The organism is Pseudomonas sp. MWU12-3103b, assembly GCF_023100615.1.
In the GTDB taxonomy this organism is placed as follows: Bacteria; Pseudomonadota; Gammaproteobacteria; order Pseudomonadales; family Pseudomonadaceae; genus Aquipseudomonas; species Aquipseudomonas putida_A.
This window is the reverse complement of the sequence record NZ_JALMEY010000006.1, coordinates 57,672-115,342: the sequence shown is the minus strand read 5'-3', so window position 1 is coordinate 115,342 and position 57,671 is coordinate 57,672. Positions and strand designations below refer to the sequence as shown.

The window sequence follows — 57,671 nt, the reverse complement described above, 5'->3', positions numbered from 1 at the left end:
GCAGGGCGTGCCGCTCGGTTAGAAACTCATATCGACCTTGGTCCAGAGCGTGCGCCCCGGCTCGTTGATCGCTTGCGGGTCGTTGGCCGGGTAGCCGAAACCGGCGTTACCCGCCAGGTTCAGGTGCTCGGCGTAAGCCTTGCCGAACAGGTTGTCGACGCCGGTGCTGACCTTCCAGTTTTTGTTGATCCGGTAAGCACCGTTGAGCGAGAACACGCCAAAGCCGCCGCTCTTGTCGTAGTCCTTGCCGACCACGTTGCCCTTGTTCTGGTCGATGCGGTGTTGCGCCGCGACCACGCGCCACAGTGCCCCGGCGCTCCAGTTGTCTTCGCTGTAGGTCAGGCCGAAGCGCGCATCCAGCGGCGGCATTTGCGGCAGGGCTTTGCCGTCGCTGCTGTTCTTGCCCCAGGCGTAAGCCAGAGTGGCATCGGCTTTCCAGTTATCGGTGAGTTTGTAGGCGGCGCCGAGCTCGCCACCCATGATCCGTGCGTCGATGTTTTCCGCGCGCGAAGTGCTCATGCCCATCATCGTTGGCGTGTAGTCGAACAGGATGTAGTCGCGCACTACGCCGATGTAGCCCGAGGCCCAGGCCTCGAGTTCGGCGGTCTTGTAGTTCACGCCGAAGTCGAACTGGGTGGTCTTTTCCGGTTTGATCGAGTCGAACGCATTCAGCGAACCGGCCGGGCCGGACTTCGGTGAAAACAGCTCCCAATAATCCGGGAAGCGCTGCGCGTGACCGAGGCCGGCGTACAGCGTGGCCGGGCTGTCAGCGAGGTCATGCTCGTAACGCACGAAGCCGCTTGGCAAGGTGTCGGCGCGGGTCTCGTCGGCGGTCGGATTTGGCCGGCTCATCATTCCCGAACCAATGCGCTGCCGGTAATCCTTGGCCGAAGCACGGTCGACCCGGGCGCCGGTAATCAGCCGATCACGGTCGGCGGCGTACCAGGTCATTTCGCTGAACACGCCGTAGTTATGGAAATCGGCGTCCTTGGTGTACGGCTGATCCTTGTAGGTGTCGATGCCCATGCCGCTGCGCTGGCGGTGCTCGTTGGTCTGCGCATCGAGGCCGGTGATCAGCTGGATGTCGGCCCAGCGCCAGGTTGCCTTGATCCGCGCGCCGAGTGTGCGCCGGTCGACGTTGGACGCCATGGGCCCGGCCATCATCCCGGTGCCGGACGGTGTGCGCAGGGTGTAGTTGTCCATCACGTGGTCGGCGTAGTTGTAGTAAACCTGTGCTTCAACTTTCTCCAGCACGTCGGTGATGTTGGATTTTTCGAAGCGCAGGCCGAGGCTTTCGCGCAGGAACTGCGAACCGTCCATGCCGCGTCCGGCGTAGCGTGCTTCGCCGTCGCCCTTGCCGGCCGTCAGTTCGATCAGGGTGTCGGCGTCCGGGGTCCAGCCGACGGCGATGTCACCGTTCCACTTGTCGTAGCGCGACGGCACGCTGTCGTTGTTGCCGTCGCGATAGTCGTCGGAGTGCGCGGTGTTGCCGATCACTCGCACATAGCCCAAAGGCCCGCCGGCAGCAGCGTCGACAACCTTGTCGAAGCGTCCGTTGGAGCCGGCCAGCACGCTGGCATTCACCCGTGTGCCGAGCTCGCCGAAGCTTTCCGGCTCACGATCGAACAGCACCGTACCGGCCGATGCACCCGGTCCCCAGAGCACGGTTTGCGGGCCCTTGATCACCGTGAGTTTGTCGTAGGTTTCCGGCGAGATGTACGAGGTCGGCGCGTCCATCCGCCCCGGGCAGGCGCCGAGCAGCATGCTGCCGTTGGTGAGAATGTTCAGCCGCGAACCGAACATCCCGCGCAGCACCGGATCACCGTTGGTGCCGCCATTGCGCACCAGGGCGAAGCCGGGAATGGTCTTCAGGTAATCGCCGCCGTCACTGGCCGGCACCGGCTGACGCGGATCCTTGGGGTTGGTGACGATGGTCAACGGCGAGCTGGGGGCGATCGCGGTAATCACCGTCGGACTGAGCTCTTCGTTGTGCCCGGCGTGGTCATCGGCCAGCACCAGCGGCGACAGCAGGACGCCGCAAAGGACGGCGGTGGCGTGCGAGAAACCAATGCGCGATGCGTTCAGCGCGAAAGACGCCTGGGCAGAACCCGAGCGTGGAACAGCAGAAAACCTGGACATGACAATTTCCATCAAACAGTCGTAAACGACACGGCCGGCAGCCTGAAGCTGTCTTCTCAACCGTGTGCAATCAAAGGTGCGGTGTTTACGCCGTGATGGGCGGGGCGCGGGTGCGGGCGCCGGGGAAGAAGGTCTGCCGGGCATGGCCCAGACGCGGGGAGGGCGGGGTGAAGGTGTTGACGTGGGCAATGCTGAACGTGGCGAACGTGCCGCCACCGGTCAGCGCCGGGCAATTGAACAGCAGGCTGCAATAACCGCACTTTTCCCACAGGGCGTGGTGCGAGGATTGTGGCGGGCAGTGTTCGGCAGTCGGTTGTGCGCCGTGCGCGGCGTGATCCATGCCCGGCATGTCCATCGCCATGTCCATGCTCATCGGCATGGAAGTCGAGGCGTGCTGATCCATCGGCATCGACTGAGAAATCAGCGGGCCGATGAAGATCATCAACATGGCGAACAGGGCGATCCAGCTACCGCGGGTCAGAGTCTGGCTCTGGCGATGCAGGCGGAACGCCCCGGCGCGTTGCGGGCGCACGGGCGTGGTCAGCCGGATCGGTTACTGGGCGTGATCGTGTGCCTGGGTATCTTGCGGAGGTTTCTTCTGCACCGCGACTTCGACGGTGACGTTACCGGCCTTCTCGAAATGCAGGGTCAGCGGGAAGCGTTTGCCGTCGCTGAGCAGGCTGCGGTCTTTCGGGTTGAGCAGCATCACGTGATAGGCCATCGGCGCGAACGTCACCTTGCCGCCGGCCGGAATCACCACGTCGGGCACCTGCTGCATTTTCATCAGGTCGCCCTGCATCACATGCTCATGCAGTTGCGCTTCGGCGGTGATCGGCGAATCGACGCTGAGCAGGCGGTCGTCTGTCTTGCCGGGATTGCTGATCACGAAATAAGCGGCGACGGTCGGCGCGTTGGGCGGCAGCTCCTGCGACCACGGGTGAGCGATTTCCAGCTCGCCGGCCTTGTATTCGTGGGCATGGGCGAAGCACGCCGGCAGCAACAGCGCAGCGATGACGAAGAGTTTGTTCAACATGGCAGTTCTCCAGAACGATTTGATACGCAGGTCAATTGCGAGAACAAATCAAACCAGAGGCGAGGCGCGGGGATTAAGGCTCGGCCATTGCTGGCGCGGTGTCGGTGTTTGCAACGAGGGCGGCGCCACGCTGCGATTGCTTTCGTAGCGGGCGAAATACAGCTGCGGCGTATGGCCCGGCAACGCCACCAGCGGCGCTGAACCCGAGCAGCACCAGCAATGCTGCATGTTGGAATGGCTGTCGTTGGACGGGGCTTTCTGCTCCGAGGTACCGATGTTGATCGCCACCATCTTCGTCCCGCTGCCGGTGCAGAAACTGCTCCACAGCAACTGTTCGGCCGGTGAATTGGCCGCCTGCGCCATCGCCCCGGTCATCGGCATGGCGAGCATGTTGAACAGCACTGCGAAGCAGGCGATCCAGGCAAATGCAAGCCGGTGTCGGTTCATGGGACAGATCCGTTGGGTGGGCGATCAGGCGCGGGCTATTTAGCCTGATCAGGGCCGATAAGTAAAAAGGCGTCGTGCGGTATGGTGTCGCAGATCAATTGAAACAGAGTGTAGCGGTGGAAATTCGCAACGCCAGACTCATCCGCCGATCCTGTAGGAGCTGACGAGTGGAACGAGGCTGCGATCTTTTGATCTGCTTTTTAACGTTCAGGATACGAGCTGTCAGGTCGCACGCCTTCGCGAGCAAGCCCGCTCCCACAGGATCCCTGGCATACATAAACTATGCGGTCGCCGCCGACCACTGTGGGAGCGGGCTTGCCCGCGAAGGCGTACTCGAGGTCTGCACTTGGTTAAAGTCGAGTGAAGGAGGCAAGGGCAGCGAGGACTTCAGACGTCGTCACAAACTTCCGATCAACTCCCGGCAACACCGGTCGCTTGAGCACCATCACCGGCACTCGCAACTCCCGCGCCACTTCCAGTTTCGGCTCGGTCGCGGTGCTGCCGCTGTTCTTGCTGATCAGCACATCGATCTGCCGGCGTTCGAACAGTGCGCGTTCATCCTCCAGCAGAAACGGCCCACGGGCGCCGATGACTTCGCAGCGTTCGTTACCGGGATAAGCGTCGAGGGCGCGCAGGGTCCAATACTGGTTGGCAGGGATTTCGTCGAGGTGTTGCAGCGGTTCGCGGCCGAGGGTGAACAGCGGGCGGCGGAACGGTTTGAGGGCTTCGATCAGTTCGGCCCAGTCGCTGACTTCTCGCCAGTCGTCGCCCGGTTGCGGCTGCCACGCGGGGCGGCGCAAGGCCCAGCAGGGGATGCCGGCGAGTTGTGCGGCGATGGCGGCGTTGTGGCTGATTTGTGCGGCGTAGGGGTGAGTGGCGTCGAGCAGTAGATCGATGCCTTCAGCGCGAATGAATTGCGCCAGACCTTCGGCCCCGCCGTAGCCGCCGACCCGCACCTGGCAGGTCAGGTCGGTCGGCACCCGGCCCACGCCGGCCAGACTGTAAATGTGTTCTGGCCCCAGCGTACGGGCGATGGCCAACGCCTCGGTGACGCCGCCAAGCAACAGAATGCGTTTCATGCAAAACCTCCGGCGTGGCCGACAATGCCGCCCTGGCGATCAATCGCAAACACCTCGACCTGCACCTGCGCCGGCACCACGCTGCGGGCGAAATTCAATGCGTGGCGGCAGACCTCATCGCCGAGGGCAATGCCCGCCGCGCTGGCCATCGCCAAGGCCTGCTGACTGGTGTTCGCTTCACGAATGCTCTGCTGCAACGCCTGATCAGCGCCAATCGCCGCCGCCCATTCAGCCAGTTGCGGCAGGTCGATACTCGAATGCCGCGAGTGCAGATCCATGTGCCCGGCCGCCAGTTTGCTGATCTTGCCGAAGCCGCCGCACAGGCTGAGTTTATCCACCGGCACTTTGCGCAGATGCTTGAGCACCGCGCCGACAAAGTCGCCCATTTCGATCAGGGCGATTTCCGGCAGGTCGTAGACCCGGCGCATGGTGTCTTCGCTGGCGTTGCCGGTGCACGCGGCGATGTGCAGATAGCCGTTGGTTTTCGCCACGTCGATGCCCTGATGGATCGAGGCGATATACGCCGCGCAGGAAAACGGCCGGACGATGCCGCTGGTGCCGAGGATCGACAAACCACCGAGAATGCCCAGCCGCGGGTTCATGGTTTTCAGCGCCAGCGCCTCGCCGCCCTCGACATTGACGGTGATCTCGAAACCGCCGCCATAACCGCTTTCGGCGGCGAGCAGGCTCAGGTGATCGCTGATCATCTTGCGCGGCACCGGGTTGATCGCCGGCTCACCGACGCCGAGCACCAATCCCGGCCGGGTCACGGTGCCGACGCCTGCGCCCGCGATGAAGCGAATCCCCGGCTCGGCCAGCAGCCGCACTTGCGAATAGAGCAGCGCACCGTGCGTTACGTCCGGGTCGTCGCCCGCGTCCTTGATCGTCCCGGCCTCGGCGCCGTCGGCGGTCAAGCGGCAGAACTCCAGGCGCATCTGCACTTGCTTGCCTTTGGGCAAAACGATCTGCACTGCATCCGCCGACGTGCCGCCAAGCAGCAGGCGTGCCGCGGCGAGGCTGGTGGCGGTGGCGCAGCTGCCGGTGGTCAGGCCGCTGCGCAGCGGGGCGGGTTGTTCGGCGGTTTCGTCACGCATCGAAGGGTTTGACCAGGTCCAGCAGGGTGATCGGCAGCGCCTGACGCCAAGTGTCGAACTCGCCCAGCGGTTGCGCCTGGGCGACATGGATACGGGTCAGTTCGCCGCCGTGGCGTTCGCGCCAGTTCATCAGGGTGACTTCGCTTTGCAGGGTCACGGCGTTGGCCACCAGTCGGCCACCGGGCTTGAGTTGATCCCAGCAGGTTTCAAACACGCCTTCACGGGTCACGCCGCCGCCGATGAAGATCGCGTCGGGTCGCTCCAGCCCGGCAAGTGCCTGCGGCGCACGGCCACGCACCAATTGCAGGCCGGGTACGCCCAGCGCGTCGCGGTTGTGTTCGATCAAGGCCTGTCGGCCTGCGTCCGCCTCGATGGCGATGGCGCGGCAGCTGGGGTGCGCGCGCATCCATTCGATGCCGATCGAGCCGCATCCGCCACCGACATCCCACAGCAGTTCGCCGGGGATCGGCGCAAGGCGGGCGAGGGTGATGGCGCGGACATCGCGTTTGGTCAGTTGGCCGTCGTGCTGGAATGCCGAGTCGGGCAGTCCGGCCAGACGCGACAGACGCGGTGCCAGCGCATCGGCCAGGCATTCGATGGCAATCACATTCAGATCGGCAATCGTTGGCTCATTCCAGTCATTGGCAGTACCGTCGATGCGCCGCTCGGCGTCGCCGCCCAAGTGCTCCAGAACGCTCAGGCGACTGCCACCAAAACCGCGCTCACGCAGCAGCGCCGCGACTGCCGCCGGACTTTGTCGGTCATTGCTCAGCAACAACAGGCGCACCCCGCTGAACAGGTGCGCATTGAGTGCTGCCAGCGGCCGTGCGACCAGCGACAGTGTCACGACATCCTGCAACGGCCAGCCGAGCCGGGCGGCGGCCAGCGAACAGGAAGAGGGCGCGGGCAGGATCAGCATCTCGACACTCGGCACGTGCCGCGCAAGGCTGGCGCCGACGCCGTAGAACATCGGATCACCACTGGCCAACACGCACACCGCTTCGCCGCGCTGCTCCAGTACCGGCGCGAGGGAAAACGGACTCGGCCACAATTCGCGTTCGCCGCGAATGCACACCGGCAGCAAGTCCAGTTGCCGCTGGCCGCCGATGATCCGCGAGGCGCCCATCAGGGCGCGCCGGGCATTTTTGCCCAGGCCCTTGAAGCCGTCTTCACCGATTCCCACAACCGTCAGCCAGGGTGTCATGCCGTTCCTTAATCCTGAGTAGATCTTCACGGGCGGCATGATAACGCGACTGCCGGCACCTGACGCGGATCTGTCGTCGCGGCGTGTCGAGAGCAACGCGGAAACTTAATGTCGAGTAATAGTGATTTTTTCAACTTCCGTTTTTGTTAGTTTGATTCAAGTCAGTTCTTTTTAATAAGTCTGGCGCAATGAAACTATAAAATTAATACGTGCCAAGTTGGCAGGGAGCGATATGGATATCAATTCAGCTACAGGTTTAAGTCAGAGTAATGCAGTTGCCGTTAATAATATGTTGTTCACCGGCCTGGAGGGACGGGCAGAGGCCGATAACAGATTTGTGAGGAACTGCATTTATCTCGCCCAGATCGCGGCGGACAGCCGTTGTGACAGCAGCCTGCAGCCTGCAGAGTGGTTCGATTACTTTGCCGGGGGCCTTTGGTCATGTGGCTGGAACCTGGAAGAGAAGCCGGTGGTGCTAGTCCAGGAGGCGTTTTCCGGAAGTGTGCAGGAGGCGTGGCGGCGGTTGACAGCCCCCTTACTCGCGCGCGGTCAATTAGAGCAGGTTGAAGCTGGGCTGGCAGCGCTGGAAAGAGATACAGCACTGCTGCAAAAGTTTACCGCTCTGAGTGGTAAAACCTTCACTTCGCATATTGTGCCGGTCAGTAAGAATGCCAGCGGCGAGTTGGTGGTGGTGCTCAGCCATGTCCGCTTTTTCAAGTTGGTATTGAGTACCAACTACCTGTTCTGGCAGGTCCATCAACCGATGTCGCAACTGGACATCCGCGCCAGAAGAATGGTGATCAATCGCCGGGACATCGACAAAAACCGGGACGTTGTAGATCAGGCGATTCGCGAGAGCGTGGCCGACCTTGAGGAGGTCGAACTCTGAAAAGCCGCAGTTTCCGACCGGCAGGCATTTTCATGCGCTCGGGCAAAGCAGGCATAATGGCGACCTTTCGCCCACCACAGCGCTGCCCGTCAGCCGGTCATCCCTTGAACGAACGCTCAATGTCCACCGCTCTGCGCCCCTCGGCTTGTCCGGGGTTGCTGCGTATTGTCCAGGCGCTGGACGGCGGCATTTGCCGGATCAAGCTCAATGGCGGCTCGATCACTGCCAATCAGGCCGACGCGGTGGCTGATGCCGCCGAGCGTTTCGCCAGTGGCGCGATCGAGGCGACCAACCGCGCCAATCTGCAGATTCGCGGCATCGGCGAGCAGTCCGCGGCATTGATCGACGGTTTGCTGGCCGCCGGGTTGGGGCCGCAAACCGCAGCGGGCGACGATGTGCGCAACCTTATGCTCAGCCCGAGTGCCGGGATTGATCGGCAGTTGCTATTCGATACCCGGCCTTTGGCCGAACAGATTCTGGCAACATTGCAGACGCATCCGCGCTTTCACCAGTTGAGTGCCAAGTTCGCCGTGCAGCTGGACGGCGGTGAGGCGTTGGCGATGCTCGAGCATCCGCATGATCTGTGGCTGTCGGCGTTCGAACGTGACGGTGAAGTTTTGTTGGCGTTCGGTCTGGCCGGCTGCCCGGCTGATCGTGCGGCCGGTGCCGTGAGCGTGGAAAACAGCCATGCGCTGGTGGTCGCGGTGCTGGAGTTGTTCCTTGATCTGGCACGACCGGAGCAGACGCGCATGCGCCATTTGCTCGATGAACTGCCGCTGCTGGCGTTTCTCGAACAGTTGCGCGAACGCGTGGCGATCAGAGCCGCCGTTGCTCGACAGCGGACGCCGATGGCGGATGCGCTGCATATCGGTGTTCACGCGCAAAACGCTGACGACCGGGTATATGTCGGTGCGGTGCCGGCGCTCGGCCGTCTCGATCCGGCCATGCTGCGGGGCGTGGCCCGGCTGGCTCGCGAGTTCGGTGATGGCAGCCTGCGTTTCACCCCTTGGCAAAGTCTGCTGCTGCCGAATGTGAAGCCCGCCGACGCGGGGCGAGTCCTGCAACACCTGAGTCAATTGCACTGGTTGACCGACACCCGCGAGCCTTTGTCCCGACTGATTGCCTGCACCGGCTCCAGCGGCTGCGGCAAAGGCCTGGCCGATACCAAACACGACGCGCGGCTGCTGGCGACGTTGTTGCCACAGGCGCAGCACGTGCACCTGTCCGGTTGCCCGCGCTCTTGTGCGGCGGCCCATTGCGCCCCGGCGACATTGCTGGCGGTCAGCCCCGGTCATTACGACCTTTATTTTCGCGATGCAGCGCTGCCGGGTTTCGGCACGCTGCACGCACGCAACCTTACTATTGAAGCGGCCGCGATCCTGCTCGACGCCCGCTCACGGAGCCCCCTTGATGCTTGATTACATCCGCGACGGTCAGGAGATCTATCGCAACTCCTTCGCGATCATTCGCAGCGAGGCCAATCTGGCGCGCATCCCGGCCGATCTGGAAAAACTCGCGGTGCGAGTGATCCACGCCTGCGGCATGGTCGAGGCGGTCGATGGTCTGCAATTTTCCGAAGGTGCCGGCAAGGCCGGGCGCGATGCGCTGGCGGCCGGTGCGCCGATCCTGTGCGACGCGCGGATGGTCTCCGAGGGCGTGACCCGCGCCCGTCTGCCAGCCAACAACGAGGTGATCTGCACTTTGCGTGACGACAGCGTGCCGCAGCTGGCCCGTGAGCTGGGCAACACCCGCTCGGCGGCCGCGCTGGAACTGTGGCGTCCGCATCTGGAAGGCAGCGTAGTGGTGATCGGCAACGCGCCGACCGCGCTGTTCTATCTGCTGGAAATGCTCGACGCCGGCGCACCGAAACCGGCTCTGATCCTCGGCTTCCCGGTGGGCTTCGTCGGCGCTGCCGAATCGAAAGCGGCGCTGGCAGCTGACAGTCGCGGCGTACCGTTCGTGATCATGCAAGGCCGGCTCGGCGGCAGCGCCATGGCCGCCGCAGCAGTCAATGCCCTCGCCACGGAGATCGAATGATGCAGGCCAAAGGACGTTTGATCGGCCTCGGTGTGGGCCCCGGTGATCCGGAACTGATTACCGTCAAAGCCCTGCGCCTGCTCCGAGAATCGCCGGTGGTGGCGTACTTCGTCGCCAAGGGCAAGAAAGGCAATGCGTTCGGCATTATCGAAGCGCACCTGCAGGACGCGCAGAATCTGTTGCCGCTGGTGTACCCGGTGACCACCGAAGTGCTGCCGGCACCGCTGTCCTACGAGCAAGTGATCAGCGATTTCTACGATGAAGCCGCCGAGACTGTGGCCGCACATCTGGACGCCGGGCGCGATGTGGCGGTGATCTGTGAAGGCGACCCGTTCTTCTACGGCTCCTACATGTATCTGCATGATCGGTTGTCCACGCGCTACGACGCCGAAGTGGTGCCGGGCGTGTGCTCGATGCTCGGCGGCGCCTCGGTGCTCGGCGCGCCGCTGGTGTATCGCAACCAGAGCCTGTCGGTGCTCTCCGGCGTGCTGCCGCATGAGGATCTGAAGCGCCGTCTGGCCGACGCCGATGCGGCGGTGATCATGAAACTGGGGCGCAACTTTCCCAAGGTCCGTGCGGTACTCGAAGAACTCGGTCTGGCCGAGCGGGCGCTGTACGTCGAACGCGCGACCATGGCCAATCAGAAAATCGTGCCGCTGGATCAGGTCGAGCCGATGTCCTCGCCGTACTTCTCGCTGATCATCGTCCCGGGCGAACGGTGGCAAGGTTGATGACGCCATTCACACCGGCCATTGTCATCCTCGGACAAGGCGCGCTCGCTACCGCACGGCGGATCCAGCAGTTGTATCCGACAGCGCAGATCCACGGCCTCGCCGGACGCGTCGAAGGCGCCGACTGCAGCTATCAGGAATTCGGCGCGACCCTGCGTGAGTTGTATCAGCAAGACACGCCGATCATTGCCCTGTGCGCGGCTGGTATTGTCATTCGCACCCTGGCGCCGTTGCTGCTGGAGAAGGGCGCTGAACCGGCGGTGCTCGCCGTTGCTGAAGACGGCAGCGCCGTGGTGCCGCTGCTCGGTGGCCTCGGCGGAGTGAATGTCATGGCCCGGGAAATCGCTGCCGCATTGCAGGTCGCCGCGGCGATCACCACCAGTGGCGAATTGCGTTTTGGCACCTGCCTGCTCAACCCACCCAGCGGTTATGCGCTGGCGGATCTGGAGCTGGGCAAGCGTTTCGTTTCCGATCTGCTGGCTGGGCACAGCGTGCGTATCGAAGGCGCCGCGCCGTGGCTGGATCAGGCGCAGTTGCCGCAAGACCCGCAGGCGCAGCGCTCGATTCATGTCGGCAGCGCCGAACGTGTCGCGAGCGCCAACGAGTTGCTGATCTATCCCCGCAGTGTGGCGGTGGCCGTGAGCGCGCAGCTAGACGATCAGCCGCATGCCGTGCGCGCCGCGTTGCAGCAGGCCGGGGTTGCGCAGCAGTCGCTGGCCTGTCTGCTGGCGGCTGACACTGAAATGGCCTCGGCCAGACTGCGTGAAGCCGCCCTCGAACTGGGGGTGCCGCTGCGCTTTGTCGCGGCGCAGAAAGACCTCGGCGAGTTGGCTCGTCAGGCACTGCCACAGGCCACGATCAGCAGTGCCAACGGTCTGGCGATTGCCCTCGCCGAGCAACCGCTGGACATCGCGCAGATCGGTCGTCAACGTGGGCGCCTGGCGGTGATCGGCCTTGGCCCCGGCGCTGCCGAGTTGATGGTGCCTGCGGTCAAGGCGGAACTGGCGCGGGCCACCGATGTGCTCGGCTACGAAACCTATGTGCGCATGGCCGGCCCGTTTCGCGATGATCAGGTGCAGCACTGCACCGACAATCGCGAAGAAATGCAGCGCGCCCGCCACGCCTTCCGGCTCGCGGCCGAGGGGCGTTCGGTAATCGTGGTCTCGTCCGGCGACCCCGGCGTGTTCGCCATGGCCGCGGCGGTGCTCGAAGCGTTGCACGAGTCGACCGACCCGAAATGGCACAGCGTCGAGCTGGAAATCCTGCCGGGGGTGTCCGCCTCGCTCGCCACGGCTGCGCAAGCGGGGGCGCCGCTGGGGCATGATTTCTGCGTGATGTCGCTGTCGGACAACCTCAAGCCGTGGTCGATCATTGAAAAACGTCTGGATCTGGCGGCCGAGGCCGATCTGGCGCTGGCCTTCTACAACCCGATTTCCCGGGCACGCCCGTGGCAATTGGGGCGTGCGCTGGAAATCGTCGCGCAGCATCGCAGCGCGGCAACACCGGTGGTGCTGGGGCGCGACATCGGTCGCCCGGGGCAAACCCTGCGCGTGACGACACTGGGGCAACTGACCCCGGATCAGGTGGACATGCGCACCATGGTGCTGGTTGGCTCTTCAACGACTTGCACCTTCCCCAAGGCTGAAGGTGGCGAGTGGGTCTACACGCCGCGCTGGTACGGCGAAAAGCCCCAGTCCTGAGCCGTTGGCGAGGGAGCTTGCTGCCTCGCCAACCGCGATCTCCCGCACAGATTGTTTCCGGATCTGACCGCGTCATATTGTTCAACGCGACCTGTACGATCTGCTCCGCTTCTGTGTGAGAGCTTTCTCTTTGCTTACATTCTGTTCGACTTATCTTGAATACTGATAGACAGACCTGAAATTGCAGCCTTGATAATTTCGCGTTCTGCTCGGGTGCGTTTGATTTATATATTGATTGTAGAAATAACTTGTTGCCGTTACATGCGTTATCAGTTGTTTTTTAGTTGTTGATTTTGACATGTATTGAAAGTTTTGAAGTTTGAGCTCCGATTCGCCAGAAGTTAGTTTGGCCGCTATGCAAGTGCCAGCGGGCACTTTCGTTATTGGTCAGGGCAAAGGAGCAACTTTCATGCAGGACCGAAGAACTCAAGACGCCAGCGGGTTTGTCAAATTCATCAAACTGTTCAAGCAGGCGGATCTGGAACAGGCCATGTCGGCGTACAGGGGCAGTGAATCCTATCAGTCAGTGTGGCGTTATTATTTTGCCTGTATCGGCTTGCTCGATTCTCCACGACTGATCGAGCCTTTGGCACTGCTCAAGCAGTCGATCGGACAGTTGATCGGTTCGCCACATAAATACTCGCAATCCGATAGCCAGCCTGCACAGTTGTCGCGCATCTATTACAGCATCCAGGCTTTCGAGACCCGTGTGCAAAACAGCCTGGCGTACGCGAAGAGCACCCCGACTGCGGTGCCGAAGAATCTGCACTTTGTCTGGCTCGGTGGAGGACTGGGCGCGATACAGCGTGACTATCTCAACCTCTGGAAACAGGTGCTGAGCGGGCAAGGTTACAGCCTCCATCTCTGGTACGACAGCGACGCATTGTTGGCCTGGCAAACCAACAGGCTGATCGTCGAGGCGGCCAAGGCTGACGCCCTGCAACAAGATGGCAGCGACAGTATTTCCAAAGACCAGTTGGGCACGCTGTACGAAGAACGGGCCATCGTCCTTAAACAACAGATGTCCATGCATATCGATGCCGCACTGGAGCGGGGACTTTCAGCTGATGAAGCACGCGTCGATCTGTTGGCCCGTGCCTATGGGCAGGACGCCGCGCAACTGGAGGCGCTGATCGAGCAAAACCGCCGCAGTCTGCTGGACCTCGCAGGAGACGACCTGCAGTTGCGCGACTTGAACGCCCTGGATACTCCGCTGCAATTACAGGATATCTACGAGCGTGAAATCCGGTTGCGCGGCAATCTGGCCGCTGCTTCCGATGTGGTGCGCGCCGAGGTCCTTTACGAAGAGGGCGGCGGATATGCCGATGTCGATAATCTGCCGCCACTGGTCAAGACTCTGGGAGGCGTTGACATCAGCGGGTTTGATCCCCGGTCACGCGTTGGCGTTCTGCAACTGCTGCTCGATCACAATCGGCACTGGATGCCTGCACGCGAGGCGCTGCGCCACCAGTACACTGATTATCTGGCAAGCATTCCCGAGCAACACCGCGCCGCGCTTGAGACGTTTGCCCGACAAAAACCGGCGCTGAATGAAGTGTTCCAGGCGCCGGCCGAGCTGCTCGTCCGCCCACAGGACTTACGGGCAGTTGCTGTGCAGAGCTCGCTGAGCAATTCCTTCCTGATGGCCCATGCCCGATCGCCGATGCTCAAAAGCGTGATCGACCGGTTTCGCTTCAATTATGACTTCATCGACCTGACGGCTCGACTGGCGGCCAAGCGCGGTGTTGCGCTGAGCGATTTTTACGGCATGTCGACGCTTGCGCGTGAGGTGTTCGAGCAAAACTGCGGCTCTATTGCCGCTCTGTCCTCGATCGAACACGCAACGGTGAACGAACTGATTCTGGCGGTCGCCGGATATTTCGAAGACGGTATCCGCCCGCAGAGCGAATGGACAATTTTTCTGACTGGCCCGGCCGCGATGCGCGCTGGCATGCGCGATTACGAACAGCACAACTTCGTCCCGCGCGAAGATGAAACAGTGCGCGTCGAGACTGCCATCGAGCCGCTCTGGATGATCAACGACAAGACCGAGGAGGAGCAGGATCACTCGTGGAAAGACAACGCCAGCGATGATGAACAATGGGTTGTCGACGAACAGCAGCGTTGGCGGCAAGGACAGTTCAGTGCCCGCTACAGCGGTGATGTTGCTGCCCTGCTCAAACAGCAGACTGTGGTGTTCGAAGAGGGTTGGCCGCTCATCGAGGGACGCCCGGTGTTATTGACGGAGGTCTTGCAAGGGATGATCGACCGACTCGGTGCACCGTTTGTGGCGGCGATGAGGCAAGGTCATAACGGTCCGCTGGTTTTTCCCGAAGGGCCGGGTCTGGGGTTCGACGATCGTCAGGCCATCAAGGCCCAACCCGTCACTCTGCAAGCTCCGGCGTCGCTCAGTGATGCGCGGATTCAGGGGCTGGCGCTGGATGAGTTGCTAAGCGGCATTGCCGAGGGTTCGCTGCAGTTCTTCCAGATCAGTCCCTTGCAAAGGGTAGTGTTGGGACAGATGCTCGGCGTACGCTCACTGGATAACTCAAGCTTCACGCAACTTGCCCCCGAGCTCGACAACCTCGCCAACAGCGTTGCCGAGGTAGGAGCATCGGTGCGTTATGCGGCCATTGAACGCCATCTGTATCAGCATCGGGCGCCGCAATTCATGGCCGGTCTCGCCAGCCATGTCGACCAGCCGATGGTCTCGTCGGACAGCGCGCTAACGTTGAAACGAGCTGCGCTGTCGCAGGCGCACACGCTGTTTCAATGGGGCCGTCATGTTGCCCATATCCAGACCATCGCCACCCGCGAACATCGTGAGCAGGTGATCCTGCGGCTGGGTCAGGTACTGGGGCAAATCGAGGCCAGTGACGTCAAACTGGTGCCGCAGGATCTGTTGCTCCAGGGGCCAGGGGATCCCGGTGGCCGTTGTTACCCGCTGGCGCTGATCATGAGCGCTGCTCTGGAGCACGGCGTGGCGGCGTCGCGACGCTTGCGCGAGCGATTCTTCCTGGCCACCGTCGAGCCGCAGCAGCGCGATTCAATTGTATTTCTGGAGGCGCTCGAGGAGTTGCGCGGCGTGCAGTTGCACGATATCGGCAAGCCGCTGGGGCGGGTCGATCTGCAGCAGCTCGGAACCACGCTGGAGGCGTTCGCCAGCTCGCGCACGCTGATGCTCAACTCGGATAACCACGCCATGCTGGTGGCGAAAATCTTCAATGGTGGGCACGCCACCTATCACTTTTATGATCCCAATTTCGGCGTGTTCGAGTTCGGCCAGCCAGACCAGCTCCAACTGGCACTGACCGACCTTTTCCAGAAACAGGGCATGGCGAAATACTATGCGGCCTATGGCGACGACGCGCGCCCGACATTTGATCTGATCGAGCTGCAGGGGCAAAAGATAGCGGCGCTGGATCTGTCCGGCGGTTTGCGCGTCGGGCAATTGCTGGAATCCGACAATGTGCTGCCGGAGCATACACAGCGACCGATCCGTCGGCGCCTGAACAGTGCTCGCGGCCATTCGCTGGTCAGTAATCCGCACCTGGGGCGCAGCCTGCGCGATCTGGACAGTCATTGGTGGGGACAGCAGATTGCCCAGGCGACTGACGCTCTACAGCACTTGCATGCTGCGGCAAAACCGCTGGTGCCGTTGTTCGAAACCCTGGAGATGACGCCTGCCGGCGAGTACCGGATCAACCTGGTCGATCCCACGCAGGCCGAGCATGTGGTGCAGGTGGTGAGCACCGATCATCGTCTGCTGCGCATCAGAAATTATCTGTCGGAGCAGTTTTCGGCACTGGGCACCCGAGCCTCGCCACAGATGGTAGAGGCGGGTGCCGTACACACGCTCAATACCGGCTTCACCATCCAGGCACTGATGAACGTCCTGCGTGGTCGAGAGGGGGATGACCGCACCCTGACCACCGCCGTGCGCTTGCACGCTTACGTCAATTACGCGCAGTTGGTGCACGGCAATGTCACGGATGTCGCTGGCCTGATCAGTCTGGTAAAAACCGCGCTCAATGAAGAGAAGATCATCGCCCGCACCTGTGCGCCGGTGGTTGGCGAGGCGCTGGGACATGTCGCCAACGAAGGCGTGGGCGCGGTGCTGGGGCTGGCCAATGTCGGTTTCGACATCTATCAATTGGCGACGGCAGACAACGAGATCGAGCGCGCGCAATTCGGCACCCAACTGGCCTTCGACTCCGCCAGTCTGGCGTTGACCGCCGGTGGTCTGGGGGCCGCCACGGCGGGCGCGGCAACAGCGGCCGCCGTGCTCGGTGGAGCCGGGGTGATCCTGGGCGGACTGGCCGTGGGTGTGGCGGCCCTGGCCCAGGGCTTCGCCAGGATCGCTGAGCAGGCGCAGGAGGTCGGGCTGTTTTTCGATGAGCTGGAGCGGGCCTGTCGGGGTGTCGGTTATCGCTATGACGACGGACTCGGGGCGTGGGTCGCTCACCCTTCGCTGGTCGTCCAGAGCCTGGACTTCAATCGCACGATGCTGGTGCTCGACAGTCCGAAGGTGTATCGGCTGCGCGACCATTTCGGGGTGCCGGATTTCAATCCGGATGATCAACAAGCGCTCGATCTGCGGCGTGAACTGGGACTTCCCGGCTACATCCACTTCGATCCGCCGAGCACGCAACTGGTCGTCCTGCCGTGCACGCCGACCACGTACTACGGTTACGAATACAAGGCGCTCCCTTTCTCGACGCTGCGTCACGACACCGGCTTCGATACCGCCCGCAAGCTGGAGAAGAAGGATGCGGCTGGCCAGTGGCGGTTTCTGTTTTCGTTCTACTCCTTTCCCGTGCACTACATCATCAACCGTCTCGCACCGTCGTATCGGCCAACCGTGATCGAGGTGCGGCTGGATGCCCACGAGCGTGCGCTGGCGGTGCCAATGATGCCGCAGGTCTGGCACGACAAGGTGTCGTACCGCATCGAAGGTGCGGGCGGCGCCTGTTCACTGATCCTCAATCGCGGGGTCAATCTCCAGTTGCAGTCCCCCAGCCTGCAGCAGTGCCGCTGGAATCTGGTAGCCGCCTGGGCCACCGAGAGGGATGTGCGGATCGACGTCGGCGGGGTTCTTTCGGTGGGTGGCGTGAAGGTGACGTTCGGCGGCAGAGGTCGGCATGAGGTCATGCTCCAGCTGACCGGGCGGCAATCGTTCAAGGTCAACCGCAGCGACGGACGACTGGACATTATCGAGCAGAGCGCGCCAGCCGGGGAGAATGAACAGTCACTCCTCACGCATTACCAGACACTGGTCCGGGAGCATCGGCTGGTGCTGCCTTACACGCCAGTTCATCACTTTCCGATTCCTTTCGAGCCCGAGAGCCAGCCGCGTCACACCACGGCCTGGTACGACGCTGCCGAGGATCGTTTTCTGTACATCCGCAGTGAAGAGGTACTGGCGGCCGATGAAATGCTGCTGGCGGCGGTGGTCGACGATTCTGCGTTTTTCTATGAGGTGCGCAACTACGACATCTGGCAGGTCGATGCCGTCAGCGGTTTGCTCAAGTGCCGCTACCGTCTGCTTGTCATGGAGGGGCAGTGCAGCATTCGGCGTATTGAAGTCGATGCGCAGGGCGTGATTCATATCGAACAGCAATGGCTGGGTACCGATCGGCAAGTCACGCAATTCAACTACCTGATCCATGAGGGCCAACTGCAACTGGTGGCAGTTACCCGAGAGATTGACCGTGAGCTGGGCCAGCGAGTGTTCGCCAACCCGACCTTGACGGATTGGTCGGTAGTGCTTGGTCACTATTTCACGTTATCGCCGGTGCCCGAACGCGCAGGCGTCAGTACCGTCGACTGGCAACCGGCCGCCTACGTGTCGGTCTGCTGGGCGTTCGATCCGGGCAAACGTGACCTGGTCTGGATTCGCAGCCGTGACCTGTTGTGCATTCATCCGTTTGCCTTCGGGCATGACCGCGGCTGGGTCGATTCGATCAAACAGCTTGGTGATCTGCTGCTTCTGCCGGTCAACGAGGAGCACGAGCTGTTTTTCATCTACGACCGGCTGGCGCAAAAGCTGTGCAAGGTGCAACGCAGCGCGTCCGCTGGCAGCGAGCGCTGGCCGGCGCAGTGGACGCATCAATGGCTGCAGCCCGACGGGTTGAATGACGTGGTACCGGTGCAGGACGGGTATCTGGCCCTGACCGACGACGGTCTGTTCTTCAACCTGACCGCAGAAGGTGAAGTGCATCTGGGTGGCTTGAGTGAGCGCTGGCTCAGGGGGCGCGCGCAGTGGTGGCAGGCACTCGAAACGTTGGCGGTGAAGTACCCGGTCAACAGTTTCGCCATTCTGGGTCTGCGCAACGCCGCCGGTGATCGCAGCCTGTGTGCCTGGTATGTGGATAACCGCTTGCTGCTGTGCGATCCGGGGCACGAACGGGAAATGCGCCTGCTCGGGGTCACTCCGGACAACCAGGCGGTCTGGCTGTTCGATGTCGCCAGCGGTGAAATCTGCAGTCAGCGGTTCTTCGACAGCCGGCAACTCGAGCCAGCATTCGGCAGCGGCGCCCAGTTACTGGCGAGCGACATGCTGCCGGCACCGCAGGCCGAGTGGGACGACTGGCGGTTCAGCGCCGTGCGCAATGACGGCTCCGGTCTGTACGGGACATCGGTCAACGGCGTGTCACTCAAGCTGCGATATCAGGAAGCTGAAAGGATCATCGGCGTCGATCATCACTGGGCCAGCGAGCACGCGGAACATTTGCCGGAGTCTCTGCAGGCATTGCTGGAGACCGCCGAGCATGGGCCCTACATCGCCGTGGAGTCTGGCGCGGGCAACCTGCAATGGTACGACGTGGCGAATGCACAACTGATTCGTGTAGCGGGCCAGAACCTGCCAGACGATTGCGAATTGCTCGGCACCCGCCATCGGCATGTGCTGTTGCACGAACTTCAGGCACACCGCGTACACGTCTACCCCGGTCAGCAGAGCATCGGCCCGTTCGAATACATGCGGCGTGACGCCGAGGTGTTGGTGGTCGAGGGCCAGAACAAGGTTGAAGACCTGTTGACACTGATCGCTGATGACGTGAGCTGTCTGGTGTTGCGCCTGGGGCAGGGCGGTGTCACGTATCACCTGTCGAGGGCCTGCTGGTTGCGGCTGGACTCGGTGATTGTCGATTGCCGTCACCCGCTGGGCGAGGTCCCGGCGATTCCCGGCAAGCTGGTCTGGGCGCTGGACGCACCGCAAACACTGCAACTGTCGTTTGTCGACGAGCACTTGCTGATTGTCGACCCGGATCGCCAGCACAGCCTGATCCTGCGGGATGTGTGCTCGGCGGATCCGGCGATGCGCGGTGACGTCTTCCTCGGGTTCGAGGGCGGGCGTTCCTATCCGGTATCGAGCCTGGTGCAGAGGCTACGGGAAATCGTCGAAGTCGATGATGCCGACGGCAGTACAACGCTGGCGCAGTTGCTGGGAGCGGTGCCGGCCTGACGAAAGTCTTCGTTGGGTTTTTTGAAGTTTGTTTTCTCTCCGTGTCGCGACGGTTCATGTCGTCGCGATGGGTTCGTTTGGCCAAAAAAAGGAAATTGCATTGAGCACTATGGATGAAGTCACGATGGGCAGAGTATTCGCCGATCTTATTGCGCGCACAGAACTTGAGTCCGTCAGCGGTAGCCTGGGGGAGACTCCTTTGCGCTACTACGACGGGGCCGCTGCGGCCACCAGTCTTCCGGAGCAACTGATAGCGATCAGGTTGCTCAAGGACGCGATTGAATCACCACTGCTGGACGCCGCGGATGCTCAGGTCAATAAACTGCGCCTGAAACTGGGCGACTACGACCGCCGCTTGAGTGCGACTGTGAAGATGCTCTCCGCTGGCAAACCGATACCGCGCATCATGCATTTTGTCTGGGTCGGTGGCAGTGAGGTCGGGCCGAATCAGCGCGATTACATGAACATCTGGCGCAAGGTACTGGCGTCGCAGGGATATGCATTCAATCTCTGGTATGACAGTGACGCGCTGCTGGCCTTTGAAATGAACCGGGTGATTCTCGACAGTGCCCGTGCGGACACGATGAAGGTATTAAAGGACGAAAAGGTAACCCCGACGGGACTGTCGAGAATGATCGAAGACCGCGCACGGGTACTCAAACAGCAGATGTTCGACTACCTGAATCAGCCACGCTGGGCCGGACGCGCAGACGAGGCGCGGATCGACCTGATGGTGCGGGGTTATGGCAAGGACCGTGCGACGCTCGAAGCCTTCCGCCAGAAATGTCTGGATTCGCATCAGGCCATGGTGGGTGAGGACTTGCGCCTGCGCGATGTTCGCCAGGAGTTTGCCAGCCACTTTCTGGCGGACGTCTACCAGCGCGAAGTCGCCATGCGCGGCAACTTTGCTGCAGCCAGTGACGTGGTGCGACTGCAGGCCGAGTTTCTCGAGGGCGGGCGTTACAGCGACATGGATTATTTGCCGCCGCTGATCGAGAGACCGGGCGGCGTGGACATCAGTGGTTTCAGCACAGACGCGAAGATCGGTGTCCTGCAGTTATTGCTCAACCATGACGATACCTTGATGCCGGGGCGCGATCGGCAACGTTATGTCGACAGAACCGGGCATATTCCCGCCGAGCATCTCGAGGCACTGAGCGCATTTGCCCGGAGCAGGCCGGGTGTGGAGCAGATTTTCGCTTCGCCGCAGCCGACGTCTTTATCCCAGGATGCCATCGGGCGCGGCGCGGCCTGGGGCAATCCGTCGTCGAAGGAAATGAATGCCTATGTTCTGGCTCATCCTGGCAGCAAGATGGTCAATGCGAGCATGCACTTCATCCGGGTGGCTTATGACTGCCTGTATGAGGTTGAGCGCCGCATGATACTCGCAGGCGTGACGCCAGCAGATGTGTCGTCAGTCGATGATATTGCAATCAAGGTCGTCTCTGAAGCACAGGCTGATGGGCGCTTGCCCAATACATCGCGTGAATATTCATCAGAGAAGCTCATACGCGCCATAGCTCAGTATTATCAGGACGGGATTCGTTTCGACGCCTTGGGCACCATCTACATGACCGGTCCGGGCGCACTTGAAGGCGGTGTAATCGGCTATGTCGAAAGAGAACTGCAGAGTGAACAGCTGAACAACATTCGCCATCATATGAAGCAGGTCGACGGCTTCAACGTCTTTACCGAAGAAGAAATGATCTCCGGCTGGGCAGTCAAGGATACCCCCGAAGACTGGCTGGCAAAAGAACATGAGAAGTGGAACTCGGGCAAGCTCAAGTCGCGCTACGCCGGCAATCTGTCCGATTTGCTCAAAGAGCGGACCCTCACGTTCAAACTGGGCTGGCCGGTCATAGAAGGAAAGTCCGTGTTGCTGACCTCGGTTCTGCAGCAACTGCTGGATGATCTGGGTGAGCCGTTTGTGCGCGCCATGAATGACCGCTTGACCGGTGATGTGACGTTCAACGTTCCCATCCGCCTCGATTTTGATGCTCGACAGCAGGTGCTGAACCAGACAGTCGACAAAGCTCCAACGTCCATGGGGGCCGAGTCACTGGGTAATCTCAACGAGGCCTTGGCGCGCATCGCGGCGGGCAAGTTGCCGCTGGAGCAGTTGAGCCCGTTGCATCGGGTGATGTTCGGCGGCCTGTTCGGTGCCGCAACACTGGATCAGGTCGGGTTCGCAGACGCCTGGGCAACCACCGTCGCCTTTGCCGAAGATACGCGAGACCGTGGCCTGATAGCGCGCTACGAAGTGATCGAACAGACACTGCTCAGTCGCGATCCTGCACCGGTCGAGGCACGAGTCAATGCATCGGAGCGTGAATCGCTCGGGCAGAACTCCAGAGTGTTGAAGGCGCAGGCATTTGCCGAACCGATCAGCGTACGGCAATGGCGCGAGTACGTGAGTCGGGTCGAAGTCGCCGCCATGAATGAGCGCCGGGCGTCGATCCTCTCTCGGGGCAAGGCGGTACGTGAGACCTTCGTCCAGGCAGGCGCCTACGCGGGCAGGCAATTGCCACAGGATTTGCTGCTGCGCGGTGCGGGGGATCCGGGCCGACGCTGCTATCCACTGGCGCTGGTGATGGCCGCCGCACTGGAGAAAGGCGCTTCGGCCGAGCGCGCGCTGATCGGCAAACTGGCGATTGCCAATCTCACTCCCGACGCACCGCAAGCCCATGCCCTGCTCAAGGTGCTGGACGAGTTGCGTGGGGTACCCATGGCGCGATTTGGCGAGAAGAGACCGGCGGCGAACCTGGCCACTGTGATGCAGACGCTGGAAGCAAAAACCGCTGCCGGCAGCCTGTTGCTCAACACAGACAATCATTCGATGCTGGTGAGCAAGGTTGTAGCGCAAGGCGAGACATCCTATCGCTTCTACGATCCCAACTTCGGGCTGTATGCGTTCGCCCGGATCGAGGATCTGCAACAAGGCGTCCAGCGCTTCATGCAGGAGGAAGTGATTGCCCGGCTTTATGGTCTGGAACAGGGGGCTGCCAGCGTTTTCGAGGTCATCGAACTCGACGGCGCAAGCATTGCCGGTAAATCGTTGCCTTCGGAAATTAGCGTTGAGCATTTGCTCAGCAGTGATCCGCTGGGTGGCGGGCGTGCCGTCGAACCCTGGAGTCAGCATGCCGCCTTGCGCGCGCGTTCCCTGTCAGAGAACGCGCGTCTGGGACAGGCGCTGAGCAGTGTGGACAGCCACAAGTGGGCGCGGACGATCGAAAGCGCGACCCTGCGGTTACAGGACCAGCATCAACTGTCTCGTGACTTCGTTCCGGTGTTCGACTCCCTGAAGAGCACTGCGCAAGGGCGCAGCGAAATCACCATGGTCAGTGCCAGTGATCCGCAGCGCACACGCACAGTGCAGACCGATGACACGCGCCTGCAAGGGATCAAGTCTTACCTGAGCGATACGTTTGAAGCGTTGTCCGGCAGACGCGCGGGGGCGCCAGTGATCGATCCGACGGATGTCGGAGCGGTGCACACGCTCAATGCCGGATTTGCCATTCAAGCCCTGCTGCTCGGGTTGCAGAACGCGGAGTCCGGGATGGGGTCGACCGCGTTGACATCGGCAGTGCGCATCCACGGTTACCTGGCCTACGCGCAGATGGCTCATGGGCTGGTGGTCGACGCAGTACAACTGCTGAATCTGGTGCGTCATGCCTTTACCGACGGACTGCGGGTGGCCAAAACCACCTCGTCGATTGTCAGTAATGCACTGGGCAACGTCTTGAACGAGGGTGTCGGAACCGTTTTGCAGCTGGCCAGCATCGGCTTTGACATTTATCTGTTGGTCAATGCACAAAACGATATCCAGCGTGCGGTCTATGCCACGCAGCTGGCCTTCGATTCAGCTGGGCTGGTGCTGGGTGTTGGCGCTTTGGGCGCCGGTGTTGCCGGTGCGGGCACGGCGGCGGCCTTCCTCGGCGGCGCCGGGGTGATTCTGGGCGGGCTGGCGGTGGGCATCGGCGCCCTGGTCGAGGGGTTCAGCGCCAGGGCAGAACGTGGAAGACGGATCGGCCGGTATCTGAATGATGTGCATTCGGCCTATCGACCGCAAAGCCATTCGGTGCAAGGCGATACCTACATTGCCAATCCTTGTGCGGTCTATACCGGGCTTGATTTGCGTAAAGGGCTCATTACCTTCGGCGGCCACAAAATTTTCGCCGCGGAAGATTACTCCTTTCTGCATAAGCCGAGGATCGTCGGGGATCGCAGCAAGGCATTCAGCATTCGAGAGGCCCTCGACCTTCGCGACTCGATTTCCTTCGATACGGCGCCGGGCGTTGAAAGCGTCGTGCTGCCGAGTGTGCCGGAGTGCTTCCTGGGCTTCGTCCATGAAGGTCTGCCTTTTGCGACAACGCTCAGAGAAAACATGGAAACGGCTTTGGCACTGGAAAAATACAAGCTGGCAGGCAAGCGGCAATTCTGGTTCAGCTTTTACCAGGCACCGACCGAGTACATCATGGAAAAAATGGTGCCCAACTACGAGGAAACCCGCGTCAGTGTTGCGATTGGCCCTGATCAGCGTTTTCTGCACGTCCCCCCATTGCCGCAGGAGGTGCACGGTTACCTTTGCTATGACATCGATGCCACTGGCGGGCACTGCTCGATCACCCTGACCGAGGGCGTCAAGTCGTTGCGGCTGCAGGTTTCCTCCGATGATCCAATGACGTGGTCATTGCGTGCCCCATGGGTGAGTGCGGCGGCGGTGAAGCTGGAACAGGATACTTTTCAGTTGGGCTCGATGCGGGTGCAGGTGCCCGCCAGGAGTGTCGTTTACCTGCAACTTGCGGAGGGCTTCTATCAGGTTGGCTGGGCAACGGGAGCGCTGCTCTTTGCTGAACTCGACGCGCTCAACGATGCCGACGGCCCGGTCACACGCAAGCATTTGCGCGAACTCGCCCGCGCTCATCGTCTGGCCGATGGCCCGACGGTCATCCGCAACTATCACGATGCCCTGACTGGTGTTCGTACCACGGCCTGGTACGACCACACCGAAGATGCCATGCACTTGGTGCGCGGACTGGACCCACAGTATGCGGCGCAGATCTGCATCGGCCCGAAGATCGGCGAGGAGATGTTTTATTACTGCCCGGCGCAGGGAATCATCTGGCGTACGGATCTGGTCACCGGGCAGATCAAACGCACTTACCGGGTGATGAAAATACATTTATCAAAAAACCCCTGCATTGTTTCGATTCAGGCGACGCCAGAGGGTTTGCTGCAGGTGGTCCAGCGCTTTGAAGACATGTGGAAAAGCTTCTACAAGCTGACTTACCTGCTCGGCGAAGACTACCTCGCCCTTACTGCGATCTCCGATATGAATTCAGACCATCCGTGGATCATTCGCGAAGGACGCGACAATGTTTCGGATTTCCTCCGACGGCACGACTACCCATACCATGAGGTACTTGATGACCAGAGAGTGGAATTCACACTGGGCGCAATGATTACGATCGACACCTTCGACGAGAATTTGCGTAAAGCCACCCGAGCCTGGGTGCGCAGTGAAGATGAGCGCGTCATTCGGCCTGTGCTGCGCAATACGGAAGGTACACCTGACTTTCTCGATTGGGTGCTGCTTGATCCGCTTCAATCAAGCGGCGATACAGTGTTGTTTCATCATCTTGGCCATCGCCTTGTTTATCGACAGCACATCGGCGCAGCGGATCAGATGCCCGAGATATTTGCACAAAGTGTCTTGCACCTTGAGGTGCAGCATGTGCACCGCCAGGGCGGACAATACGTCATCCTCACTGACGAAGGCATGCTGTTCCAGATGAATGACGACGGCCAGACGCGGCTGGTGGGACTCAATCACGCATGGCTGTCGGCCCGCCAGCAGCGCACTGGGCAAGGGTTCAAGTGGTGGGAAACGGTCGGGACCAGCATTCAGAACGAGTCCGCCGATGGCGTGGAAGTCGGGGGTATCCGCGACGCAACGGGCAAGACATCGCTGTATGTCATCTATCTGGATCAGCAATTTCTGATTGCCGACACGGCGGGCAAAGCCATGCGCGTGTTGAGGCTGACGCCAGATAAAAAAGCGGCGTGGATGATGGACTGGGCATCCGGACGAATCTATCGTCAGCCCTTCATGGCGCCTGAAAGCCTGGCGGCGGCATTCGGTTCGGGGACACGTCTGCTGCAGGCGCACTTGCTGGCCCCGATGCAGCGAGTCATGCCGCGGGACACTTTTGCCTGGGCCGTGCCACATGGAGCCGGCCTGCACGTCCGCCGGCATGACCACGTGCTGTTCGACCTGGCCGATGGCGAGCCACCGCGTATCGTCGGTGTGGAAGTCGAATTCTTCAATGGCCTGGCGTCTCGTCAGGCGCGGGAGCAAAAGCTGGCGCGACTGCTTGCCGGTCAGCGTAGCGGTCCTTACCTCTTTGCGGGCAGGAGCGATAATCTTTGCAGCTGGTATGACGTCGCAGCCGGCCGTCTGCTCAGTGTCTCGGTGTCAGGACGTGAATGGCCACAATATCTGGGCGTGGCGAACGATCAGACCCTGGTGCTGCATGACCCTGTAACGGGCCGACTGTTCAGCAATGCCAGTGAAGGCATTGAACCCATCGATATATGGATGACTGTGGAAGCGGTCAGCCGGATTGCAGATACGCTGGTTATCGACGGTATTGGCTCATCGGGCAGGATTGTAGCGATTCCGGATGGCGTCGATACACTGGTACTCAAGTTTGCGAAATCTGCAGATTACCTTTCACTGGCCCGACAGACTTGGGATCGGCTTGATTGCCTGATTGTCGACGCCGAGGAAGCAGGCATTCATCTGGCGTTGACACTGGAGCCGATGCAGCGATGGCTGGTCTCGAGGTCCGACGGCCATTTGCTGCTGACGGATCCCGATTCGGGAAGCAGCATCATTTTGCGCAATGCCACGAGCCTTGATGCGGCACGGCAACAGCAGGTGACATTCGGGATTGCGTTACCTGACGAAATCTCGGTGACCGTTAGCCTGGAGGAGCTGATGAGTGCGATGGCCACGGAACCCCTGCTGGAACTCGGCGCGCTGATCGGGCTGTCCATCGACCAGTAAGCCATTGCGAGCTGGCAGATCAGACCGGGCTGCGGAGATTTTCCTCCGCAGCCCTTTTTCGTTCAGGACACCAGATAGCCCTTGATCCCGGTAAAGATGATCTGCGCCGCCAGTGCGCAGACAAAAAGGCCCATCAGCCGGCTGACGATCTGCAGGCCCTGATCGCCGAGCACCCGTTCGATGTGATTGGACAGATACAGCACCACCCCTACGGTGAAACTGGCCAGGGTGATGCTCATGATCGCGGTCAGTTTGTCGTCCCAGTGCGGCTGACTGACGCCCATCACCAGCAGCGCACCGATGGTGCCCGGGCCGACGGTCAGCGGGATGGTCAGCGGGACGATCGTCACGTCCTGTTGCACGTTGTCACTCTGCACGACCGGCTTACCCTGAGCCATGCCCAACGCCGAAATGAACAGCACGCTGCCGGCACCGATGCGGAATGCGTCCGCAGTGATCCCGAATACATCGAAAATCACCCGCCCGAACAGATAAAGCAAGACGCTGGAGATCAGCGTGGCGATCGCCACTTTCCAGGCCAGGCGCCGCTGTTCCTTGCGCGAGTAGCCACGAGTCAGGCTGATGAAGCAGGACAACACGAAGAACGGGCTGTAGAGCACCAGCATCTTCAGGTAAACGCTGAATAACACGTGGAGCATGAGGGCGACTCGCATCCGGAGAGTGATGACGGCGAGTCTATCAGTCGGTTAGTTGCTTGTGTGTGCAGAAGATTCTGCGCGAGGCAGTCGGTTTTTCGTTTTTTGTTTGATAGTTGTTTTGTGTGGTGTTGTTAGTTGTATCTTGTTTGCTGGATAAGATGTTACAGATTTGAGTTTGTAGTGCTGGGCTTGTTTGTTTATTGTTTTCTGGCAAGTTCAAGAAGGGCTTGCCTACTAATTAATAAGGACTTTTATTGTGCATAGTCAAATCGTTAATGAACTTTATATCTCTTCCTGTATTAACGCGATTGAAGCCTGTGATGTGGGTGCGCCGGTTATTCGCTCTCGTGCCCTGTTGGCTGTAGGGGACGAAATCGAGGCACCGTCGAAAGGCTCTGTTGTCGGCGAAGTCACAATGGGTTTTTCTGGCAAACTTTCGGATCAGAACAAGTCGGATGCCCAGAACGCTCTTCTGTTCGCCACACGTGCAGCGAACAAGCTATACCCCGAAGAGCATCAGGGCCGAGACTGGTATAAGCGGTTCCGTGAGGTGATGACCCTCGCTGGCTGGACGCCTGTCGATCAGTACTACAATGACCTCAGTATCGAAGGCACGAGTGTGCGGATGGACAAGCTGGTACTGGAGATTCTGGGTTCCGTGCTGGCTAATGTTGCACTGCCAGGACCAACCAGCGTTCTGATGCTGAAGGTCGCGGGTGATGCAATCTCGGCCCTGCAAAAACGGGACACTGCTGCGTTGACCGCTTATGAGCGAAATTTGCTGGACCACGGCGTGGGTGGCATCTCGACCGGAGCGTGTGTCGAACTCGACGGTGAGGCAATCATGGCGCTGGGAACGGTGCGTTTTCTGCGCAAGAACACCTCTACCAAAGTAATGTTCGTGGATGTCGATGTTCGTAATGTAAGTTTGTATCGAGCTCAAACTTTCTTTGCCAAAAACACTGACGTCGCCAACGCAGTGCGTGAGACGATCAAGAAAAAGCTGGTGGGTATCGATCAGATTGAAGATATTGATATCTGATAAATCGAAAAAAGCAGTCGAAGGTCGACTGCTTTTTTTGGGGGGCGATTATATGAATTGCAAATATTCCGTTTTGATCGTTGCGGGTGCCGTTGTACTGATTCCGCCGGCAGACAAACCGGAACGCTATCAGGATTTAATAAACTCTCTGTTGTTGGCGCAACTGGCGGCCAACAAGAAACTTGAGAAAGATCCGGGTATTGGCTGGTATGACGTCTACATGGAATTTCTGGACAAATACTGGCTGCGACATTTCAGAGCACGGTTGGATCTGTCCGTCGCACAGGGTAACAGCGTGTCAGTCGTTGACTGGGTGGTCGCTCCTGAGTTCGGGGGTGCTGTGGAGCAATGTGGCGTTGCGAACGCAGTCATGCGTCGACTGGCAGCACTTTCCGCAAGCGAGCCGGCACTAGAGCTGCTGCGTGGTTACATGCAGAAAAGCGCCAGCGATGCATCGACGGATCAGTCAGATGTTTCCAGAATCATACGGCTGTTGGTGGTCGTGGCGCACTCGCCGATGTCGATGAGCAGCGTCTACATCGAATTTGCGACTGCACGGATTCTCGCTGACAACCCTTTGGCCGAGCTATTCCAGGCTGAGGATATTCGCGGCAGTGTTTGCAGACGCTCTGCCAGTGCCAATTTGTCCGAAACGCTCTATGGGCCGGTTCGCGCAGCCATCGCCCTGAAAGTCCAGGACAGGCTTGAAGCTAACGTGGCGTTGTTGAGGCTGATTGAAGACGTTCCAGCCGAAGAGAACGGCGCAGCCGATTGAGTCACGCTCGAACTGGCGTGGTACCCCTGCTTAAAAGGTCGACGCCGTACGGTTCTGCTGATCGCGCTGGGCTACCCAGTGTTCGATCAGCTCGCGCAGTTGCGACAGCTCCACCGGTTTGGCCATGTGGCCATCCATCCCGGCCTGACGCGCACGTTCCTTGTGTTCGGCGAGGATGTGCGCGGTCAGCGCGACGATCGGCGTGCGTATACGCTGATTGCTGACCTCCCACGCCCGTAGCTGCTGGGTCGCCGAGAAGCCATCGAGGATCGGCATTTCGCAGTCCATCAGCACCAGATCATAACGCTGGGCCTTCATCGCCTGCAGGGCCTCTTCGCCGTTGCTGGCGGTGTCCGGTTGCAGGTTGAGTTTGCCGAGCATGCCGCGAATCACTTTGGTCGAAATCGTGTTGTCTTCGGCGACCAGAATGCGGAAATCGCTCGGCACCTTGGCCGCCGTCGCGGGAGTGACCACTTGCGGCTGGAACACTACCTGACCTTTATTGCGCTGGTTCAACTCGTCGGCCAGCGTGGTCTTGAGCGTATAGCCGGCCACCGGTTTGGCGAGGATGCGTTTGATCCCGGAGTTGCGCGCGATGATCTTGCTCGGCGCGTTACTGATGCCGGTGAGCATGATCAACAGGATGTCGTGATTGAGGCTCGGGTCTTCCTTGATCTTGGCCGCCAGTTGCATGCCGGTCATGCCGGGCATGTTCTGGTCCAGCAGCACCACATCGAAGTAGTCGCGCAGGTGCGCCTTGGTGCGCAGCAGCGCCAGCGCTTCCTTGCCCGATGGCACGGCGCTGACGTTCAGACCCCAGGCGCTGCATTGCTGCACCAGCACTTTGCGGCAGGTATCGTTGTCGTCCACCACCAGCACGCGCGCACCTTGCAACGGGCCGTCGAGGTCGGAGGTCGGGTGTTCCAGACGATCCGGGTCCAGTGGCAGGGTCAGCCACAAGGTGCTGCCCTGATTGGTGCCGCTCTTGATCCCGAACTCGCCGTGCATCAGGCGGATCAGTTGCCGCGCAATCACCAGCCCGAGGTTGCCACCCAGACGGTTGGCCGAGAGGAAGTGTTTGCTGTGCAGTTCGGCGTGCAGCAACGCATCGCGCTCTTCCGCCTCCATTGGCTGACCACTGTCCTGCACGGCGATGCGCAGGCGCGGTTTGACGCTGCGCTCGTCGAGGGCGACGACGATCAGCACTTCGCCTTCGTCGGTTTTCTTCAGGGCGTTTTCCAGCAGGCTCAGCAGGGTCTGGCGCAAGCGGGTCGGGTCGCCGCTGATCACGCGCGGCACTTGCGGCTGGATGAAGCTGATCAGCTCGACGTTCTGCTGTTCGGCCTTGGCCCGGTAGATGCTCAGGCAGTCGTCGATCAGCGCGTTGAGGTCGAACTGCACATCGTCCAGTTCGATCTGTCCGGATTCAAGCTTGGAAATGTCGAGAATCTCGTTGATCAACGTCAGCAGTTCGTTGCCGGCACTGTGGATGGTTTGCACGTAATCGCGTTGCTTGACCGACAGTGGCGTGCCCAGCAGCAGCTCGGTCATGCCCAGCACGCCGTTCATCGGGGTGCGGATTTCGTGGCTGATCTTGGCGAGGAATTCGGCCTTGGCGTTGATCTCGGCATTGCTCGCGGCCAGGTCGCGGCTGATGCTGAACCGGCTTTCGGTGATGCTGCGCTGGCGTTCACCCAAGGCGATGCTCATCAGCAAGCCACTGATGCAGATGAAACCCATCAGGGTCATGATCAGGCCTTGCGGCGCCACCAGGGTCAGCCCCAGCAGGGCTGGCAAAATAATCAGCGTACCGATGTTGAACACCACCATCCCGGCAACGAACAGCCGCGCCGGGCGATAACCTTTTTGCCAGTGATAGAAGCCGACCAGCAACATGCTCAGACCGGCCAGCGCCACCAGCGCGTAGGTCATGATGTTCAGCGGCAGGGTGTTGACGAATAACAGCAGCAGGCTGCAGATCACGATGAACAGAATGTCGCCCAGCAACAGTTTGTTCAGCGGGTGCGGGCCGAGCGGGGCGAAGAAGCGCAGGGCGAACATCAGCCCGGCCGGGGCGGTCAGCAGCAACGCCAGATAGGCGCCCGGGGTCTGGATCGCGTGCCAGTTCGGCAACCACGGGCCGGCGAGGTTGAGCAACAGCAACAGACTCAGGCCCAGCAGTCCTTCGCAGACCGCCAGCCACAGGCTGCTGCGCGAGCGGGAGTAGGCGTAGCGCACAAGATTGTGCAGCAGCAACATGCCGAGGCAGCCGAACAGCAGACCGAAGATCAGCGTCTGGTTCTGGTTGGCGGCACTCATCACCGCCGATTGCAGGGTGATGTGCGGGCGCAGCTGATGGTCGGAAACCATCCGCAGATAAACGTCGAGGGACTTGTCGCTTTGCGGCAGCGGCAGCAGGAAGTCGCTGCTCGGCAGTGGCCGCTCGACCTGCGGCTGATGGGTGCCGGAAGTGCGTTGCTCGATCAGTTTGTCGCCGTCCAGCACGTAGAGGCTGAGGTTGGACAGGTCGGGAGCGAAGATCCGCAGCACCTGCTCGTGCTTGCCCGGCGCCAGTTTGAAGCGCAGCCAGAGTGCACCATCGGGCTCGGCCGCCGTGAGGCGATCAAGTTCGATGGGACTGAATTGATTGGTGTAGCGCGCCGAGCGGATGTCGCTCAGTTGCAGATTACCCTGATCGTCAAGCAATACCGACCAGCCACTGCCTTGCGCGGCCAGAGCCGGAAGCATGCAGAGCAAGGTCAGCAACGTGACGGTGAAACTTATGGCAATCCTGAGCCAGCGCACGGCGAAATCCCTTCGTAGGTTGATGCCAGAATATAACGATGCGCGGCGGCGGAACAGCCCGGCGAGGGACTGCATCCCGCGCCGGACGTGAAGGACAGCTTATTCCTGGGTTTCGCCACGTTCACGGGCAATGGCGCGGTAGCCAATGTCCTTGCGGTAGAAGCAGCCTTCCCAGTCGATGGCAGCGGCCAGCTTGTAGGCTTGCTGCTGCGCTTCGCTGACACTGGCGCCCATGGCGGTGGCGCAGAGTACGCGACCACCGGCCGTCACCACGTTGCCATCCTTCAGCGCCGTACCGGCGTGGAAGACTTTGCCTTCCAGGCCTGCGGCTGTGTCCAGACCGTTGATCACCGCGCCCTTGGCGTAGTCGCCCGGGTAGCCGCCGGCGGCCAGCACGATGCCAACGCTCGGACGTGGATCCCACTGTGCTTCAACCTTGTCCAGCGCTTGCGCCAGAGCGGCTTCGACCAGCAGCACCAGGCTCGACTGCAGACGCAGCATCACCGGTTGGGTTTCCGGGTCACCGAAGCGGCAGTTGAATTCGATGACTTTCGGGTTGCCGGCCTTGTCGATCATCAGACCGGCGTACAGGAAACCGGTGTAGACGTTGCCTTCTTCGGCCATGCCGCGCACGGTCGGCCAGATCACCTGATCCATCACGCGCTGGTGCACGTCGGCGGTGACCACCGGGGCAGGGGAGTAGGCACCCATGCCGCCGGTGTTCGGGCCGCTGTCGCCGTCGCCAACACGTTTGTGGTCCTGGCTGGTGGCCATCGGCAGCACGTTCTTGCCGTCGACCATGACGATGAACGAGGCTTCTTCGCCGTCGAGGAATTCTTCGATCACCACGCGCGAACCGGCATCACCGAAGGCGTTGCCGGCGAGCATGTCGCGCACGGCGTCTTCGGCTTCGGCCAGGGTCATGGCAACGATTACGCCTTTACCGGCGGCCAGGCCATCGGCCTTGATCACGATCGGTGCGCCTTTTTCACGCAGGTAAGCCAGGGCCGGCTTGATCTCGGTGAAGTTCTGGTAGTCGGCGGTCGGGATCTTGTGGCGCGCGAGGAAATCCTTGGTGAAGGCTTTCGAGCCTTCCAGCTGTGCAGCGCCGGCGGTCGGGCCGAAGCAGTCCAGGCCACGGGAGCGGAACAGATCGACCACGCCTGCCACCAGCGGCACTTCCGGGCCGACGATGGTCAGGGAAACGTTTTTCTCGGCAAAATCGGCCAGTTGCTCAAGGGCCAGCACGTCGATGGCGACGTTTTCGCACTTGGCTTCAATCGCGGTTCCGGCGTTGCCCGGCGCGACGAAAACCTTCTGCACGCGCGGATCCTGAGCCACTTTCCAGGCCAGGGCGTGTTCACGGCCACCGCTGCCAATGATCAAAACATTCATTTCAAAAACCTCAAAAATCTGTCAGGCGCTGCTGGAGCGCTTTATGTGGGAGCGGGCTTGCTCGCGAAAGCGGTGTGTCAGGCAAAACGGCTGTTGCTGACAGATTGCATTCGCGAGCAAGCCCGCTCCCACATTTGGATCGAGTTGTATCAGTGACGGAAGTGGCGCATGCCCGTAAAGACCATGGCGATGCCAGCCTCGTCGGCTGCAGCTATCACTTCAGCGTCACGCATCGAGCCGCCCGGCTGGATCACTGCAGTGATGCCAACCTTGGCCGCGTTGTCCAGACCGTCGCGGAACGGGAAGAACGCATCCGATGCCATCACCGAACCCGCCACTTGCAGACCGGCGTGCTCAGCCTTGATCGCGGCGATACGCGCGGAGTTTACGCGGCTCATCTGGCCGGCGCCGACACCGATGGTCTGACGGTTCTTGGCGTAGACGATGGCGTTGGACTTGACGTACTTGGCGACTTTCCAGGCGAAGATCAGGTCGTGGATTTCCTGTTCGGTCGGTGCGCGCTTGGTCACCACTTTCAGGTCGTCGGCGCCGATCATGCCGATATCGCGGCTCTGCACCAGCAGGCCACCGTTGACGCGCTTGTAGTCCCAGGCCGGAACGCGATCCGCCGACCACTCGCCACAGGCCAGCAGACGCACGTTGGCTTTGGCGGCGACGATGGCGCGAGCTTCTGCGCTGACGCTTGGCGCGATGATCACTTCCACGAACTGACGCTCGACGATCGCCTTGGCGGTCTCGGCATCCAGTTCACGGTTGAAGGCGATGATGCCGCCGAAGGCCGACTCGGTGTCGGTGGCGTAGGCCAGTTCGTAGGCCTGACGGATACCGCCTTCTGCATCCGGGCTCACCGCCACGCCGCACGGGTTGGCGTGCTTGACGATCACGCAGGCCGGCTTGACGAAGCTCTTCACGCATTCCAGCGCGGCGTCGGTGTCGGCCACGTTGTTGTACGACAGCTCTTTGCCTTGCAGTTGGGTCGCGGTGGCGATACCGACTTCGGCAGGCTTGGCTTCCACGTAGAACGCCGCGCTCTGGTGCGGGTTCTCGCCGTAGCGCATTTCCTGGGCCTTGATGAACTGGCTGTTGAAGGTGCGCGGGAATTCGCTGCGACCTTCGGTGCTCAGTACGTCGGCAGCCTGATTCACGGTGCCCATGTAGTTGGCGATCATGCCGTCGTAGGCGGCGGTGTGTTCGAACGCCTTGAGCATCAGGTCGAAACGCTGAGCGTAGGTCAGGCCGCCGGCCTTGAGGTTTTGCAGAACGTTGGCGTAATCGCTGGCATTCACCACGATCGCCACGTCTTTATGGTTTTTCGCTGCCGAACGAACCATGGTCGGGCCGCCGATGTCGATGTTCTCGATAGCGGTCGGCAGGTCACAGCCTGGCTTGTTGATGGTGGCTTCGAACGGGTACAGGTTGACTGCAACCAGGTCGATCGGCTTGATGCCGTGCTCGTTCATGATCGCGTCGTCGATACCGCGACGACCGAGGATTCCGCCGTGGATTTTCGGGTGCAGGGTTTTCACCCGACCGTCCATCATTTCCGCGAAACCGGTGTAATCCGCGACTTCCACTGCGGCAACACCGTTGTCGCGCAGCAGCTTGAACGTTCCGCCGGTGGAGAGGATCTCGACGCCGAGGGCTTCAAGCTCCTTGGCGAATTCGAGGATCCCGGTCTTGTCGGAAACGCTGATCAAGGCGCGGCGGATCGGCAGGCGGGTAGTCTGGTCGGTCATCTCAATTTCCATCAAAAGCAAAGGAAGTCAGCAAAAAAGGCGACCGGTTTTACGCGGGCGCCTTTCTGGTTTGATTGAATGCTTACAGCAGATCGTACTGCTTGAGTTTCTTGCGCAGCGTGCCGCGGTTGAGTCCGAGCAGCTCGCTGGCCTTGGTCTGGTTGCCCTTGACGTAGTTCATCACGCTTTCGAGCAGGGGAGCCTCGACTTCGGAGAGCACCAGGTTGTACACATCCGTGACGGACGCGCCCTCAAGGTGGGCGAAATAATTGTGCAGCGCCTTCTCGACACTCCCGCGAAGGGTCTGACCTTCTTCGCTCGGGGTATTGAGGTGCTGTTTCAAATTCACGTTGTCGCTCACGGGTGCTGTTCCACTCACTAAAGTCTCGGTCATCATCGTCATGCGGCCACCCCTTCTTCGTCCCCTGTCAGGCTCTTGTAACGCTCGGCGAAGAACTCCCGAACGTTGGCGCATTGTGTTTCCGTACCATCCAAACGATTGAAGTGGGCGCGAAACTCCCTGGCGCCCGGCAAGGTTGCGAGATACCAGCCCACATGCTTGCGGGCAATACGGACGCCCATCACATCCCCATAGAAGGCGTGAAGTGCGGCCAGATGCTCCAGCAGGATGCGTTCCACTTCGCTCAGCTCCGGCGCCGGCAATTTCTCGCCGGTACGCAGGAAGTGTTCGATCTCGCGAAAAATCCATGGCCGCCCCTGGGCAGCCCGGCCTATCAGCAGGCCATCGGCACCGGTCGCGTCAAGCACGTAACGGGCCTTTTCCGGCGAATCGATATCGCCATTGGCAAACACCGGGATCGACACCGCCTGCTTGATCGCGGCAATCGTGTCGTACTCGGCTTCGCCGGTGTACAGATCGGCGCGCGTGCGGCCATGCACGGCCAGCGCGGTGATCCCGGCCTGCTCGGCGATCTTCGCCACAGTCAGGCCGTTCTTGTTGTCGCGATCCCATCCGGTGCGGATCTTCAGGGTCACCGGCACATCCACTGCAGCGACGACGGCCTGCAGGATCTCGGTCACCAGTGCTTCGTCTTTCAATAACGCGGAGCCGGCGGCCTTGTTGCAGACCTTCTTTGCCGGGCAACCCATGTTGATATCAATAATCTGTGCGCCCAGTTCGACGTTGGCCCGTGCCGCGTCCGCCAGCATCTGCGCATCGCCACCGGCAATCTGCACCGAGCGTGGCTCGGGATCGCCTTCGTGGATCATGCGCATGCGCGACTTGCGGGTATTCCACAGGCTCATGTCACTGGTGACCATTTCCGAGACTACAAGCCCTGCGCCCAAACGCTTGCACAGCTGACGAAAGGGCTGGTCGGTGACGCCCGCCATCGGGGCGAGAATCAAACCGTTCTGCAATGTATATGGGCCGATGCGTACCGCCGACATAGGACTTCCCTGAAGTGGGGCCGGATCATGAGAGTTCGAAAAAGGGTTGGCATGATACCCGCTCTCGATGACTGGATAAAGGCTGAATTGAACAAAATCTGAACAGTTATTCTGTTATTACCAGCGGTTTGGTAAGCGCGGGCGAAGTCAGAAAACTGCCGTCAAACCTGAAGCGATGAAGCGATTCACTCGGGCGAGTGGAAACTCAGGCTGTAATTCACCGCTTTGGGGCCTGGATCAAGGATATCCAGCGCGATGTGGATCGGCGTCTGCGGCGGCATTTCCGCCATGCCCTCAAGGTCGCCGTTGAGGTATTCGCCGGGTTTGAAGCGACGACTGGCGATCAGATGACCGTTGAGGTCAGCGAAGCGTAGCTCCAGCAACGGAAATGGCTGGGAGAACGTCGCGCGGTTGTAGATGATCGCATCCACCACCAGCGCCCCGCTGAATTCCGGATGGCTGCGCACCACCAGATTGCTGCTTTTGATTTTGCCGATGTCGACCTTGGACGGCACCGTGCAACCGATCTGCGGGCAGAACTGCTGAAACCATGGGCGGTACTGATCCTGCCGCGCCAGTTCATCGAAGTGATAGGCAATGTACTGGCCGGCCAGACCGGCGGCAGCTAGCAGCACCAGCAAAGCCCAGAGCAGACGCCGGCCCCAGGGCGAACGGCGTTTCTGCCAGTCCAGTTGCAGCGGGTCGTCGGTCAGGTCCTGCAACACTTCGGCGCGTTGACGTTTTTTGCGCAGCGGTTCGACCGAGGGCAAGTCGTCATCGTCCGGCTCGACGTTGGCCGACAGGCGTTCACGACGGGCATTCGGATCGATCGGGTCGTGCAGGCGCAGTTGCGGGATCGGCGGTTCATCGTCCAGATCCACCGGCTCCAGCGACAGGGAAGGCTCGGTGCGCGCGGTGTTTACCGGTTCCGGTTCGACGGCATCTGGCTCGACGTCATCTTCGGGCTCGGGCAGACGTTCATCGTCGCGTGCGCTGAACAGGCTGTCGCGCCACTCCGTTTCATCGGCTTCAGGACTGTCGCGCCGGGCGCTCAGGGACTCTTCGCGCTGACGACCGAATTCGGTGGTCGGCTGGATTTCCCGTTGTTCGAGGCGGGCGAGTTCTTCGTCCAGATCGAGGCTGTCCAGGTCCAGCTCGCTGGCGCTCCATTGCTTTTGGCTGATGGCGCGCGGCGCGAGCGGTTCGTCATTGACGGGTGCTTCGACCACTGGCGGCGGCTCGCTGACCACCGCCTGAGACGGTGCTGGCTGGACAATGGACGGCGCCACCGGAGTGACCGCTTCCTTGCCGGCGTGTTGTTCCAGCAGCTGTTTGGCGGCGTTGAACACTTGCAGGCAGGAGCCACAGCGAACCACCCCGCGGGCCACGCTCAACTGAGCATGGCTGACGCGGAAGCTGGTTTGGCAATGCGGGCACTGGGTGACGAAGCTGTCGGTCATGCGGCGATCCGGTTTATGCAGGCGGTCATTCTAGCGCCGACGGCCGGTGATACGCACCCAGCCATCGCGATTGGCGATCGGGTCCAGATCAAAGTCCTGCGCATAGGCGGCAGCGACTTCTTCACCTTGTTCGGCGAGGATGCCTGACAGTGCCAGACGACCGCCGGTTTTCACCAGGCTGGACAGCTGCGGCGCCAGGGAAACCAGCGGGCCGGCCAGAATGTTGGCCACCAGCACGTCGGCTTTGACCTGCGGTAAATCTTCCGGCAGGTACAGCGGGAACAGCTCGTCGGCAATATTGTTGCGCCCGGCGTTGTCGCGCGAGGCTTCCAGCGCCTGCACGTCGATGTCGGTGCCGACGGCTTCTTTCGCGCCGAGCAGCAGGGCGGCGATCGCCAGAATTCCCGAGCCGCAGCCGAAGTCCAGGACGTTGCAGTCTTTCAGGTCCTGACCGTCGAGCCATTCCAGGCACAGGGCGGTGGTCGGGTGGGTGCCGGTGCCGAACGCCAGGCCCGGATCCAGCAACAGATTGACCGCGTCAGGCTCGGGCGCGGCGTGCCAGCTCGGCACGATCCACAGGCGCTGACCGAAACGCATTGGCTGGAAGCCGTCCATCCAGCTGCGTTCCCAGTCTTGGTCTTCGATGACTTCGCTGTGATGCTCGGGCAGCGGACTGCCGGTCAGCAGTTCCAGATGCGCGAGCACCGGCGCAGGCTCGGTGCCGCCCTCAAACAGGGCCAGCAGGTGCGTGTGCGCCCACAGTGGGGTGGTGTTGAGTTCCGGCTCGAAGATCGGCTGATCTTCGGCGTCCATGAAGGTCACCGAAACGGCGCCGACTTCAAGGAAAGCGTCTTCGTAGGTTTCGGCTTGTTCCGGGCTGATGGCGAGACGTACTTGCAGCCAAGGCATGGCGGGCACCTTTGAAAAAATATGATTGCAGCCTAGCGGCCAGCGAGAAGCGCGCAAGTTTACGCGAGCGCGCAGGGTTTGTGGGAGCTGCATTGCACCCTGTGGGAGCGGGCTTGCTCGCGAAGGCGCTGTGCCAGACAAATAAATGTATCTGATACACCGCATTCGCGAGCAAGCTCACTCCTACAGGGGTTTATGTAATCTGCAGAAACAACAAAGCCGCCCGAAGGCGGCCTTGTCTGTGCGGACTTGAAGCTTAGTGCTTCTCGCCAGCCAGCTTGTGCTCGAGGTAGTGAATGTTCACGCCCCCTTTGCAGAAGCCTTCGTCGCGGGTCAGATCACGGTGCAGCGGGATGTTGGTCTTGATCCCGTCAACCACGATCTCGTCCAGGGCATTACGCATGCGCGCCATGGCTTCGTCGCGGGTGGCGCCGTAAGTGATCAGCTTGCCGATCAGCGAGTCGTAGTTCGGCGGAACTGCATAACCGCTGTACAGGTGCGAATCGACGCGAACGCCGTTGCCGCCTGGGGCGTGGAAATGCTTGACCGTGCCCGGGCTCGGCATGAAGGTTTTCGGGTCTTCAGCGTTGATCCGGCACTCCAGCGAGTGACCGCGGATCACCACGTCATCCTGCGTGAACGACAGCTTGTTGCCAGCGGCGATGCTGAGCATCTCCTTGACGATGTCGATACCGGTGACCATTTCCGAAACCGGGTGCTCCACCTGAACACGGGTGTTCATTTCGATGAAGTAGAAACGACCGTTCTCGTACAGGAACTCGAAGGTACCAGCGCCACGGTAGCCGATGTCGATGCACGCCTTGACGCAGCGAGCCAGAACTTCCTGACGCGCCTGCTCGTCGATGCCCGGTGCCGGCGCTTCTTCGAGAACCTTCTGGTGACGGCGTTGCAGCGAGCAATCGCGGTCGCCCAGATGGATGGCGTGACCCTGGCCGTCGGACAGTACCTGAACTTCGACGTGACGCGGGTTGGTCAGGAATTTTTCCAGATAGACCATCGGGTTGCCGAACGCCGCGCCAGCTTCGGAGCGGGTCAGTTTCGCCGAGGCGATCAGGTCTTCTTCCTTGTGCACCACGCGCATGCCGCGACCACCGCCGCCGCCAGCGGCTTTGATGATCACCGGGTAGCCGACTTCACGACCGATGCGCAGCGCCGTTTCTTCGTCTTCCGGCAGCGGGCCGTCGGAACCTGGAACGGTAGGCACGCCTGCTTCGATCATCGCGTGCTTGGCCGATACCTTGTCGCCCATCAGGCGAATGGTTTCGGCTTTCGGGCCGATGAAGGCGAAGCCGGAATTCTCGACCTGCTCGGCAAAATCGGCGTTTTCCGCGAGGAAACCGTAGCCTGGGTGGATGGCGGTAGCGCCAGTCACTTCAGCGGCAGCGATGATGGCCGGGATGTGCAGGTAGGACTGAGCGGCAGAAGCCGGGCCGATGCAGACGGACTCGTCTGCCAGACCCAGGTGCATCAGCTCTTTGTCGGCCTTGGAGTAAACGGCGACGGTCTTGATGCCCATCTCTTTGCAGGCACGCAGAATCCGCAGGGCGATCTCACCGCGGTTAGCGATCAGAACTTTTTCCAACTTCGCAGTCATCAAAGGCTCTCCGCAGTTCAAACGATGGTGAACAGCGGTTGGTCGTACTCAACCGGCTGGCCGTCTTCGACGAGGATGGATTCGATCACACCGCTGGTTTCAGCTTCGATGTGGTTCATCATCTTCATGGCTTCGACGATGCACAGGGTGTCGCCTTTCTTCACGGTCTGGCCGACTTCAACGAAGGCTGGCGAGGTTGGCGAAGATTTACGGTAGAAGGTGCCTACCATTGGCGAGCGGGCCACGGTGCCGTTCAGTGCTGGAGCAGCAGCGGCAGCCGGAGCGGCAGCAGCCACTGGAGTGGCAGCGGCGGCAGGTGCAGCGGCCGGAGCCTGCATCGGCGCCGGAGCGTAGTACTGCTGAGCCGGGGTCTTGCTGTGACGGCTGATGCGTACGGACTCTTCGCCTTCCTTGATCTCGAGCTCGTCGATGCCGGACTCTTCCAGCAATTCGATCAGTTTCTTAACTTTACGGATATCCATGAATCATCAACTCCCAAGGGTCGGTCAGGGGCGTTTAACGCTTGTGGTTCAAGTCGTTGCCTGTGTTTCAAGCTGTTCTAGTGCGGCCTCCAGGGCCAGTCGGTAACCGCTGGCGCCAAGGCCGCAGATCACTCCTACCGCTACATCGGAGAAGTAAGAGTGATGGCGGAAAGGTTCGCGCTTGTGCACGTTGGACAAATGCACTTCGATGAATGGGATGCTCACTCCCAGCAGCGCGTCACGTAATGCGACGCTTGTGTGCGTAAAAGCTGCTGGATTGATCAGAATGAAATCGACACCCTCACCGCGAGCGGCGTGGATGCGGTCGATCAATTCGTACTCGGCATTGCTTTGCAGGTGCAGCAGATGATGGCCGGCTTCACGGGCGCGGCGCTCCAGATCCTGATTGATCTGCGCCAGGGTCGTTGAACCGTAAGTGCCGGGTTCACGGGTGCCGAGCAGGTTCAGGTTGGGGCCGTGCAGCACCAGTAGCGTTGCCATCTGCATGTTCCTTGTTATGAATGAGCAGTCGTCAGAACCCGGCGACTATGCCGCAAAGGCTTTGTGACTGTCCAGTTCTCTGCAATAGCCAGCACGATGACCGATGTTTGCGCGAAATTTATGACTGAGTGATTTGATCCGGTCATTTGTGGGGACAGGAATACCGCCTTCGCGAGCAAGCCCGCTCCCACAGGGGTACGCATTCCAATGTGGGAGCGGGCTTGCTCGCGAAGGCGATTTTTCAGACGCGGAAGGCTTGCACGGCGGTATGCAGTTGCCCACCCAATACCAGCAGGTTCTCGCCCTGTTCGCGACCTTCGCCGATGCGCAGCAGGTTATCCCCGCCCAATTGATGGATCCGCTCGCTGTGATCACGAATCTCGCTGACCGCGCCGCTCTGCTGGGCGGTGATGTCGGCGATGCGGATCGCCGTGTCGGAAATGGTCTGGATCGCGCCAACGATCTTGTCCAGCGCGCCGTCCGCCGCTTGTGCCTGACTGGCCGTGGCTTCGGCGTGTTCGACTTGCGCGCGCATGCCTTCGACCGATTGTCGGGCAGCAGTTTGCAGGCCGGCGATCAGGGTCTGGATTTCCGCCGTGGCACCCGCCGTGCGTTGTGCCAGTGAGCGCACTTCCTCGGCCACCACCGCAAAACCACGGCCCATTTCCCCGGCCCGCGCCGCTTCGATCGCCGCATTCAGCGCCAGCAGGTTGGTCTGGTCGGCGATCGAGCGGATCACCGTCAGCACGCCGCCGATGGTCGCCGACTCTTCGGCCAGATGCTCGATCATCTGCGCGTTGCCTTGCACCTCGCCGACCAGCGCATGCAGGCCGGTGAGGCTCTGGCCGATCACGGTTTGTCCATGTTCGACCGCCAGCCCGGCATGGCGACTGGCGTCCGCGGCCTGGCGCGCATCACCGGCCACTTGCTGAATGGTCGCCTCCAGTTCGCCGAGGGAGTCGCGGATCAACGCGGTATCGCCGGCCTGATGTTCGGCGCCGCTGTGCAGCTCGTTGCTCAGTTCGGCGAGGGTACGGCTGCTGCCGGCGACTTGTTCGGCATTGCCGCGAATCGTGCCGACCAGATCCGCCAGATAGGCGCGCAAGCGATTTAGCGAAGCTTCGATGTCGTGCAGCTCGCGGTTGGTCTTGCCCAACTGAATGTCGTTGCTGAAGTCGCCCTCGGCCCAGGTCGACAGCGCCGGGGCGAGGTTGGTCAGGGTGCGGGCGAGGCGCCGCTGCAGGGTGTCGATCAGCAGCGCGATCAGCAGAATCAGGCCGATCATCACGCCCTGCATCAGGCGCACTTCGCCCTGAATCTGCCCGTGCTGGGCGCGTACCACCGGCTCGAGTCCGGCGATGGCCTGTTGCACGGCGGCGATTTTCAGGTGGGTGGCGGTGCTCAGATCGGTGCGTTTCTGGATCTGCTCGCGGGTGCGCGCCAGCTCCGCCGGGTAGCGACCGAGCAGGCTGTTGAGTTCGCGCTTTAGGCCGACCCCGGCGTCTTCGGCGGCGGCTTTTTCGGTGCTTTCGATGCCCATCATCGCGGCGAAATCATCACTGCCGGATTCGTTCCTGGCGACCACGCCGAGCAGCGGCAGGGCGTCGATGGCCTGAGCCTGGGTGCGGATGTTGTCGACTTCGCGCTCGACGTCGGCGGCCAATTCACTGCGGCCGCTGCTGACCAGTTTGTCGCGGGCCAGCGACAGCTTGCCCAGGTGCTGCGAAGCGACCAGCAGCGGCGTCAGGTAAGACGCGTTGCCATTGGCGTACGTGCTGAGTTGATCGAGGCTGGCGCTCAGTTCGCGTTCGGCTTGCAGCAGCAGTGCTTGCGGATCACCGGCCAGTTTGCCGGCGGCGAGCAGGTCGGTTTTGCTGAACTCTTCGAGGCTCGACAGACTCGGGCGCAGGGTCTCGGCCAGTGCCGGCGGCAGTTCGCCGAGCTCCTTCTGCAGGCCGTCGATGGCCTGGCTGGCGCTGCTCAGGCGCAGGGCGTCGCCGCTGGCGAGGTAGTCCTCGACATTGCGCGCCACGTCATTCTGAAATTGCTGCGACAGGCCGAGGTAGCGCTCCATCAACAGATACGGACGCTCCAAGGCTTTTTGCGACCACCACAGCGTCGCGCCGAGCGCCACGCAGACGGCGACCAACAGCAGAGTGTTGAGATTGGTGAGCAACTTCAGGCGCATGACGGCTACCAACGGCAGAAATGGTAAGCGCCTGAATTTATTGCGGTTCTGTTACAGGGTTATGACCGAATCAGTGGATTCCGATGAAAAGGTGGCACTTTGCTTTGAGTCGCGTGCGGTCTGCACTCGATTGCGTCCGGCACCTTTGGCGCGGTACAGCGCTTCGTCGGCCTGGCTGGCCATCATCAGGCTGTCGGAATCCTCGTGCATTTCCACCACGCCGGCGCTGAAGGTGCACCACAAATCGTGCGGTTGCGCCGGGTAGTGGATTTCGGCGAAGCGCTGGCGGATCTCGTCGAGCACTTTGTGCGCCGCTTCTATATCCGTGTCGGGCATGACGATGGCGAATTCTTCGCCACCGTACCGGCCGATGAAGTCGGTCTTGCGTAGGCGTTGCTTGAGAAACAGCGCCAGGCTCTTGATCACTCGGTCGCCCATCGGATGGCCGTGACTGTCATTGACTCGCTTGAAGTGGTCGATGTCGAGCATGGCAAAGCTCAGCGGCTTGTTCTCGCGACGGGCGCGGAACGAGCAGTCTTCGAGCAATTGCAGGATGTGTGTGTGGTTGTACAGGCCGGTGAGGCTGTCGCGGACCATGCGTGCCTTGAGATTGCGCGCGCGGGCGGCGCGGTTGCGCACAGTCGTAATCAGATGCCGAGGCTTGATCGGTTTGGTGAGGAAGTCATCGCCGCCCTCGCTCATGGCGTCGAGCTGTTTATCCAGATCGTCCTCGGCCGAAAGATAAATGATCGGCACGCTGACGTAGCGGTCGTTGTGGCGGATGACCTTGGCCAGTTCGGTGCCTGTGCAGGCCGGCATGTACATGTCGAGGATGATCAGATCCGGCTGGAAGTCCGCCAGTTCGGCCATCGCCTGGATCGGTTCGATCAGGGTGCGCGTGACGATTCCGGCGCTGTTGAGCAGGCGCTCGGTGTGCAAGGCCTGGGCGCGGGAGTCGTCGATGATCAGCACTTTATAAGGTTCGTACTGGGCGACGCAGGTCAGGACTTCGATCTTCTCCAGCAGGCTCGACGCTTCGAGGGTGCCGGTGAGGAATTCCTGGCCGCCGGCGCGCACGGCGGCGAGGCGGGTCGGGGTGTCGGTTTCGTGCAGGCTGAAAAACAGCAGCGGCAGCGGTTCTTCCAGGCCGACCTGGGCTTCGGCAGCCAGCTGCAAGCCGACGCCTGCGCCGCTGAAGTCCACGTCCATGACGATCGCGGCGGGCAAGCGCTCGACCATCGAGGAGCGAAACGCCGCGACACTGTCCAGCGCCTGCGCGGTCAGGCCGAAAAACTCCAGCTGCTTGGCCAGCCGCTCGGCGCGGTCGTGATCCTGCAACATGACGTAGATCGGTTTGCGCAGTGGCGGCAGGAAGGTCTGGTCGAGTTGATCACCGTGGCGCAGACCGGTGCGCGACAGACGCTGCATCAAACGATTGAGGTCAGTGATCAAGCCGCTGCTCAGGCGTCCGCGATTGGCGTCCACCGCTTCCAGCGACTGGCCGATATGACGCGCGAGTTGCGTATGCTCGGGCTGCTCGAAGCGCTCGGCAAAACGCAGCAGGCGCAGATTGGCCTCGCTCAGTTCGGCGAGGTCGGCGGTGGACCACTCACTGCGTTGCAGGCGCTGCCATATCTCAAGAATCTGACGTGCCTGATGAATTACCCGCTGGGCAAAGTGGTGCTTAAGGCGCTCACGGCTGGGGTCTTCTGGCTCGGTCATATCCTGACTACTAGTTAGGGCGCATGCTGAGATCGACTGGTGGCTCTATGCTAGCACCTCTTTTCCCTTATATGAGTGTCGTGCATCAATAATCTGCGGTGCTGCACAATTCAGTTTCTGACCGGGCGGTATCGGATTGAACCTGTTCGTCGGTGAGCCTCCCGTAAAACGAGAGTATGGCGCTGATCGACGGGTCAAAACGCCTGTGTGCACAACGCTGCGCTGTAGACAGGCGCTGATCTGCAATTGCCTGTTCCGGGGCGTCTTTGGTGATAGTGCATCAGGGAAACCCCTAGAGAGTTCGCGGGGCGATGTCGCGCGTTCCGTGGATTTTCTGCTTCTCTTCAATGGCGGGTGCCGGCCTTGGCACGTTGTTGTATGGTTGTGGTCGAACCGTTGAACCCAAGTGATTGAAAGGATATCGCCATGCTGGACTGGAAGAACCGCGCGGGCAGCGCGCCTGAACGTGCCGCTGAGCCGAAGTCGGCCACCCGCAGCTATGTGGGCGGGCTGTTGTTCAGCCGCGCGCTGGCCACGCTGATCGGCATTTATCTGCTGGTGACCATCGGCCTGGGCTGGTACTGGAGCCAGGAGCCGGCGCTGTTTCCGGTGGCGCAAAATGCCCAGGCGGCTGCCGAGAAAGAAGGCAAGCAGATGGTCGTCGGCTACACCACGGTCGAAACTCTCAAGACCGTTGCCGGTACGTTGCTGAACAAACCGGGCGGCTACATTTCCAACGACCGTTTTCCGCCTGGCCTGTGGATGGACAACACGCCAAGCTGGGAATACGGCGTGCTGGTGCAGGTGCGTGACCTGACTCGTGCCCTGCGTAAAGACTTCGCCCGTTCGCAGTCGCAGTCGGCCGAAGATGCCGATCTGGCCAAGGCCGAACCGCGTTTCAACTTCGACAACAAGAGCTGGATCCTGCCGTCGAGCGAATCGGAATACCAGGAAGGCATCAACTCCCTGAGCCGTTACCAGGCGCGTCTGTCTGATCCAACGCAGAAAAACGCCTTGTTCTACGCCCGCGCCGACAACCTCAACAACTGGCTGGGCGATGTCGGCACCCGTCTGGGTTCGCTGTCGCAACGCCTTTCGGCCAGTGTCGGCCGGGTCAAGCTCAACACCGCGCTAAAAACCGAAGTGCCGGCGGTTGGTGAAGTACCGCAGGTTGACGAGGAAGTCGTCGAAACCCCGTGGATGCAGATCGACAATGTGTTCTATGAAGCGCGTGGTCAGGCCTGGGCGCTGTCGCACCTGTTGCGCGCCATCGAAGTGGACTTTGCCGATGTGCTGGCGAAAAAGAACGCCACGGTCAGCGTGCGTCAGATCATCCGTGAACTGGAAGCATCGCAGGAGCCGGTCTGGAGCCCGATGATCCTCAATGGCAGCGGCTTCGGCGTGCTGGCCAACCACTCGCTGGTCATGGCCAACTACATTTCCCGGGCCAACGCTGCAGTGATCGATCTGCGTCAATTGCTCAATCAGGGCTGAGTCATGGTCGATAGCGCCAAAGAGGCGGCGCACCGCGCCGCCTCCGATGCCGAACAGATCGCCTGGGTCGACGAGCAGGACAACCTGCTCGGCGCCCTGGTGCGGGCCGATCTGCGTGAGCGCAGGCTGATCGGGCGCGGCACCTACATCATGTTGTTCAATTCCGCTGGTGAGCTCTGCGTACACCGGCGCACCTTGAGCAAGGCGATCTATCCGGGTTATTGGGATGTGGCAGCCGGCGGCATGGTGCAGGCCGATGAGACCTACGCCGAATCGGCGGCCCGCGAGCTGGAAGAGGAATTGGGCGTGAGTGGGGTGGAGCTGACCGCCCACGATCATTTTTTCTTCGAGGATACCGGCAACCGCCTGTGGTGCTCGGCATTTTCCGCGGTGTGGGACGGCCCGCTGAAACTGCAGCCTGAAGAAGTGCTGGAAGCACGCTTTATTCCGGTCGAACAGGTGATGTGCGAAATCGAGCAAAAGCCTTACTGCCCGGACTCTCTGGCCGCGTTGAAGCGCTATCTGAAGGCTCAACAAAGCGGCGTCGCAAAGAACACATAAATTGGCGCCGATTGGCTCTTAGCAATTGCGCTTTTTGCCGTTACACTGCGCGACCTTTTCAAGCTGCACCGACCTGCTTTTGTTGAAGCGCACGGTGCAGTAGCGCTGCCCCTGCCTGAGTGGGGCTTCGCGGTCGATGACCTTGCCCAAGGTCGCGATCAGTCTTTGTCCTCCCAAGAGGATTGCCGGTGGCCAAAAAAGCCGCATCCTTCGCCGCCCTTGGTGGCCTGGTATTTTCCACCGACGCAGGTCGTCATTGCCCGGAATGCAGTAAACCGGTGGACGCCTGTATCTGCAAACAAACCGTTATACCGGCCGGGGACGGCATTGCCCGCGTGCGTCGCGAGAGCAAGGGCCGTGGCGGCAAAACGGTGACCACCATTACCGGCGTGCCACTGGCCGAAGACGCCCTCAAGGAGCTGGCGACAACGTTGAAGAAACGTTGCGGCACCGGTGGGGCGTTGAAGGACGGGATCATCGAAATCCAGGGCGATCATGTCGAGCTACTCTTGGCAGAGCTGATCAAACACGGTTTCAAAGCGAAGAAGTCCGGCGGCTAGCAGCCTCTGTGAAAACCACCTGCGGCTTGATCCGGCTCTGAAATGCTCAGCGCTGGCGTCGTCTCCATGGTTTTCACAGAGCCTGTTCATACCGGTTTCTAAACTACACGCGGTCAGCGCGGTCTACCGCCGCGCTGACGAATCGTCATTTTCATTCTTTAGACTGCGCCGGCCTGCGATCAGGCGACGCACTATGACTTCTTTATAGGGGACTTCGATGTCCGTACGACGCACACGTAAAGACGATGGCAGCCAATGGACAGTTGCGGACAGCCGCAGTGTTTACGGGATTCGCCATTGGGGGGCCGGGTATTTCGCGATCAATGACGCCGGTCGCGTCGAAGTTCGTCCGAACGGCCCGAGCAGCTCGCCCATCGACCTGTTCGAACAAGTCGACCAACTGCGCAAGAGCGGCTTGTCCCTGCCGTTGCTGGTACGTTTCCCCGACATCCTGCAAGACCGTGTCCGTCAACTGACCGGTGCTTTCGACTCGAACATCGAGCGCCTGGAATACCAGAGCAAGTACACCGCGCTGTACCCGATCAAGGTCAACCAGCAAGAAGCGGTGATCGAGAACATCATCGCCACCCAGAACGTTTCCATCGGTCTGGAAGCCGGCTCCAAGCCTGAGTTGCTGGCGGTGCTGGCACTGGCGCCGAAGGGCGGCACCATCGTCTGCAACGGTTACAAGGACCGCGAGTTCATCCGTCTGGCGCTGATGGGGCAGAAACTCGGCCACAATGTGTTCATCGTCATCGAGAAAGAATCCGAAGTCGGCCTGGTGATCGAAGAAGCCGCCTCGCTCAAGGTCAAGCCACAGGTCGGCCTGCGCGTGCGCCTGTCGTCGCTGGCGTCGTCGAAGTGGGCGGACACTGGTGGCGAGAAATCCAAGTTCGGTCTGTCGGCGGCGCAACTGCTGTCGGTGGTCGAGCGCTTCCGCGCTGCCGGCCTGGATCAGGGCATTCGTCTGCTGCACTTCCACATGGGTTCGCAGATTGCCAACCTGGCTGACTACCAGCACGGTTTCAAGGAAGCGATCCGTTACTACGGCGAGCTGCGCAACCTTGGCCTGCCGGTCGATCACATCGACGTCGGCGGCGGTCTGGGTGTCGACTACGACGGTACTCACTCGCGCAACGCCAGTTCGATCAACTACGACATGGACGACTACGCCGGTGTCGTGGTCGGCATGCTCAAGGAGTTCTGCGACGCGCAGAGCCTGCCGCATCCGCACATCTTCTCCGAAAGCGGCCGCTCGCTGACCGCGCACCACGCGATGCTGGTGGTGCAGGTGACCGACGTAGAGAAACACAACGACGAAATCCCGCTGATCGAAAACAAGGAAAACCTGCCGGAAACCGTGCAGTGGCTGGTGGACCTGCTCGGCCCGACCGATATCGAGATGGTCACCGAGACTTACTGGCGCGCCACGCACTACATGAGCGACGTGGCTTCGCAGTACGCCGACGGCAAACTGACCCTGGCGGAAAAGGCCCTGGCCGAGCAGTGCTACTTCGCTGTGTGCCGTCGCCTGCACAACTCGTTGAAGGCACGTCAGCGTTCGCACCGCCAGGTGCTCGACGAACTCAACGACAAGTTGGCCGACAAGTACATCTGCAACTTCTCGGTGTTCCAGAGCCTGCCGGACACCTGGGCGATCGATCAGGTACTGCCGATCATCCCGCTGCATCGTCTGGATGAAGAGCCGCTGCGTCGCGCCGTGCTGCAAGACCTGACCTGCGACTCCGACGGCAAGATCAACCAGTACGTCGACGAGCAGAGCATCGAGACCAGCCTGCCGGTGCACGGTCTGAACGAAGGTGAAGACTATCTGCTGGGCGTGTTCCTGGTCGGCGCCTATCAGGAGATCCTCGGCGACATGCACAACCTGTTCGGTGACACCGACTCGGTGAACATCTACCAGAACGCCGATGGCAGCGTGTACCACGCCGGTATCGAGACCCACGACACCATCGAAGACATGTTGCGTTACGTGCACTTGTCGCCGGAAGAACTGATGACCCACTACCGCGACAAGTGCGCCAGTGCCCGCATCAGTGCCAGCGAGCGTACGCAGTTCCTCGATGCCTTGCGTCTGGGTCTGACCCGCTCCTCCTACCTGTCTTCCTGAGTCAGGTCTGTTGCACCGGGTTGTCTGAAATTTTCCCTCAAGCTGTGGAAAATTCGGATGACCCGGTGGGACATTTCCCAAATCCCCTGCGAAATAATTGCCTGCCACAGCCGGAGAAGTGATCCGGTCTGCTTTTCGCGTAGGTCATTTCCTAAGTTGTACTTCAGCTCTCTACTCGGCCATGGCTCTCGGCGAGAATCCCCGGCCGCCCCTCCTGTAGAGATCCGCCCATGTTCGAATCAGTCAACGAGCCGTCGTTTCGTCTCGATGTAACGGGGCTGCCCGAGCCCTTCGAGGTGCTGGCCTTTACCGGAAGTGAGGGCATCAGCGAACCCTTCGCCTTTGATATCGATCTGTTGATCAATGATCCGCAACTGGATCTGGCCGGCCTGCTTTACCGCTCGGCGTTCCTGCAGTTCGGTCCCGGACGCAATGGCCTGAGCGGGCAATTGCAGAGTGTCGTTCAGCATGAGCACGATCAGGGCGCCCGATTGTGTCGAGTGACACTGGGACCGAAGCTGAGTTGTCTGGCGCTGCGTTTCAGTCAGCGGATCTTCAGCAGCCAGTGCGTGCCGAAGATCCTCGCGCAGGTGCTCAAGGAGCATGGGATCGTTGGTGCGCAACGACGTTTTGATTTGCAGTGCGAATACCCGGTGCACACTTTCTGCACCCAGTACCGTGAGTCGGACCTGCAGTTCGTGCAGCGGCTGTGTGCGCAGGCGCGGATCCACTACTACTTCGAGCACCGACCGGACGGACACTGTCTGGTCTTTGTCGATGATCCAGGGCGTTTTCCCGTGGCCGGCGCGGCGTCTGTGGACGATGGCGCGAGCACCCCGGCGGTAAGACGCTGGCAGATGCAGGTGGACGCCAGCGATGTGGACGCGGGTTCGGCGCAGGCCGGCAAAGCTTATGGCCACAGCGATCTGCCGACCTTGCGCGCCGCGCAGTGGCTGGCGTTGACCGCGCATCCGTTTGCCGAATGCAACCGCCGCTGGTTGCTGAGCCGGATCGAGCATCGTGCTGATCCCGCCAGCGAGCCGTCTTACAGCAACCGGATCGTCGCCGCTGCCCAGGCGCAACTGCCGACATTGACGAGCACCTGTGCCAGGCCGCGCATGCACAGTCTGCAACGTGCATGGGTAGTGACGGTCGATGAACCGCAGCCCGACGATCAGCGGCCGGTGGCGGTGCAGTTCGACTGGCTTTATCAGGGCGAAGGCGCTGCCGCCAGCCATTGTTGGCTGCCGCTCGCAGCAGCGTTGAGCGACGCCTCACTGACATCGTTGCGTGAAGGCGTTGAAGTGGTGGTGAGTTTTCATGAAGGCGATCCGGATCAGCCAGTGATCAGCGGCGTGCTGCAGGAACCGATGGTGATCGAGGACTGCGAGGAAGTAGCGGCGCTGCCGGAGGTGCTGCCGAGCGCAGGTCTGGCGCAATGGCTCAAGTCTGCCGAACCGCTGTTGCTGTTGTGTCTGATGCCCGGCGGCGGCAGTTACAACCACTGCACGGCATCGATCTGCAGTTGCCGATTGGTCGCGTCGCTGGATCAGGACGGCGCCGCTTGAGCGGCGTCGGCTTTGCCCCGCAGGTACAGTGGCTGTTGCTCGATGGCGCCGATGCGCAGCAGGCGTTGGCGACATTGCGCCAGGGGTTCGCCAGCGTACGTTGCACGCGGCTGTTCGAGGGCACCGAGTTTCAAGCGGTAAGCGAGCACGGTCCGCTGCTGGTCGACCTGCATGACTGCCCGGCACTGGCGGCGCTGTGTCAGCATGATCCGCAGACCTGGCGCGGGTTGTTGTTCGCCAGTGATACCTCGCAGGCAGTAATGCTGAGCCACCTGCGCCGGATGCTGACGGTCTCGTTCGGGCTCAATCACCGTGCCTTGCTCGGTTACTACAACCGCCAGACGGCAAGTTATTTCTTCGATGCCTGCGATGCCGCCGACTTGAGTCGCTGGCTCGGGCCGATCCGCCTGCTGCGCTGGTTCGGTGGCACCTGGGCCGACCTCGCCATCGGTAGTCAGGGCTGGCAGCAACTGCGCAACCCGCAGTGGGCGGTCGAGCCGCTGGGGATCGACGAAAGCCTCACCCATCGTCAGCGCGAACGTTTGCAAAGTTGCCTGCTGGAACAACACATCTGGCGCTGGTGCCAATCAATGGGAACCGACTATGCGCGCATGGCCTCCCATGTGCAGGAGGGGCTGAGCCTGGGTTTCAGCGACCGTACGGTGCTGGATGGCTGGTTGTGGCTACGCTTGCAGCATCCCCGAGCGGTATTGCCAGACGTGCCGGACGGGCTGAGCCAGCAGGAACGGCTCGAGCATGTGCGGCGACAGTGGCAGAACGATCAATCTTGAGGTGCGACATCCATGACAAATCCTCTGTGGCAGCGGTTCGGCGCAGTCCTCGGCGGGTTTCTGCTGCTGGTGCTGACGGGATGTTCCCCGGTCAAGGTGCTCAATGCGCTGACCCCCGACGGCACGTTCCACAAAACCGCCGGAATTGCCTATGGCGATGATCCGCGACAGAAACTCGACGTCTACGTGCCGCGCCAGCCGCTGGAGGACGCGCCGGTGGTGGTGTTCTTCTACGGCGGTAGCTGGAACAGCGGTGATCGTGGCGATTACGCGTTTGTCGGCGAGGCGCTGGCGTCGCGGGGAATTGTCGCGGTGCTGGCGGATTATCGGCTCTACCCGCAGGTGCGCTATCCGTTGTTTCTTGAAGACTCGGCGCGGGCGGTGGCCTGGACCCGGGCGCATATCCGCGAGTTCTCCGGCAACCCGCAACGCCTGTACCTGATGGGCCACAGTTCCGGCGCTTACAACGCGGCGATGCTGGCGCTGGATCCGGGTCTGCTCGGTGCGGTGGGCATGACGCCCAAAGACCTCAGCGGCTGGATCGGCCTGGCCGGGCCGTATGATTTTCTGCCCATCAAGAATCCGCAGGTGCGTCCGGTGTTCTTCTGGCCCGACTCACCGCCGCAATCGCAGCCGATCAACCATGTCAGGCAGGGCGAGCCTCCGGCACTGCTGATCGCCGCGACCAAGGACAATCTGGTCAACCCGACGCGCAACACCGCAGGCCTGGCGCGCAAACTGCGCGAGGCGGGTGTACCGGTGCAGGATCTTTACTACTCGCGCCCCAGTCATGTGACGCTGGTGGCGACCCTGTCGCGTCCGCTGCGGCGTCTGGCGCCGGTACTCGATCAGGTCGTCGCGTTCGTCAAACACACACCGGCTCAGTGAGCGGCACCGCTGAACCAGCCGTCGTTGCGCCGCAGCCACAGGGCCAGTGCGCCGAGGGTCAGGCTGCGCAAGACCATAAACAGCAGGAACGTTATCCACAGCCCATGATTGCCCAGTCCCTGTAATGCCCAGGCGAACGGCAGCAGCAGGGCGACGGTCAGCAGCATGCCGTTGCGCATCTCCCGGGCTCGAGTGGCGCCGATGAACAGGCCGTCGAGCAAGTAGCTCCAGACCGCAATCAGCGGCAGTACCGCCAGATACGGCAGATAGATGAACGCGGTATCGCGCACGCTCTGGATGTCGGTCTGCATCTCGATGAACAAGTGTCCGCCCAACAGAAACAGCGCGGCAAAACCGAGGCTGGCCAGCAACGACCAGCCGCCGGCCACCACCAGCGAACGGCGCAGGGCGAGCCGGTCGCGGGCGCCGATGGCGTGTCCGCACAACGCTTCGACCGCATGCGCCAGACCGTCCAGCGCATGCGCGGTCAGCAGCAAACCGTTGAGCAGCAGAGCATTGGCCGCCACCGTGGCATCGCCGAGCCGCGCGCCTTGCACGGTGATCAGGAAAAATACCGATTGCAGCGCCAGGCTGCGGATGAAAATGTCGCGGTTGACCGCCAGTAGCGGGCGCCAGCTCTGCCACACCTTCAAGGCCGTCCAGGCGATGTGCCCGGGATAGGCGCGCAAGGCGCCGCGGGTCAGCCACAGGCCGAGCAGGGCGCCGCTCCACTCGGCTATCACCGAGGCCCGGGCGGAACCGACCACCCCCCATTCCAGGCCAATCACGAACCACATATTGAGAGCGATGTTGATCAGGTTGGTGCTCAGCAGAATCGCCAGCGGCGCCCGGGCGTTCTGGGTGCCGAGGAACCAGCCGACCAGGGCGTAACTGGCCAGCGCTGCCGGCAGCCCGAATAACCGGGTGTGGAAGAACTCACGGGTCAGTTGATCGAGTTCGGCCGACGGCTGCATGAAGTGCAGGGCCACGCCGCTCAACGGCACGCCGAGAGTGCCGAGCACGATCGCCAATCCCAGCGCCAGCAGCAAACCCTGCAACAGAATCTGCCGTAACGCCGCGCCGTCGCTGCGCCCGGCGGCCTGAGCGGCAAACCCCGTAGTGCCCATGCGCAGAAAGCCCATGGCCCAGGCGAGAAACGTGTAGAGGCTGGCGCCGACCGCCACTGCGCCCAACTGATGGGCGTGGGGCAGGTGGCCGATGACGGTGCTGTCAACCAGCGCCACCAGCGGCACGGAAATATTGGAAAGAATCATCGGCGCGGCGAGCGCCCAGACCTTGCGGTGAGTCGGGCTGTCGCGCCAGTCGGCAATCAGGTTGGACATGGAGGCTCCTTGGGGGAGCGAGGATTGTAGCGATTCATGCGATCTATTGTGGGAGCGAGCTTGCTCGCGAAGGCAGTGTGTCAGTCAAAACAGCTTTTACTGATTTGACGCTTTCGCGAGCAAGCCCGCTCCCACAGGGGAAGAGGGGGTGTCAGTGAATAATCCAGCTCAACAACCACAACCCCAACAGCAGCCAGATGATCCCGGCAATGATCGACGCATTCATGAACGCGCGAATCGCCGACCACAGCAGCATCAGACCGACGATCAGCGCGAGGATGCTGATGATCGAAGTGTCCATGCCCAGCGTCTTCGCCAGACCATCGACAAAGTTGCCGCCGGCGTTGCTCAGAATGTTGAACAGGCCGCTGAGCCCATCGACGATGAAACGGATGATCGAACCGAGTGCCTGGCCGAGCCATTCGAAAAAGCTTTCTACCTGCATGTGTGCATCCTGATGAAAGAGCTGAGCCTTGGGCCACCGCGCGGGTGGCCGAGTTCCCTGCAACTATAGAGGGTTTGCCTCAATCCTGTGTGGGAGCGAGCCATGGCCGCTTGCGTTCAGCCGACATCCCCCCGAAGCTATACGCCTTCAGGAGAGCCCGATGAACCTTGTTGAACTGACCGAACGCCTGCACGCCATTCGCGACCGCAATGACTGGCGGCAATTTCACAGCCCGAAAAACCTCGCCATGGCCGCCAGCGTCGAGATGTCCGAGTTGGTGGAGATTTTCCAGTGGCTGACCGAAGACCAGTCACGCCAGTTGCCGGCGGACAAACTGGCGCATGCCGGGCAGGAAGTCGGCGACATCGTCCTGTATCTGTTGCTGCTGTGCAGCGAGTTGGGGCTGGACATGAATGAAGTGGTGCGCAGCAAGCTCGCCGACAGCGAACGGCGGTTCAGCTGATGAGCGACCGGCATTTCGATCAGTTGGCGACCCGGTTCGCCGAAAAAATCTACGGTGGCGCCAAAGGCGCGATTCGCCTTGCGGTGTTGCAGGCCGACCTGGCCGATGCATTGCCGGACCGACCGCTGCGCGTGCTGGACATCGGCGGCGGTCTGGGCCACATGTCGCTGTGGCTGGCCGAACGCGGCCATGAAGTGACCTTCACCGAGCCGGCCGAACCGATGCTCGAAGGTGCCCGCCAGCGCTTCGCCGAAGCCGGGCAGAGCGCGACGTTCATTCAGGCGCCGTGGCAGGAGCTGCTCGGTCAGCTCACCGAGCCCTACGATCTGGTGATCTGCCACGCGGTGCTCGAATGGCTGGCCGAGCCCCACGCGATCCTGCCGGTGTTGCATCAGTTGACCAAACCCGGTGGCTGGCTGTCGCTGGCGTTCTACAACCGTGATGCGCTGATTTATCGCAATCTGCTCAAGGGCCATTTCAAGAAAATGCGCAAAAACACCATGGCCGGTGAAAAGCAGAGCCTGACCCCGCAGCAGCCGCTTGATCCGCGGGAGCTGGCAACGCAACTCGAAGGGTTGTGGCAGGTCGAAACCCAGAGCGGGATCCGGGTTTTCCACGACTACATGCCGGTGGAATTCCAGGCCCGCGCCGAACTCGTGGATTTACTGGAGATGGAGCTCGCTCACCGTCGCCACCCAAGCTTCGCCGGGCTTGGGCGTTACTTGCACTGGATCTGCCGGCCGATCTGATCGGAGCACCACATGAAAGCTCAACTCGGGTTATTGCTGATCTGTCTGGGGTTGGCCGCCTGCCAAGGCAGCAACCCGTATGTCGCGCAGTCGCGGCCGTTGCCGCCGGCGCCGCCGCAAGCGGCCAACACCTTCGATCGCAGCGCCTACCCGGCGCCACCGCGTGATTACGGGCGCTATCGCAGTTGGGCCTGGCTCAACGGGCAATTGCCGCCGGGCACGGCCTGGGCCGATTCGGCGCAAGTGGCTGAAGCCGTCAGCAACGCGCTGGACCAACGCGGGTTGCGTCCGTTGCACGACAACCGTCCGGCCGACTTGCTGGTCAGCGCCAATCTGCGTCTGGAAACCCGCTTGCGGCAGGTGCAGGACGACTACGGCTACTACGGTGGGTACGGCGGCTATGATCGCTACGGGCGCGGTTACGGCATGTACAACACTGTGCCGATTGTTCGCACCTATCAGGAGCAGGTCGTGGTGGTGCAGGTCAATCTGTTCGACGCCGGCACCGGTCAACCGGTGTGGAGCGCCAGCGCCGAAACCGCCAATCAGGGTAGCCAACTGGTGCGCACCGACGCCATTCGCGAGGCTCTGGAAAAAGCCCTGTCGGCGTATCCGCCGAGCTAGACTTCAGGTGAGAACGCTTCGCAGATTCAGGCCTTCAACCGGAGAACAACCATGTTCCGTCGTCTCGCTTTACTGGCCATGGCCGCGCTGCTCAGTGCCTGCGCCGCCAATCAGGTCAACCATGACTTCGACGCCAGCCGCGACTTCGCCGCCTATCGCAGCTGGAGCTGGAAAGAACCGGCACTGCAATATCGCCCGGATGATCCACGGATCAAGAGCGACCTGACCGAGCAACGCATCCGCCAGGCCGTCAGCGATCAGCTCGACCAGCGCGGTTTGCGTCCCGCCGCGGCGGGAGCCAAGGGCGACCTGAGCGTGCAGACCTACCTGATCGTCGAGGATCGCCAGCAGCAAGTGACCACCAACTACGGCGGCGGTTGGGGTGGCCCGTGGAACGGGTATTGGGGCGCGCCGATGTACAACGAAACCCGCAACATCACCTACAAG

42 protein-coding genes (1 of these 42 only partly in view) are annotated in these 57,671 nt (G+C 61.2%); 20 read left to right on the top strand and 22 right to left on the bottom strand.

Features of this window, described 5'->3' with window-relative positions; all coding sequences use genetic code 11:
* Positions 1 to 18: 18 nt before the first annotated feature.
* The 7 genes from M0808_RS12065 to cbiE form a co-directional block, all read right to left on the bottom strand.
* Entirely contained in the window at positions 19 to 2,139 is a 2,121-nt protein-coding gene (locus M0808_RS12065) for a TonB-dependent copper receptor (RefSeq protein WP_247841234.1), read from the bottom strand.
* An 85-nt stretch (positions 2,140 to 2,224) separates the two neighbouring features.
* Complete coding sequence (locus M0808_RS12060) at positions 2,225 to 2,671, bottom strand: DUF2946 domain-containing protein (RefSeq protein ID WP_247841232.1); 447 nt, start codon at positions 2,669 to 2,671, stop codon at positions 2,225 to 2,227.
* 21 nt (positions 2,672 to 2,692) lie between these two features.
* Positions 2,693 to 3,172, bottom strand: a complete 480-nt coding sequence (locus M0808_RS12055) for a copper chaperone PCu(A)C (protein ID WP_098967008.1) — start codon at positions 3,170 to 3,172, stop codon at positions 2,693 to 2,695.
* 48 nt (positions 3,173 to 3,220) lie between these two features.
* Positions 3,221 to 3,619 (bottom strand): DUF2946 domain-containing protein, encoded by a 399-nt coding sequence (locus M0808_RS12050; protein ID WP_098967010.1) that lies wholly within the window; start codon positions 3,617 to 3,619, stop codon positions 3,221 to 3,223.
* A gap of 350 nt (positions 3,620 to 3,969) precedes the next feature.
* Positions 3,970 to 4,698: a cobalt-precorrin-6A reductase gene (locus M0808_RS12045; RefSeq protein ID WP_247841230.1), complete on the bottom strand. Its 729-nt coding sequence runs from the start codon at positions 4,696 to 4,698 to the stop codon at positions 3,970 to 3,972.
* The gene (locus M0808_RS12040) at positions 4,695 to 5,792 is read right to left on the bottom strand and encodes a cobalt-precorrin-5B (C(1))-methyltransferase (RefSeq protein WP_103520960.1); all 1,098 of its coding nucleotides are present in this window, start codon (positions 5,790 to 5,792) and stop codon (positions 4,695 to 4,697) included. The genes M0808_RS12045 and M0808_RS12040 overlap by 4 nt, the downstream gene beginning before the upstream one ends.
* On the bottom strand, positions 5,785 to 6,996 hold the full coding sequence (gene cbiE / locus M0808_RS12035; protein WP_247841229.1) for a precorrin-6y C5,15-methyltransferase (decarboxylating) subunit CbiE: 1,212 nt from the start codon (positions 6,994 to 6,996) through the stop codon (positions 5,785 to 5,787). The genes M0808_RS12040 and cbiE overlap by 8 nt, the downstream gene beginning before the upstream one ends.
* A 232-nt stretch (positions 6,997 to 7,228) precedes the next feature.
* Here cbiE and M0808_RS12030 point away from each other — a divergent pair, with 232 nt between their 5' ends.
* From M0808_RS12030 to M0808_RS12000, 7 genes are all read left to right on the top strand, one after another.
* A complete protein-coding gene (locus M0808_RS12030; RefSeq protein ID WP_247841227.1) occupies positions 7,229 to 7,885 on the top strand; it encodes a hypothetical protein in 657 nt (218 codons plus the stop codon).
* 119 nt (positions 7,886 to 8,004) lie between these two features.
* On the top strand, positions 8,005 to 9,303 hold the full coding sequence (gene cobG / locus M0808_RS12025; RefSeq protein WP_282188270.1) for a precorrin-3B synthase: 1,299 nt from the start codon (positions 8,005 to 8,007) through the stop codon (positions 9,301 to 9,303).
* Complete coding sequence (locus M0808_RS12020; protein WP_096794809.1) at positions 9,296 to 9,922, top strand: precorrin-8X methylmutase; 627 nt, start codon at positions 9,296 to 9,298, stop codon at positions 9,920 to 9,922. The genes cobG and M0808_RS12020 overlap by 8 nt, the downstream gene beginning before the upstream one ends.
* On the top strand, positions 9,922 to 10,653 hold the full coding sequence (locus M0808_RS12015; RefSeq protein WP_247841333.1) for a precorrin-2 C(20)-methyltransferase: 732 nt from the start codon (positions 9,922 to 9,924) through the stop codon (positions 10,651 to 10,653). The genes M0808_RS12020 and M0808_RS12015 overlap by 1 nt, the downstream gene beginning before the upstream one ends.
* Positions 10,653 to 12,353, top strand: a complete 1,701-nt coding sequence (gene cobJ, locus M0808_RS12010) for a precorrin-3B C(17)-methyltransferase (RefSeq protein WP_247841223.1) — start codon at positions 10,653 to 10,655, stop codon at positions 12,351 to 12,353. Before M0808_RS12015 ends, cobJ begins: the two co-directional genes overlap by 1 nt.
* A 409-nt stretch (positions 12,354 to 12,762) precedes the next feature.
* Positions 12,763 to 19,818: a TcdA/TcdB pore-forming domain-containing protein gene (locus M0808_RS12005; protein ID WP_247841221.1), complete on the top strand. Its 7,056-nt coding sequence runs from the start codon at positions 12,763 to 12,765 to the stop codon at positions 19,816 to 19,818.
* A 109-nt stretch (positions 19,819 to 19,927) separates the two neighbouring features.
* Entirely contained in the window at positions 19,928 to 26,887 is a 6,960-nt protein-coding gene (locus M0808_RS12000; RefSeq protein WP_247841332.1) for a TcdA/TcdB pore-forming domain-containing protein, read from the top strand.
* A gap of 62 nt (positions 26,888 to 26,949) precedes the next feature.
* On the opposite strand, the gene M0808_RS11995 is transcribed toward M0808_RS12000, so the two are convergent.
* Positions 26,950 to 27,546 carry a MarC family protein gene (locus M0808_RS11995; RefSeq protein WP_027613585.1) on the bottom strand — a complete coding sequence of 199 codons (597 nt, stop codon included), beginning with the start codon at positions 27,544 to 27,546 and terminating at the stop codon, positions 26,950 to 26,952.
* A 256-nt stretch (positions 27,547 to 27,802) separates the two neighbouring features.
* Here M0808_RS11995 and M0808_RS11990 point away from each other — a divergent pair, with 256 nt between their 5' ends.
* Together M0808_RS11990 and M0808_RS11985 are read left to right on the top strand one after the other, a co-directional pair.
* Positions 27,803 to 28,588 (top strand): hypothetical protein, encoded by a 786-nt coding sequence (locus tag M0808_RS11990; RefSeq protein ID WP_247841220.1) that lies wholly within the window; start codon positions 27,803 to 27,805, stop codon positions 28,586 to 28,588.
* Entirely contained in the window at positions 28,569 to 29,363 is a 795-nt protein-coding gene (locus M0808_RS11985) for a hypothetical protein (RefSeq protein WP_247841218.1), read from the top strand. Before M0808_RS11990 ends, M0808_RS11985 begins: the two co-directional genes overlap by 20 nt.
* 30 nt (positions 29,364 to 29,393) lie before the next feature.
* Here the strand turns inward: M0808_RS11985 and M0808_RS11980 are convergent, their stop codons facing one another.
* From M0808_RS11980 to gcbA, 12 genes are all read right to left on the bottom strand, one after another.
* The gene (locus tag M0808_RS11980) at positions 29,394 to 32,168 is read right to left on the bottom strand and encodes a hybrid sensor histidine kinase/response regulator (protein ID WP_247841216.1); all 2,775 of its coding nucleotides are present in this window, start codon (positions 32,166 to 32,168) and stop codon (positions 29,394 to 29,396) included.
* Positions 32,169 to 32,267: 99 nt separating this feature from the next.
* A complete protein-coding gene (gene purD / locus M0808_RS11975; RefSeq protein WP_247841214.1) occupies positions 32,268 to 33,563 on the bottom strand; it encodes a phosphoribosylamine--glycine ligase in 1,296 nt (431 codons plus the stop codon).
* A 149-nt stretch (positions 33,564 to 33,712) separates the two neighbouring features.
* A complete protein-coding gene (gene purH, locus M0808_RS11970; protein ID WP_134785341.1) occupies positions 33,713 to 35,320 on the bottom strand; it encodes a bifunctional phosphoribosylaminoimidazolecarboxamide formyltransferase/IMP cyclohydrolase in 1,608 nt (535 codons plus the stop codon).
* Between the two features lie 82 nt (positions 35,321 to 35,402).
* On the bottom strand, positions 35,403 to 35,723 hold the full coding sequence (fis, locus tag M0808_RS11965) for a DNA-binding transcriptional regulator Fis (RefSeq protein WP_003221275.1): 321 nt from the start codon (positions 35,721 to 35,723) through the stop codon (positions 35,403 to 35,405).
* Positions 35,720 to 36,730 carry a tRNA dihydrouridine synthase DusB gene (dusB, locus tag M0808_RS11960; protein ID WP_007961945.1) on the bottom strand — a complete coding sequence of 337 codons (1,011 nt, stop codon included), beginning with the start codon at positions 36,728 to 36,730 and terminating at the stop codon, positions 35,720 to 35,722. The genes fis and dusB overlap by 4 nt, the downstream gene beginning before the upstream one ends.
* A 185-nt stretch (positions 36,731 to 36,915) precedes the next feature.
* Positions 36,916 to 38,190 carry a DUF3426 domain-containing protein gene (locus M0808_RS11955; protein ID WP_247841212.1) on the bottom strand — a complete coding sequence of 425 codons (1,275 nt, stop codon included), beginning with the start codon at positions 38,188 to 38,190 and terminating at the stop codon, positions 36,916 to 36,918.
* 30 nt (positions 38,191 to 38,220) lie between these two features.
* Positions 38,221 to 39,099 carry a 50S ribosomal protein L11 methyltransferase gene (prmA, locus tag M0808_RS11950; RefSeq protein WP_247841209.1) on the bottom strand — a complete coding sequence of 293 codons (879 nt, stop codon included), beginning with the start codon at positions 39,097 to 39,099 and terminating at the stop codon, positions 38,221 to 38,223.
* Between the two features lie 256 nt (positions 39,100 to 39,355).
* Entirely contained in the window at positions 39,356 to 40,714 is a 1,359-nt protein-coding gene (gene accC / locus M0808_RS11945; RefSeq protein ID WP_007961940.1) for an acetyl-CoA carboxylase biotin carboxylase subunit, read from the bottom strand.
* A gap of 17 nt (positions 40,715 to 40,731) precedes the next feature.
* Positions 40,732 to 41,196, bottom strand: coding sequence for an acetyl-CoA carboxylase biotin carboxyl carrier protein (gene accB / locus M0808_RS11940; protein WP_247841207.1), 465 nt, complete (start codon positions 41,194 to 41,196; stop codon positions 40,732 to 40,734).
* Positions 41,197 to 41,244: 48 nt separating this feature from the next.
* The gene (gene aroQ / locus M0808_RS11935; protein ID WP_025111759.1) at positions 41,245 to 41,697 is read right to left on the bottom strand and encodes a type II 3-dehydroquinate dehydratase; all 453 of its coding nucleotides are present in this window, start codon (positions 41,695 to 41,697) and stop codon (positions 41,245 to 41,247) included.
* A 241-nt stretch (positions 41,698 to 41,938) separates the two neighbouring features.
* Complete coding sequence (locus tag M0808_RS11930; protein WP_247841205.1) at positions 41,939 to 43,885, bottom strand: methyl-accepting chemotaxis protein; 1,947 nt, start codon at positions 43,883 to 43,885, stop codon at positions 41,939 to 41,941.
* Between the two features lie 51 nt (positions 43,886 to 43,936).
* The gene (gcbA, locus tag M0808_RS11925; RefSeq protein WP_027613596.1) at positions 43,937 to 45,607 is read right to left on the bottom strand and encodes a diguanylate cyclase GcbA; all 1,671 of its coding nucleotides are present in this window, start codon (positions 45,605 to 45,607) and stop codon (positions 43,937 to 43,939) included.
* A gap of 426 nt (positions 45,608 to 46,033) precedes the next feature.
* Between gcbA and M0808_RS11920 the strand changes: the two genes are divergently transcribed.
* From M0808_RS11920 to M0808_RS11890, 7 genes are all read left to right on the top strand, one after another.
* Positions 46,034 to 47,101 (top strand): DUF2333 family protein, encoded by a 1,068-nt coding sequence (locus M0808_RS11920; RefSeq protein WP_007963034.1) that lies wholly within the window; start codon positions 46,034 to 46,036, stop codon positions 47,099 to 47,101.
* Between the two features lie 3 nt (positions 47,102 to 47,104).
* The gene (locus tag M0808_RS11915; RefSeq protein ID WP_247841203.1) at positions 47,105 to 47,662 is read left to right on the top strand and encodes an NUDIX hydrolase; all 558 of its coding nucleotides are present in this window, start codon (positions 47,105 to 47,107) and stop codon (positions 47,660 to 47,662) included.
* A gap of 188 nt (positions 47,663 to 47,850) precedes the next feature.
* Complete coding sequence (locus tag M0808_RS11910) at positions 47,851 to 48,222, top strand: translation initiation factor Sui1 (protein WP_007914613.1); 372 nt, start codon at positions 47,851 to 47,853, stop codon at positions 48,220 to 48,222.
* A gap of 217 nt (positions 48,223 to 48,439) precedes the next feature.
* Positions 48,440 to 50,353 carry an arginine decarboxylase gene (gene speA, locus M0808_RS11905; protein WP_003221289.1) on the top strand — a complete coding sequence of 638 codons (1,914 nt, stop codon included), beginning with the start codon at positions 48,440 to 48,442 and terminating at the stop codon, positions 50,351 to 50,353.
* Between the two features lie 230 nt (positions 50,354 to 50,583).
* Complete coding sequence (locus M0808_RS11900) at positions 50,584 to 51,921, top strand: contractile injection system protein, VgrG/Pvc8 family (protein ID WP_247841201.1); 1,338 nt, start codon at positions 50,584 to 50,586, stop codon at positions 51,919 to 51,921.
* Positions 51,918 to 52,712, top strand: coding sequence for a DUF4123 domain-containing protein (locus M0808_RS11895; protein WP_210556642.1), 795 nt, complete (start codon positions 51,918 to 51,920; stop codon positions 52,710 to 52,712). Before M0808_RS11900 ends, M0808_RS11895 begins: the two co-directional genes overlap by 4 nt.
* Before the next feature lie 12 nt (positions 52,713 to 52,724).
* Positions 52,725 to 53,600, top strand: a complete 876-nt coding sequence (locus M0808_RS11890; protein WP_247841199.1) for an alpha/beta hydrolase — start codon at positions 52,725 to 52,727, stop codon at positions 53,598 to 53,600.
* Here M0808_RS11890 and M0808_RS11885 read toward each other — a convergent pair.
* The gene (locus M0808_RS11885) at positions 53,594 to 54,943 is read right to left on the bottom strand and encodes an MATE family efflux transporter (protein WP_247841197.1); all 1,350 of its coding nucleotides are present in this window, start codon (positions 54,941 to 54,943) and stop codon (positions 53,594 to 53,596) included. The two genes, M0808_RS11890 and M0808_RS11885, sit on opposite strands and share 7 nt — an antisense overlap.
* Positions 54,944 to 55,094: 151 nt before the next feature.
* Positions 55,095 to 55,388: a hypothetical protein gene (locus tag M0808_RS11880; protein WP_007963021.1), complete on the bottom strand. Its 294-nt coding sequence runs from the start codon at positions 55,386 to 55,388 to the stop codon at positions 55,095 to 55,097.
* A 160-nt stretch (positions 55,389 to 55,548) separates the two neighbouring features.
* Between M0808_RS11880 and M0808_RS11875 the strand changes: the two genes are divergently transcribed.
* The 4 genes in view from M0808_RS11875 to M0808_RS11860 are tightly spaced (at most 51 nt apart) and all read left to right on the top strand, a layout consistent with a single transcriptional unit that may run on beyond the window.
* A complete protein-coding gene (locus M0808_RS11875; RefSeq protein ID WP_007951009.1) occupies positions 55,549 to 55,851 on the top strand; it encodes a MazG-like family protein in 303 nt (100 codons plus the stop codon).
* Entirely contained in the window at positions 55,851 to 56,600 is a 750-nt protein-coding gene (locus M0808_RS11870; RefSeq protein ID WP_247841195.1) for a methyltransferase, read from the top strand. The genes M0808_RS11875 and M0808_RS11870 overlap by 1 nt, the downstream gene beginning before the upstream one ends.
* Positions 56,601 to 56,612: 12 nt before the next feature.
* Positions 56,613 to 57,224 carry a DUF4136 domain-containing protein gene (locus M0808_RS11865; protein WP_247841193.1) on the top strand — a complete coding sequence of 204 codons (612 nt, stop codon included), beginning with the start codon at positions 56,613 to 56,615 and terminating at the stop codon, positions 57,222 to 57,224.
* Between the two features lie 51 nt (positions 57,225 to 57,275).
* On the top strand, positions 57,276 to 57,671 hold the 5' portion of the coding sequence (locus tag M0808_RS11860) for a DUF4136 domain-containing protein (protein ID WP_007963018.1). It continues 162 nt past the right edge of the window; the window shows 396 of its 558 coding nt (coding positions 1-396); its start codon is at positions 57,276 to 57,278; its stop codon lies off the right edge, out of view.

Excerpts from the sequence above, each read along its gene's own strand:
- M0808_RS12065 (WP_247841234.1), bottom strand. The coding sequence starts at position 2,139 with ATGTCCAGGTTTTCTGCTGTTCCACGCTCGGGTTCTGCCCAGGCGTCT.
- M0808_RS12055 (WP_098967008.1), bottom strand. The coding sequence starts at position 3,172 with ATGTTGAACAAACTCTTCGTCATCGCTGCGCTGTTGCTGCCGGCGTGC.
- M0808_RS12050 (WP_098967010.1), bottom strand. The coding sequence starts at position 3,619 with ATGAACCGACACCGGCTTGCATTTGCCTGGATCGCCTGCTTCGCAGTG.
- M0808_RS12045 (WP_247841230.1), bottom strand. The coding sequence starts at position 4,698 with ATGAAACGCATTCTGTTGCTTGGCGGCGTCACCGAGGCGTTGGCCATC.
- M0808_RS12040 (WP_103520960.1), bottom strand. The coding sequence starts at position 5,792 with ATGCGTGACGAAACCGCCGAACAACCCGCCCCGCTGCGCAGCGGCCTG.
- cbiE (WP_247841229.1), bottom strand. The coding sequence starts at position 6,996 with ATGACACCCTGGCTGACGGTTGTGGGAATCGGTGAAGACGGCTTCAAG.
- M0808_RS12030 (WP_247841227.1), top strand. The coding sequence starts at position 7,229 with ATGGATATCAATTCAGCTACAGGTTTAAGTCAGAGTAATGCAGTTGCC.
- cobG (WP_282188270.1), top strand. The coding sequence starts at position 8,005 with ATGTCCACCGCTCTGCGCCCCTCGGCTTGTCCGGGGTTGCTGCGTATT.
- M0808_RS12020 (WP_096794809.1), top strand. The coding sequence starts at position 9,296 with ATGCTTGATTACATCCGCGACGGTCAGGAGATCTATCGCAACTCCTTC.
- M0808_RS12015 (WP_247841333.1), top strand. The coding sequence starts at position 9,922 with ATGCAGGCCAAAGGACGTTTGATCGGCCTCGGTGTGGGCCCCGGTGAT.
- cobJ (WP_247841223.1), top strand. The coding sequence starts at position 10,653 with ATGACGCCATTCACACCGGCCATTGTCATCCTCGGACAAGGCGCGCTC.
- M0808_RS12005 (WP_247841221.1), top strand. The coding sequence starts at position 12,763 with ATGCAGGACCGAAGAACTCAAGACGCCAGCGGGTTTGTCAAATTCATC.
- M0808_RS12000 (WP_247841332.1), top strand. The coding sequence starts at position 19,928 with ATGGATGAAGTCACGATGGGCAGAGTATTCGCCGATCTTATTGCGCGC.
- M0808_RS11995 (WP_027613585.1), bottom strand. The coding sequence starts at position 27,546 with ATGCTCCACGTGTTATTCAGCGTTTACCTGAAGATGCTGGTGCTCTAC.
- purD (WP_247841214.1), bottom strand. The coding sequence starts at position 33,563 with ATGAATGTTTTGATCATTGGCAGCGGTGGCCGTGAACACGCCCTGGCC.
- purH (WP_134785341.1), bottom strand. The coding sequence starts at position 35,320 with ATGACCGACCAGACTACCCGCCTGCCGATCCGCCGCGCCTTGATCAGC.
- fis (WP_003221275.1), bottom strand. The coding sequence starts at position 35,723 with ATGACGATGATGACCGAGACTTTAGTGAGTGGAACAGCACCCGTGAGC.
- dusB (WP_007961945.1), bottom strand. The coding sequence starts at position 36,730 with ATGTCGGCGGTACGCATCGGCCCATATACATTGCAGAACGGTTTGATT.
- M0808_RS11955 (WP_247841212.1), bottom strand. The coding sequence starts at position 38,190 with ATGACCGACAGCTTCGTCACCCAGTGCCCGCATTGCCAAACCAGCTTC.
- prmA (WP_247841209.1), bottom strand. The coding sequence starts at position 39,099 with ATGCCTTGGCTGCAAGTACGTCTCGCCATCAGCCCGGAACAAGCCGAA.
- accC (WP_007961940.1), bottom strand. The coding sequence starts at position 40,714 with ATGACTGCGAAGTTGGAAAAAGTTCTGATCGCTAACCGCGGTGAGATC.
- accB (WP_247841207.1), bottom strand. The coding sequence starts at position 41,196 with ATGGATATCCGTAAAGTTAAGAAACTGATCGAATTGCTGGAAGAGTCC.
- aroQ (WP_025111759.1), bottom strand. The coding sequence starts at position 41,697 with ATGGCAACGCTACTGGTGCTGCACGGCCCCAACCTGAACCTGCTCGGC.
- M0808_RS11930 (WP_247841205.1), bottom strand. The coding sequence starts at position 43,885 with ATGCGCCTGAAGTTGCTCACCAATCTCAACACTCTGCTGTTGGTCGCC.
- gcbA (WP_027613596.1), bottom strand. The coding sequence starts at position 45,607 with ATGACCGAGCCAGAAGACCCCAGCCGTGAGCGCCTTAAGCACCACTTT.
- M0808_RS11920 (WP_007963034.1), top strand. The coding sequence starts at position 46,034 with ATGCTGGACTGGAAGAACCGCGCGGGCAGCGCGCCTGAACGTGCCGCT.
- M0808_RS11915 (WP_247841203.1), top strand. The coding sequence starts at position 47,105 with ATGGTCGATAGCGCCAAAGAGGCGGCGCACCGCGCCGCCTCCGATGCC.
- speA (WP_003221289.1), top strand. The coding sequence starts at position 48,440 with ATGTCCGTACGACGCACACGTAAAGACGATGGCAGCCAATGGACAGTT.
- M0808_RS11900 (WP_247841201.1), top strand. The coding sequence starts at position 50,584 with ATGTTCGAATCAGTCAACGAGCCGTCGTTTCGTCTCGATGTAACGGGG.
- M0808_RS11890 (WP_247841199.1), top strand. The coding sequence starts at position 52,725 with ATGACAAATCCTCTGTGGCAGCGGTTCGGCGCAGTCCTCGGCGGGTTT.
- M0808_RS11885 (WP_247841197.1), bottom strand. The coding sequence starts at position 54,943 with ATGTCCAACCTGATTGCCGACTGGCGCGACAGCCCGACTCACCGCAAG.
- M0808_RS11880 (WP_007963021.1), bottom strand. The coding sequence starts at position 55,388 with ATGCAGGTAGAAAGCTTTTTCGAATGGCTCGGCCAGGCACTCGGTTCG.
- M0808_RS11875 (WP_007951009.1), top strand. The coding sequence starts at position 55,549 with ATGAACCTTGTTGAACTGACCGAACGCCTGCACGCCATTCGCGACCGC.
- M0808_RS11870 (WP_247841195.1), top strand. The coding sequence starts at position 55,851 with ATGAGCGACCGGCATTTCGATCAGTTGGCGACCCGGTTCGCCGAAAAA.
- M0808_RS11865 (WP_247841193.1), top strand. The coding sequence starts at position 56,613 with ATGAAAGCTCAACTCGGGTTATTGCTGATCTGTCTGGGGTTGGCCGCC.